This window comes from Micromonospora rifamycinica (genome assembly GCF_900090265.1).
Classification (GTDB): domain Bacteria; phylum Actinomycetota; class Actinomycetes; order Mycobacteriales; family Micromonosporaceae; genus Micromonospora; species Micromonospora rifamycinica.
The window spans coordinates 4,368,478-4,424,481 of sequence record NZ_LT607752.1; the positions used below are offsets into that span (position 1 = coordinate 4,368,478).

A 56,004-nucleotide genomic window follows, 5' to 3' on the forward strand; every position below is an offset into this window, starting at 1 on the left:
AGAGCTTCCGGGGCCTGATGGTGCAGCAGATCGCCCACCTGCTGGAGTGCATCGACCAGCCGAACGTCAGCATCCACGTGATACCCGCCGAGGTCAGCACCCACGTCGGTCTCGCCGGCCCGTTCACGCTGGCGCTCGGCAACGACAGCGGTTGGGTGGGTTATCTGGAGAATCAGCTCGATGGCACCACGATCGACAAGGACGGTGAGCTGACTATCCTGATCGCTCGGTGGGAGAGCGTCCGCAGCGAGGCCCTGCCGCACAACCAGTCGGCACTGCTGATGAAGGAAGTGATGACGTCATGGAGCTGACCGGTGCCACCTGGCGCAAGTCCACCCGCAGCGGCAACAGCGAGTGCGTCGAGGTCGCCGACGGTCTACCCGGCGTCGTCGGGGTGCGTGACAGCAAGGACCCGACCGGTCCCGTCCTCACCTTCGACCGCCGGGCCTGGCGGTCCTTCGTCGCCGCCACCGGCAACGGTGTCGGCACCCGCTGACCCACCCCGGCCCGCCACGTCGGGAGCGTGCGGCTAGGGCAGGCGGTAGACGGAGACGTGGGAGCGGGATTCGGCGGTGAACTCGCTCCCGGCCCAGTCCGCGTGCCGGCTCTCCAGCGTGAACCCGGCGAGCTGCGCCATCAGGTCCAGCTCGGCGGGCCAGACGTAGCGGTGCGGGGTACGGAACAGCTCCGCCTGCCGGCTGTCGGCGAACCGGAAGTGGTGCGACACCAGGTGCTGGTTCAGCACGTCGTAGGTGTCCACCCCGAGGTAGCCGGGTTCGGAGTGCCAGACCACCGCCTGCTGCCCGGGTGGAAGTTTGCGCAGCTCGGGCACCCACAGCTCGATGACGAACCGGCCACCCTCGCCGAGGTGCCGGGCGGCGTTGCGGAAGCACGCCACCTGCTCGGCCTGGGTGAGCAGGTTGGCGACCGTGTTGTAGACCAGATAGACCAGTGAGTATTCGCCCGGGGCGACGGCGGTGGCCATGTCACCGGCGACCACCGGGATGGTCTGTGCGTCCGCCTTGGTGCGGAGCTGCGCGATCATCGGGGCGGACAGTTCGATCCCGGTCACCGGCACCCCCCGGGCGGCGAGCGGAACGGCCACCCGGCCGGTGCCGATGGCGAACTCCAGCGCCGGCCCGTCCCCCGCGAGGGCGGCGAGCCGGTCCACCGTCGGCCCCAGCACCTCGGCCGCGAACATCCCGGTGCCCGGCGTGTCGTAGTGCCGAGCAGCCTCGGCGTCCCAGATCTCATCCTGCCGCATGCCATCGATGCTCAGCAATCCGGAACCCCCTGTCCACCGATTTCCCGCCCCACCCCACCCTCCCGCCCCGCACCCGGTCCCAGCCCAGCCCAGCCCCGGTCCCGGCCCCGGCCCCGGTCCCATCCCCGGCCCCGGTCCCGGTCCCGGTCCCATCCCCGGTCCCCGACGCCGCCCCGACCCCCGGGCCCGCTCCCGCGGGGGCCTTGTCGTCGTTGACCAAGAGGTTTGTGTGACGAGTCGGCCCGAACTCTGACGTAAACCTCTTGATCAACGCGATCCGGGCACGCGGAGGTGCCCGGGAGGGGGATCCGGGGGATGAGTTTCGGGGCGGGTTCGTGGGAACGGGGTGTAGCGCACGCGCCACGGGGTACCGGAGTGGGATCGACCACGGGTGTTGTACGGAGGGCTGCCATGTACCGGGTCAGTGACGTGATGACGAAGCAGGTGGTCTACCTCGCGGTGGAGACCACACTGGACGAGGCGGCCAGGGTGATGAAGGAGGCCGACATCGGGGACGTGGTGGTCACCGACGGCTCGACGCTGGCGGGCCTGCTGACCGACCGGGACATCGTGGTCCGGGCGGTCGCCGAGTGCAGCGATCCGACCACCACCACCATCGGTTCCATCATCACCCGGGAGGTGGTGATGATCGAGCAGCACGCCACGGCGGGTGAGGCGGTGGCGTTGATGCGTGAGCGCAACATCCGGCGGATCCTGGTCTGCGACAACGAGCGCAAGCTCGTCGGCATCGTCTCCCTGGGCGACCTGGCGATGCAGCTCGACCCCAGCTCGGCGCTGGCCGACATCAGCGAGGCCGCCCCCAACAGCTGAGCGACGAGGGGCACGGGCCGTGGTCGCGCCGGGGCGGCGGTAGCCTGGCGGGATGTCCGAGATGCCGACGAGACTGGCCGAGATCGTCGAGGAGTTCGCCGACGCCCCCCGCGACGTGGTGCTGGAGATGCTGCTGGAGTACGCCGACGTAATCCCGCCGCTGCCCGCCGGGGTGGACCGCGACGATCTGGAACAGGTCCCCGAGTGCCAGACGGCGTTCTTCCTGAAGGCCGAGGTCAACCCGGACGGCACGGTGACCACCGTGTTCGACTGTCCGCCGGAGGCGCCCACCACCCGGGCCTTCGCCGGCATCCTCGCCGAGGGGCTGGCCGGAGCGAGCGCCGAGCAGGTGCTGGCCGTCCCGGACGATCTCTACCAGCGGATGGGACTGGCCCAGGCGATCAGCCCACTGCGGGTGCGCGGCGGCACGGCGATCCTGACCCGGCTCAAGCGGCAGGTTCGGGAACAAGCCGGCTGAGCTGCGGGTTGTCTCCGATCATGGAGATCGAGATCTACGCCGACGTGGTCTGCCCCTGGTGCTACATCGGCAAGCGCCGCCTCGAACAGGCCCTGGCGTCGTACGACGGTGAGGTGACCGTCCGGTACCGGCCGTTCCAGCTCGACCCGACGCCGGTGACCGCGCCGCAGCCGCTGCTCGACGCGCTGGCCGCGAAGTTCGGTGGCCGGGAGCGGGCCGAGCAGATGGCCGGCCAGGTGACCCGGGTGGCCGCCGGGGTGGGGCTGACCCTGAACTTCGACCGGGCGGTGAGCGCCAACACCTTCGACGCGCACCGGCTCGTCCGCTTCGCCGACGGTCACGGTCGGGCAGGTGAGCTGGTCGAGGCGCTCTACCGGGCGCACTTCACCGACGGGGTCGACGTCGGGTCGCCGTCGGCGCTGGTCACGCTGGCCACCTCGGCCGGTCTGGACGAGACCGAGGTACGCGACCACCTGGCGTCCGACGCGGGCCGGCGCGAGGTGGCCGCCGACCTGGCCGCCGCCCACCAGCTCGGGGTGAGCAGCGTGCCGACCTTCGTGCTCGCCGGCAAGTACGGCGTCACCGGGGCGCAGGAGCCGGAGACCCTGCTCGCCGCCCTGACCGAGGTCGCCCAGCGCGAGTCCACCCCCTGACGCCGGGCGACCCCGACCGACAGCCGGCGGGCAGGCAGGCGTCGACGGATGCCATGTTTCACGTGCAACAACATTGACGAATATCGTTGACTAGACCGGCCGGGCCAGGCCCTCCACCACCCGCGCGCCCGGCAACGCGCCGAGCGCCGGCCCGGGGAGGGCGATCTTGCTGTGCCGTACGCCGGAGCCGATGATCACGTGCGGGGTGGCGATCACCCGGGCGTCGACCAGGATCGGCCAGGACTCCGGCAGCCCGATCGGGGTGATCCCGCCGTACTCCATCCCGGTCGACTCGACCGCCTCGGCCATCGGGGCGAAGCTCGCCTTGCGGACGTCCAACGCCCGGCGGGCCACCCCGTTGACGTCGACCCGGGTGGTGGCGAGCACCACGCAGGCGGCGTACCGGATCTCGCCCTCCCGCTTACCGGCGATCACCACGCAGTTCGCCGAGACGTCCAGCCCCACCTCGTACGCCGCGCAGAAGGCCGCCGTGTCGGCGAGCGTGGCGTCGATCGGCGCGACCAGTACCGCGTCGACGTCGACGGGGGCCTCTGCCGGCCACTGCGCCAGCGCGGTGGCCACCGGCGGAGCCAGCAGGTCGACGCGGTTCCGGGCGGGCTCGGTCTGCAACGTTCCCATCACGGCAGCGATCCTCGCACCCCACTCCGCGCGCCGCCCACCGGGCCACGCCCGCAGGTCGGACCGTCCGCCCGCAGGTAGGACCGTCCACCCCCAGGCCGGACCGTCCACCTATAGGTCAGGCCGTCCCGGTCCGGCCGGTCAGTTGCCACCCAGGAAGGAGTTCTCCCGCAGGAAGGCCCGGTCGTCGGCTGACGCGGACCGGGCCACCCGCAGCGACTGCGGCCGGCGGGCCTCCAGATCCTCCATGCCGTGCCGCACGGCGAGACGGATCACCCCGTAGAGGAAGACCAGGCCGAAGACGTAGAGCAGCACGGTGGCGACGAAGAGCAGCATGGCGTCACGGTAGGCAGAGGCCGAATCCGCGCCCGGCTCATCTTCGGTCCGGTCCCCCGTACGTGTCGGCCAGGTATTCCGCCCAGGTCCGCCGTCCGGTCGGCGTGACGCTCGTGGTCAGGCCGCCCGCCCGCAGTTCCCGGCCCAGCCGCCCCGGCAGGCGCACCGGCAGCAGCGGACGGTACGACCGCCGGGCCGCCCGCCAGGCCCGTACCGCCTCGTCGAAGCGGAGCACCTGCGGGCCGCCGTACTCCTCGATCCCGGTCAGCGGTCCGGTGCCGAGCCGCTCCGCGAGGCGGACGGCCACCTCGTGCGGGTCGACCGGCTGGGCCAGCACCGCCGGGTCACCCGGCACCGGACCCAGCCGACCAACGGCGCGCAGCAGCCGGTCCAGGAACGCCGGGAACTGGGTGGCCCGCAGCACCGTCCACGGCACCGGGCCGGCCGCCAGCACCTGCTCCGCCGCCAGCTTGTGCCGGTAGTACGGGACCGGTACCCGGTCCACGCCGACGATCGAGACGTACAGCAGGTGGCCCACCCCGGCGCCCGCGGCGGCCAGTGCCAGCCGGCGGGTGCCCAGCACGTCGACCCGGTGCGTCCGGGCACCGCCACCGGCATGGGACGCCAGGTGCAGCACCGCGTCCATCCCGGCGACCGCCCCGGCCAACCCGGCTCCGGTGCCCAGGTCGGCGACCACCCAGTCCGCCGCCGGATCGTGCCGGGGCCGCCGGCTCATCGCCCGCACCGTGAATCCGTCGGTACGAAGCCGGGGCAGCACCGCCCGCCCCAACGTCCCACCGGCACCCGTCACCAGCACCCGCATCCCGTCTCCCTCCACCGCGCCCGCCGAGCCGACCACCCGACCGACGAGCCGACCACCCGGAACGTGACACCCACCGGGCCTCCCCGATCGAGGCTCCGGTCTCAGCTCAGCAGGTCGACCACGGTCAGCACGAGGAAGAAGGCGACCACCACCTCGCTGATGATCCACGAGTGCCGGTCCGCCCAGTCGCGCATCCGGGGCAGCACCCGGTCCGCCCGGTCACCGAGCAGCAGCAACGCCAGCAGCGGCAGTGCCAGCAACAGCAGGGTCAGCAGCATGAACGGCAGCAGGTGCCACCACGACAGGTCGTGCCGGGCGGCGGTCGCCCCCACCGTCACCATGGTGAGGTCGTCCGAGGGCATCACCAGGAACAGCAGCAGGCCCAGTCGGAGCGCGTACCCGAAGCCGGCGTGCTGGAGACGGCCCATCCACTTCGGCTCGCCGGCCGAGTGCCGCCGGACGAACACCACCACCGCCAGCACGACCAGCAGTCCCAGCACCACCCAGTCGATGACCCGCTCGACCCTGCCGTGGCCGCCCCCGCCGGCCGCCCCCTTGACCACCCGGAACACCAGCCAGGCGAGGGTCGTCCCGGCGAACACCACGATCGCCGCACCGGACAGGAAGCCGCCCGACGCCCGACGGGGCCGGTCGCCGGAGGCGAGGAAGACCGCCGCCACCAGCTGCGTACCGGCCACCATCACCACGGCCATCGGCAGGATCGTCAGGAAGTTCATCGCCCACCATCCTCCCGGTCGACCCGGTCGGCCAGGCGGGATTCGCCCGGATCAGGCGGTCCGGCCCCGGCTCGGCACCACCCGGCCGGCGAGCAGCACGCCGAGCAGCGCACAGGCCACCGCCACGGCGAGCGTCCCCGCGTACCCGGCCGGGCCGGGCGCCGTCCCGGCGGCGAGCACCGCCCCGGTCAACGCCAGCACGGTGGCGGTGAACAACGAATCGGCCAGTTGCAGCGACGAGCTGTTGCGCCCCTGCTCCCCGGGGGCCGACAGGGCCAGGGTCAGCACCGACAGCGACGGGTAGGCCAGGCCCATCCCGAGGCCGGCGACCGCCCAGCCGGCCACCCCGACCGCCACCGGCACGGTCGGCCAGACGGCCAGGGCGACCGTGGCCGTGCCCACCGCCACACAGGCCAGGCCGGCTCGGGGCAGGGTCGCCGGGGAGCGTGGCGCCGGCAGCCGCCCCTGGGTCCAGGAGCCCGCCGCCCAGGACAGCGCCCCGACGGTGAGCACCAGGCCGGCGGCGGTCGGCGAGAAACCCCGCTGCCGGGACAGCATCAGCGGGATGACCACCTCCGCGCCCGCGAACGCCGCCGCCGCCAACCCGCGCAGGCCCACCACCGTGGGCAGGCCCCGGGCCGCCCGCAGGAACCCCGCCGGCAGCAGCCGGGGCGCGCACACCCCCAGGCCGACCAGGCTCACCACCACCAGGATCACGGCGGACGCGCCGCGCTGCTGCCCCCCGTGGTGCAGCAGTGCGGCGCTCACCCCCGCCCCGGCCGCCCAGCCGATCCGGGCGGCCGCGCCCGCCGGTGGCCCGGCCGGCTTCGGCCGGTCGAGCGTGCGCAGGCCCGACTCGACCAGCAGCACCGCCGGCAACGCCACCACCGGCACGGCGAGGAAGACCCACCGCCAGCCCAGGCGCTCGACGATCAGCCCGGCCACCGCCGGCCCGACCAGCGACGGTACGACCCACGCCGCCGCGAACGCGGCGAAGACCCGACGTCGCAGCTCCTCCGGGTACGCCTGCCCGACCACCACGTACAGCGCGACGGAGAGCAGCCCGGAACCGAACCCCTGCACCGCCCGGCCGACCACCAGCGTGCCCATCGCGTCGGCGCTCCCGGCGACGAGCAACCCGACGACGAACAGCCCCACCCCGCTCCACATCGGGGCACGTGGCCCCCGGGCGTCGCACCAGATGCCGGAGAGCACCATGGCGAGCACCCCGGCGGCGAACGAACCGCCGAAGGCGAGCGCGTACAGCCCCAGCCCGTCGAGCGCGCGGGCCACCGTGGGCATCGCGGTGCCCACCGCCAGCGCCTCGAAGGCGAGCAGCGACACCAGGGCGACGCTGCCCACCGTCATCGCCCGCAGTCGCGGGTCGTAGAGGCGGGCCGCCGGGGTGAGGGTGGCGGTCACCGGACGACCCCGGCCCGGGACGGTACGACAGGCATGGACCCAGCCTGCGACCTGCACCCTGGTTGAGGTCAAGGGCCGGTCGGTTTCGTCACGCCGATTCCAGCGCCTCCCCGATCCCCTTGACCAACCCCGACAGGTGCTGGTCGGCGAGCAGGTGACCGGCGGTGATCACCAGGGCGAGCGGCCACTCGATGACCTGGAGGGCGGCGAGCACCCCCAACCCGGCGTAGTAGGCGATCTTGTCCGGTGGTGGCACCGCCACCTCGCCCAGCATCGGCACCTCCACCCGTCGGGTGTACGCGTGGACCGTCTCCCGGCTGCCACTGAGGTTCTTCGTGATCGTGCTCATCGCGGCCTCCCGCCGACTCGTCGGATCGTCAGCCGGATTCCACCGGCACCGCCGTCCATGCCCCGCCACCGGCGGAAACTTCACCCACCCGGGGGGCATAACGGACGCCCGGCCGGGAAGCCAGGCCGCCTGACGAACGCGGGAGGCGAGATGGCGTACGGCGGCAGTGGGCGGGACCGGCGAGTCGGCCGTACCGCTCGATGACCACGCTGGGCCGGGTCGCCGGCCGGATCCTCCCGTCGGTGCCGGTGCCGCCGCTGGTCGGCGGGGTGTCCCGGGGCGTCGGGTCGGCCGCCGGCCGGCTGGCCCGGGTGGCCGGGCTGACCCGCCGCCGGGTCTGGTCCCGCGACGGCCGGCACCACATCGAGGTGCACGGTGTCTGCCAGGACGGCGGCGACCGGCTGGCCCGGCAGGTCGAGGTGGCGCTGCAACGGCTCCCCGGGGTGGCCTGGGCGCGGGTGAACGCCCCGTCCGGCCGGGTGGTGGTGGCCGTCGTGGAGCCGAAGCCGAGACTGCGCGACCTGATCGACACGGTGGCCCGGGTCGAACGGGTCTGCCCGCACGAGCCGGATCCGGAGATCCCACCGCCGCATCCGCCGGAGGACGGGCCGCGTACCCCCCGGACCCTCGGCGCGCTCGCCTCCGACGCGCTGGGCCTGACCATCTCCGCCGCCACCCGGATCCTGCCGTTCACCCCGGTGCCCGGGGAGGTGGCCGGCCTGCTCACCGCCGTCGACCTGCATCCGAAGCTGCACGACCTCGCCGGCCGGGGGCTGCGTGCCGACCCGCGCGCCGAGGTGCTGTTCCCGCTCGCCGAGGCGGTCGTGCAGGGCCTGACCGGCGGCTGGGCCGGCATCGTCCTGGACGGCGCGCAGCGGGTCGTCCAGTGGGGTGAGGCCCGCGCCCAGCTCGCCACCTGGACCCGGGCCGAGCCGGGGCTGACCGGTGACCCGGAACGGGCCGTCGCCCGCTCCCCCGGGGTCCACCGGCCCTGCCCCCGCCCCGACGGCCCGGTCGAGCGGTACGTCTCGACGATGCTCGCCACCGGGGCCGCCGCCGGAGCCGCCGCGTGGCCCGTCGCGGGGCCGAAGCGGGCCGCCGCGCTCGGGCTCGCCGCCCTGCCCAAGGCCCCCGGCAGTGGCCGCGAGGGGTACGCCGCCCAGCTCGGCCGGATGCTCGCCCGGCGTGGCGTGATCGCGATGGACCGCAGCGTGCTGCGGGAACTCGACCGGATCGACACGGTGGTGCTGGACGCCGCCGTGCTCGGCTCGGCCCGTGGCGTCCTCGCCGACCTGGCCCCGCTGGCCGGCGCGGACACCGGGGAGGTGGCCGGGCGGGCGTTCACCCTCTTCGACCCCGACCACCCGGAGGACGTCCACGAGGCGGAGGGCTGGCGGCTCGGTCCCCTGGCCGATCTCGACGCCGCCGACCCGGGGGACACCCCGGACAGCGCGCGGCTGCGCGCGGCGGGCGGCCCGCTGCTCGGTCTCGCCCACGGTGGCGGCCTCGTCGCCGTCGTCCGGGTCGCCCCCGAACCGGCTCCCGGCGTCGACGCGCTGCCCACCGCCGCCCGGCACGCCGGCCTGCGCCTGGTGGTGGCCGGTGCCGACCCGCAACGGTACGGCTTCGCCGACGCGGTGCTGCCCGGCGGGGACCGGCTCGCCGAGTCCGTCCGCGCCCTGCAACGCGACGGCGCGGTGGTGATGCTGGTCTCCGGCGACCGGATGGCGCTGGCCGGGTCCGACTGCGGGCTCGGGGTGGCCGCCCCCGAGGAGCTGCCGCCGTGGGGCGCCCACCTGCTCGTCGGCACCGACCTGCGGATTCCCGCGCTGCTGATCGAGGCGGCCGGGGTGGCCCGCCGGATGACCGGGCAGAACATCCGCCTGGCCATGGCCGGCACCGGGCTCGGCGCGTTGGGCGCGTTCACCGCCGCGGCACCGCAACTGCCCGGCCGCAGCCTCGCCGCCGTCAACGGCGCGGCGGCGCTGGCGTTCGCCAACGGCGTGTGGCGGGCCCGTCGGCTGCCCGACCCGACCGGTGCGCCGCCGCCGGCCACCACCGCCTGGCACCTGATGCCGGTGGCAACCGTGCTACGCCAGCTCGACACCGGCCCGGACGGCCTGACCGACGCCGAGGCGCAGCGCCGGCACCGCGCCGACCCGGACCCGTCGGCCGGGCCGGTCGGCCTGTTCCGGGCGTTCGTCGACGAGCTGGCCAACCCGCTCACGCCGGTGCTGGCCGCCGGTGCCGTCCTGTCGGCGGCGTTCGGCTCGCTGGTCGACGCGGCCCTGGTCGGCGGCGTGGTCGGCGGATCGGCGCTGGTCGGCGCGGTGCACCAGCGCAACACCGACCGGGCGCTGGCCGAGCTGCTGTCCCGGTCGGCGGTCACCGCCCGGGTGCTGCGGGACGGGGCCGAACGGGTGGTCCCCGCCGAGGACCTGGTCTGCGGCGACGTGGTGCTCCTCGGCCCGGGGGACGCGGTGCCGGCCGACTGCCGGGTGCTCACCGCCGACGGTCTGGAGGCCGACGAGTCGTCGCTGACCGGCGAGTCGCTGCCGGTCGGCAAGGGAACCGGGCCGGTGGTCGCCGCCGCCCTGGCCGACCGCACCTCGATGCTCTACGAGGGCACCACCATCGCCACCGGCCGGGGCACCGCGGTGGTGGTGGCGACCGGGGCACGAACCGAGTCCGACCGGAGCCTCGCGCTGGCCCGGCAGGCCCCGCCGGAGAGCGGCGTGGAGGCCCGGCTCGGCCGGCTCACCCGGTCGGCGATCCCGCTGGCCGTCGCGTCGGCCGTCGCGGTGGCCGGGGCGGGGCTGCTGCGGGGCGTACCGCTGGGGCAGACGGCGGCGACCGCCGCGAACCTGGCCGTGGCGTCGGTGCCGGAGGGGCTGCCGTTCCTGGTCAGCGCGGCGCAGTTGGCCGCCGCGCGCCGGCTGGCCGAGCACGGCGCGCTGGTCCGCAACCCGCGCACGATCGAGGCGTTGGGCCGGGTGGACGTGCTGTGCTTCGACAAGACCGGCACCCTCACCGAGGGCAGGCTGCTGCTCGCCGGGGTCGGCGACGACGACCGGTTCGCCCCTGTCGACCGGCTCGACGACGGGTTGCGTCGGGTCCTCGCGGCCGGGCTGCGCGCCACCCCGTACGCGGCCGATCCGCAGGAATTGCCGCAGCACACCGACCGGGCGGTCCGGTACGGCGCACGGCAGGCCGGGGTGACCGAGCAGCACGGTGCGGCCGGCTGGGCGGCGGTCGGCGGGCTGCCGTTCGAGCCGTCCCGGGGGTACCACGCGACGGTCGGCCGGACGGCCGAGGGCCTGCTGCTCAGCGTGAAGGGCGCTCCGGAGACGGTGCTGCCCCGGTGTGGTTCGTGGCGGCTGCCGGGCGGCCGGGACGAGCCGCTGGACGCCGTACGCCGGGACCGGCTGCACACCGCGCTCGCCGACCGGGCCGGGGCGGGCCACCGGATCCTGGCCGTGGCGGAGTGCCGGGCCGGTGCCGGGGCGGTCACCGACGACGAGGTGCGGGGTCTGGTCTTCGTCGGTTTCCTCGCGCTCGCCGACGGGGTGCGGGAGAGCGCCGCCCCGGCGGTGCGCCGGATCCGGCAGGCCGGCGTGCACACCATCATGATCACCGGGGACCATCCGGCCACCGCTGCGGCAATCGCGGCCACGATCAGCCCGCAGGCCGACGGTCAACGGGTGGTCACCGCCACCGAGCTGGACGAGTTGGACGACGCGGCGCTGGGTGAGCGGCTGGCCCGCACCGACGTGGTGGCCCGCTGCACCCCGGCGCACAAGGTGCGGATCATCCAGGCGTTGCAGCGGTGCGGCCGTACCGTGGCGATGACCGGTGACGGCGCCAACGACGCCCCGGCGATCCGGCTGGCCGACGTGGGTATCGCCCTCGGCCAGCGGGGCACCCCGGCCGCCCGCGCCGCCGCCGACCTGGTGGTCACCGACGACCGGCTGGAGACCATCATCGCCACCCTGGTCGAGGGGCGGGCGATGTGGTCGTCGGTCCGCCACGCGCTGAGCATCCTGGTCGGCGGCAACCTCGGCGAGATCGCGTTCAGTGTGCTCAGCGCCGCCGTCACCGGCCGGTCGGCGCTCAACGGCCGGCAGTTGCTCCTGGTCAACCTGCTCACCGACCTGGCGCCGGCACTGGCCATCGCGGTCCGGCCACCCGGCTCCGACCACGCCGACGGGTTGCTCCGGGAAGGGCCGGACGCCTCCCTCGGCGACACCATGACCAGGGAGATCGGGTTGCGGGCCGCCGCCACCACCCTCGGCGCGACCGCCGGCTGGACGGTGGCCCGGTGGACCGGCCGGGAACGACGGGCCGGCACGGTGGCCCTGGTGTCGCTGGTCGGCACCCAGCTGGGGCAGACCGTCCTGGCCGGGGGCACCAGCCCGACGGTGCTCGCGTCGACCGCCGCCTCGGTCGGGGTGCTCGCCGCCGTGGTGCAGACGCCCGGGGTGAGCCAGTTCTTCGGCTGCACCCCGCTCGGCCCGGTGGGCTGGGGCATCGCCGCCGGTTCGGCGCTCGGCGCGACCTTCGCCAACGGCGCGCTGACCCGGCTGGTGGAACACCTGCCGGCTCCGCCCACCCGCTGACCGCGACCCCCGCCGCCGCGACCCCCGCCGCCGACATCGACACCGACACCGACACCGCAAGATCGTGCCCGAACCATGATGTAGTGGCGTCCTGCGGCCGAATGACCACTACTTCCTTGTTCTTGCGCGGCGGGATGGCGCGCGGCGGGTTAGCGCACGGCGGGATGGCGCGCGGCGGGATGGCGCGCGGCGGGATGGCGCGCGGCGGGGATCAGGGGGCGGCCGGGGACCAGGTGGCGGCGGCGCGGCCCAGCCGGTCGTTGATCGCCCGTCCCACCCCCTCGTCGGGGGCCGGCTCAGCGAGGATCTCGGTCACCCCGGCCGCGTCCAGCCGGTGCAGCGCGTCGAAGAGCCGGGCGGCGGCCTCGGTCACGTCACCGGCGGGCGAGAGCACCTCCACCGCCGCGTAGCCGTCCGCCGGCCGGTCCCGGAAGGCCAGCAGCCCCCGCCGGACGCCGTCGGCCGGCGGCGGCCCCGCGTCCCCGAGCAACCGCAGCGGGGTACGCGGCGCGTAGTGCGCGGCCAACGTACCGGGGGCCACCGGCTGCCCGGAGCTGCCCGGCCGCACCGTCACCGGGCCGATCGCCGCGACGAGTTCCTCCACGGCGAGCGCCCCGAGACGCAGCACCACCGGGTGCGGGCCGCGCGCGTCCACGATGGTCGACTCGATCCCGCACCGGGTGGGGCCGCCATCGAGCACCACGTCGACCGCCGCGCCGAGGCCCCGGACGACGTGCTCGGCGCGGGTGGGGCTGAGCTGCCCGAACCGGTTGGCGCTCGGCGCGGCGACCGGCACCCCGGCGGCCCTGATCAGCGCGCGGGCGGACGACTCGTCGGGCACCCGGACGGCCATCGTGTCGAGGCCGGAGGTGACGATCGGGGGGATCGCGGCGGGCCGGTCCACGAGCAGGGTGAGCGGGCCGGGCCAGAACCGCTCGGCCAGGGCGGCGACCGCCGGGGGCAGCGCGCCGACGAGGGCCGGCAGGTCGGCGGCGTCGGCCAGGTGGGTGATCAGCGGATCGAAGGTCGGCCGGGCCTTCGCCGCGAAGATCCGCGCCGCGGCCCGGGAATCCAGCGCGTTCGCGCCGAGCCCGTAGACCGTCTCGGTGGGGAAGGCGACCAGCCCGCCGGCCCGCAGCACGGCGGCGGCCTCGGCGACGCCACGCTCGGCGGGCAGGACGCGGGGAGATCCGATGGTCACGCCCCGACGCTAGCCTGCCGCCGTTCAGGCCCGCGATCCGGCCGACGGGGACGCGATCCGCCCGGTGGCGCGGCGGGCGGCGGCGTCGTACGACTCGCGGGCGTCGAGCAGCGCGTCCCAGTGCCGGTCGGTCCAGGCACACGCCACCGCGATCGGTTCGAGCAGGCTGCGGCCCACCGGAGTCAGCTCGTACTCGACCCGCGGCGGCTGGGCGGTGCGCCGGATCAGGCCGTCCCGCTCCAGGGACCGCAGCGACCGGGTGAGCACCTTGGGGGTGACCCGGTGCAGCGGCACGCGCAGCTCGGAGAAGCGGCGGGGGCCGTGTTCGAGGCAGCGGATGACGAGCGCCGCCCACTTGTCGCCGAACCGGATCGGGTTGAGCGAGGACGGGCACACCTCGTCGAACATGTCGGCGGGCAGGGGAGGCCTCATCGCCTCACGATAGTCGGTATCCGGGTGGTAACCACGTCCCTCGATAGCGTTCGGCTCCTCGGCCGGACCCCACCGGACCGGCCCCGACGAAGGGTGCTCACCCATGCAGATCGTGGTCTTCGGTGCGGGCGGCCGGGCCGGGCGGCAGGCCGTCGCCGAGGCGCGGCGACGCGGCCACCAGGTCACCGCCGTGGTACGCGACCCCGCACGGCACCCCGACCTGGGGGACGTACGGGTGGTGGCCGGTGACGTGACGGACCCGCTCGACGTCGGGCGGGCGGCCCACGGGCAGGACGCCGCCGTCAGTGCCGCGGTGGACCTGTCCGCGCCACCGCACGACTTCTTCACCGCGTCGTCCCGCGCCCTGGTCGACGGGCTCGCCCAGGCGGGCGTACGCCGTCTGGTGGTGGTCGGCCTCGCCGCGGTCATGCCCGGGGCGTCCGGTGCGGCCCTGATGGACGAGCCCGGTTACCCGAACGAGTACCGCCCCTTCTACCTGGGCCACGCCGCCGGTCTGGCCGAGCTGCGGACCGCCGGTCTGGACTGGACCTACCTCGCGCCCGCCGGTGACTTCGACCGTGACGGCGCCCGCTCCGGCCGCTACCGGCTCGCCGAGCAGGGTGACCCGGGCAGCCGGATCAGCTACCCGGACTTCGCGGTCGCGCTGCTCGACGTGGTCGCGCAGCCCGGTCACCACCGCGCGGCGGTGACCGTCCGGGAGGGGTGACGGTCCCCGGTGCGGGTCCGCTCCCGGCCGGCGACAGGCTTCTGGAGATCGACGCGACCCAGGGTGACACCCCCGCCCGGGAGGTGTCCGCCGTGGCCCCGGGCTTCCTCCGCAGCGGCGGCTGGGTCACCCCGCGCACCGGGGCGATGCCCTGACCAGGTCGGACCCGCTAGCCTCTGCCGGCATGTCTGCATTCGGCAACTCGCCCAACATCCTGTTCGGGGCGGTGGTGACGGCGACCAGCCGGCTGTCGCCCGGGTTCGTCCGGGTCACGCTCGGCGACGAGGGGCTGCGGAACCTGGCCCCGTACCACCTCGACCAACGGATCAAGATCCTGCTGCCGGTCGGTGGCGACCACCCGGCCGGGTTGCGGGCGGGGTTGCCCGAGCGGGAGTGGCGGCGGGTGTGGCGGTCCGTTCCCACCGGTGAGCGCCCGAGGCTGCGTAGTTACACCGCGTACCGGACCCGGCCGGCGGCGGGGGAGCTGGACCTGGACTTCTATCTGCACCAGCCGCACGGCCCGGCGAGTAGCTGGGCGTCGGCGGCCCGGCCGGGGGACCGGCTGCTGCTGTCCGGCCCGCACGTCCGCGCCGGTCAGCCCGGGTACGGCGTGCAGTGGGAGCCGGGGCCGGCGACGCGGGTGCTGATCGCGGCGGACGAGACGGCGTATCCGGCGGTGCGTGGCATCCTGTCCGGCCTCGGGCCGCAGGTGCGGGCGACGGTCCTGCTGGAGGCGGGTGACGCGGCGGACGCCGCCACGCTCGACGACGTGACCGCCGGCCACCCGGTCGAGGTCCGGTTGCGGGCGGGTGCCCCGGGCGGGACGGTGCTGACCGCCATGGTGGGCGACTGGTTGGCCGAGCACGGGCCGGCCGCGGCGGCGTCCGGGGCGCACTTTTACGCCTGGATAGCTACGGAGAGTAGCAGGATCGCGCAGGTACGGAGGCTCGTCACCGAGGCGCGGATCGATCCGACGCGGGTCCACACACAGGGGTATTGGCATGACCGGCCGACCCGCGACGAGATAGATGATTAGGTAATGCTAACCTAAAAACACCAGTGGATAGTTACGGTAAGTAGCCAGACAGGAACCTCGTACCATGCCCACGCCAGCTCCCCGAACACTCCGCCGACGCCTCCTCGCCCTCACCGTCGCCTCGGCGGCGGTGCTCGCCGTGGCCGCCTGCGGCTCCGACGACTCCGACCCGGCGGGCAGCGTCGGCGACACCAGAACCGTCGAGCACGCCCGGGGCAAGACCGCCGTGCCGAACAAGCCGACCCGGGTCGTCGTCCTCGAACCGGTCCAGCTCGACACCGCCGTCGCCCTGGAGATCACCCCGGTCGGCGCGGCCGTGCTCAACGAGGCTGCCGGCGTGCCCAAGTACCTCGGTGACAAGGCCGCCGGCATCACCACCGTCGGCACCGTCCAGGAACCCAACGTGCAGAAGATCGCCGCCCTCAAGCCCGACCTGATCATCGGCACCGAGTCCCGGCACTCCGCCCTCTACGACCAGCTCACCGACGTCGCCCCCACCGTGTTCATGGCCTCCCAGGCCGACCCGTGGCAGGACAACGTGACGTTCACCGCCACCACGCTCGGCGGGGCCGACTCCGCCGACAAGCTCCTCACCAGCTTCCGGCAGCGGTGCGCGGAGATCGCCGAGAAGTTCGGCACGGCGGGGAAGACGGCGCAGCTCATCCGCCCCCGCGACGGCGTCCTCACCCTCTACGGCCCCACCTCGTTCGCGGGCAGCGCGCTGGAGTGCGTCGGCTTCAAGACCCCCGAACGCGACTGGGAGAACTCCATCTCGGTCGACGTCTCCCCCGAACGGGTGCTGGAGGCCAAGGCCGACCACGTCTTCGTCACCACCGTCGACGTCAACGACCGCAGCACCATCCCCGCCTCGGTCACCGCCAACGCCGCCGCCTTCCCCCGCCTGCACCTGGTCGACCAGTCCTTCTGGATCACCGGGGTCGGCACGGTCGGTGGGCAGGCCGTCCTCGACGACCTCGAACGCATCCTCACCGCGTCGCGTTGACCACCACCACACCCGCCCGCGCGGCACGGCCGACCACCGGCCGTGCCGCGCGTCGCCGTACCACCCGACGCTGGCTGGCCGGCGCGGTCGTCGTACTCGTGGGGTCGCTGGTGTTGTCGGTCTTCGTCGGCGCGAACCCGGTGCCCCCGGCGGACGTCTGGGCGGCGCTGCGGGGCACCGGCACCGACACCGCGCAGTACGTGGTCTGGGGGCAACGCCTGCCCCGCACCCTCGCCGGCCTGCTGGTCGGTGCCGGCCTCGGCGTCGCGGGAGCGCTGATGCAGGCGTTCACCCGCAACGCGCTCGCCGACCCGGGCATCCTCGGCGTCAACGCCGGAGCCGCCGCCTTCGTCGCGGCGGGGATCGCCTTCTTCGGGATCACCTCGCCGGTCGGCTACATGTGGCTCGCCCTGCTCGGCGCGCTCCTGGTCGCCACCGCCGTGTACGCCGTCGGCGGTGCCGCCGACCTGCGGGCCACCCCCACCCGGCTACTGGTGACCGGGGTGGCGACCGGTGCCGTGCTCGCCGGACTCACCACCGGCATCACCCTCACCCACCCGGACACCTTCGACCGGATGCGCGGCTGGAACGCCGGCAGCCTGCTCGAACGTGACACCGCCGTGGTGCTGCCGGTGCTGCCGCTGATCGCCGCCGGGCTGGTCACCGCGCTGGTCGCGGCCCGCAGCCTGAACGCGCTCGCGCTCGGCCCGGACCTGGCAGCGGCGCAGGGCGTCAGCCTCGTGCGGACCCGGCTGCTCGTGCTGGGCGCGGTGACCCTGCTCGCCGGTGGGGCCAGCGCCATCGCCGGCCCCATCTCGTTCGTCGGGCTCGTGGTGCCGCACCTGGTGCGCTGGGGCGTCGGCACCGACCAGCGCCGCATCCTGGCCGGGTCGCTGCTGGCCGGCGGGGTGCTGGTGCTGCTGGCCGACGTGCTCGGCCGGGTCGCCGTCCTGCCCAGCGAGATGCCGGTCGGTGTCGTCACCGCGTTCGTGGGTGCCCCGGTGCTGATCGCGCTGGCCCGCCGCCGCCGGGCGACCGCGCTGTGAACAGGCCGGTCCGCCGCACCGCCGGGCGTCGGCTGCTGTTCGGCACCGACCGCCGGCACGTGACCGTCGGCGTACGCGAGGCCGTCGTCTGCGCCGCCGCCGCGCTCGTCGTCGCGGCGCTGGCGGTGGTCGGCCTCTGGCGGGGCGACTTCCCGCTCCGCCTCGACGAGGTGCTCGGCGTGCTCGGCGGCCGGATCGACGGGCTGACCCGCACCGTCGTACTGGAGTGGCGGCTGCCCCGGGTCGCCGCCGCCGTGACCTTCGGCGCGGCCCTCGGCGTCGCCGGGGCGATCTTCCAGACCATCACCCGCAACCCGCTCGCCAGCCCGGACGTCATCGGCCTGGCGAACGGCTCGTTCTCCGGCATGCTGATCGCCCTGCTGCTGCTCGGCGGCGGCTGGCACCTGCTGATGCTCGGCTCGCTCGCCGGTGGCCTGCTGGCCGCGCTGGCGATCTACCTGCTCGCCTACCGCGACGGGCTCTCCGGGTTCCGGTTCATCGTGGTGGGCGTCGGCGTCTCCTCAATGCTCGCCGCCGCCAACACCTGGCTGCTGCTCCGCGCCGACCTGGAGACCGCGCTCTTCGCCGCCGCCTGGGGTGCCGGCACCCTCAACACCGCCACCGCCGAGGTGGTCTGGCCCGCCGCCGGAGTCGTGCTGGTGCTGCTGGCGGTCACCCCGCTGTGGGCGGCGGCCCTGGCCCAACTGGAACTGGGTGACGACGTCGCCGCGGCCAGCGGGGTCGCGGTCGACCGGCACCGCGCCGCCCTCGTCCTGATCGCGGTCGCCCTGGTCAGCGCCGTCACCACCGTCGCCGGCCCGATCGCCTTCGTCGCCCTGGCCGCCCCGCAGATCGCCCGCCGGCTGGTCCGGGCGCCGGGCCTGCCGCTCGCCGCCACCGCCGTGGTGGGGGCGGCCCTGCTGCTCGGCTCCGACCTGGTGGCCCAGCACGTGATCCCGCTGACCGTGCCGGTGGGGGTGGTCACGGTCACCCTCGGCGGGGGGTACCTGCTCTGGCTGCTCGTCCACGAGATCAGGAGGACCGGATGGTCGACCAGCTGAACGGGCGGCTCCGGGCGGAGGACGTCACCCTGCGCTACGACCAACGGATCGTCAGCGAGAACCTGTCGATCACGGTGCCGGACGGCTCGTTCACCGTGCTCATCGGGCCGAACGCCTGCGGCAAGTCGACGCTGCTGCGGGCCCTCGCCGGGCTGCTCCGCCCCGCCGCGGGTCGGGTGCTGCTCGACGGGGCGGATCTCGGCGGCCTGCCGGCCAAGGAACGCGCCCGCCGGCTCGCGCTCCTGCCGCAGGCCATGACCGCGCCCGAGGGGATCAGCGTGCGGGAGCTGGTCAGCCGGGGCCGGTACGCCCACCAGCGGGTGCTGCGCCGCTTCTCCCACGCCGACGAGGAGGCCGTCGAGGCGGCGCTCGCCTCGACCGGCACCACCGACCTGGCCGACCGCCGGGTCGACGAACTCTCCGGCGGGCAGCGCCAACGGGCCTGGATCGCCATGGTGCTGGCCCAGGAGACGCCGCTCGTCCTGCTCGACGAGCCGACCACCTACCTGGACGTCGCCCACCAGATCGACGTGCTCAACGTGGTGCACCGCCTGGTCGCCCGGGGGCGCACCGTCGTGGCCGTGCTGCACGACCTCAACCACGCGGCCCGGTACGCCACCCACCTGGTGGCGATGCGCGACGGCCGGATCGTGGCCGCGGGGGATCCCGCCTCGACGGTCACCGCCGGGCTGGTCGCCGAGGTCTTCGGGATGCCCAACCAGGTGGTGCCCGATCCGGTCACCGGATCCCCGCTGGTCGTACCGGCCGACACCCGGGAACCGGCCACCGGCTGAGCCGGCCCCGGGCTGTCCCCCGGCTGAGCAGGTCGGGAGCTGCCCCGGCTGAGCCGGCCCCGGGCCGGCCCGGCGTCATCCGGTCAGCTCGGCTCCCCCGACAGGGAGGTCCGCCGCTGGGAGGCCATGACCAGGGAGTAGACGTGCTCGCGGAGCTCGCCGAAGAGTGCCGTCTGCTTGGTCGCTATCTGGTCGCGGGGCCGGTCGAGGGTGACCGGCAGGTCCGCCACCACGACGGAGGGCCCCTGCGACAGCACGACCACCCGGTCGGACAGGTACACCGCCTCGTCGATGTCGTGGGTCACGAACAGCACCGTCGTACCGGTCTCGGCCCAGACCTTGAGCAGCAGGTCCTCCAGGCTCGCCCGGGTCTGGGCGTCCACCGACGCGAACGGCTCGTCCATGATCAGCATTTCCGGTCGTACGGCGAGCCCCCGGGCGATGGCCACCCGCTGTTGCATCCCGCCGGAGAGCTGCCACGGGTGCAACGCCGCCGCGTGGGCCAGACCGACCATCTCCAACGACTCCCGCACCCGGTGACCGATCTCGGCACGGGGCAGCCCCCGGTCCCGCAGCGGGAGGGCGACGTTCTTCTCCACGGTCAACCAGGGGAACAACGAGCGGCTGTAGTCCTGGAAGACGACCGCCACACCGTCGCGGGGGCCGGACATCCGCTCCCCACGGAACATCACCGCGCCGCCGGAGATGGGCAGGAGCCCGGCGATGCACATCATCAGGGTGGTCTTGCCGCAGCCGGAGGGCCCCACCACCGACACGAACTGGCCGGCGTGCACCGCGAACTCGATGCTGCGTACGGCGGGCACGTCGCCCTTGCGGGACCGGTAGGACTTGCTCAACTCCTGCACGTCGAGCACGGGGGTGTCGAGGGCGGCACCGGGCTGGTGCGACCGGGTCGTCACGGAACTCATCGGGGCTCCTACGGGGTGTCGTTGTCGTCGGCGACGGTCAGTGGCTTTCCGCGCCGTCCGGCCGCACGTTGCGGTGCCACCGGAGCAGCACCCGCTCGACCAGGGCGAAGATGGCGTTGAAGAGGATGCCCAGCAGCGCCAGCAGGACGATCGCCGACCACAGTTGCGGGAACTGGAACAGCCGCTGCTGGCTCACGATGTAGAACCCGAGGCCGGCGGTGGCGGCGTACAGCTCGGAGATCACCATCAGGACCAGCGCGATCCCGATGCTGATCCGCATGCCCGCGAAGATCGCAGGGCTGGCGCCGGGCAGCAGGACCCGCAGGAAGTAGCGCCGCCGGGTCAGCCGCAGGCTCCGGGCGGCGATGACCACCGTACGGTCGATCCCCCGGACGCCGTCGTAGGTGTTGATCAGGATCGGCCACAGGCAACCCAGCGCGATGAGGAAGACGTTCATCCCGCTGGTGATGCCGAACAGCACGATGGCGATGGGCAGCAGAGCGGTCACCGGCACCGACATGCCCAGCCGGATCAGCGGGTTGAAGAACGCCCCGGCCGGCCGCCACACCCCGATCAGGATGCCGAGGCCGACGCCGAGCACCGTCGCCGCGCCGTAGCCCAGGCCGAGCCGCACGAGACTCGGCAGCACGTCGGCCCGGAACTGGGAGCTGAGGAAGAGCGACGACGGCGAGGCGGAGAGCCAGGTGTCGACGAACGCCCCGAAGATCTGCGACACCGGCGGGATGAACAGGGAGCCCGCCATCCGGGCAGCGATCTCCCACACCACCAGCAGGAGGGCGAGCAGCCACAGCGACCGCACCCCGCGTCCCGCCGCCAGCACCCCGGCGACGACCGGCCGGTTGACCCCGTGCCCGCTCATCGTCCCCCCTCCCGTTGCGCCTGGCCCCAGGGGACCACCAGGCGTTCGACCAGGTTGAAGCCGTAATAGAGGCCCATGCCGAGCAGGCCCACGAGGAGAATCCCGGCATAGACGAAGTCGGGTCGTTGCGCCTGCTGGTACGTGGTGATCACCGTTCCCACCCCGTTGGTCGCGCCCAGCAGCTCGGCCGAGAGCACCACGATCAGCGCCGTCGAACTGGCCACCCGGAGGCCGGTGGCGATGGACGGGGCCGCCGACGGCAGCACCACCCTGGTCAGCAGCCGGGTCCGCGTCCAGCCCATGCTCCGCCCGGTCGCCAGCATGAGCGGCTCGGTGTCGCGCACGCCGTACATGGAGTTGAGCAGGATCGGCCAGAAGATCGCGTAGATCGCCAGCGACACCTTCATCTGGGTGCCCAGGCCGAACAGCAGGATGGCGATCGGCAGGAACGCCGAGGAGGGAATCGACCGGCCGGCGTGCACCACCGAGGACGACGGCCGGTAGAGGGCGGAGAAGTAGCCCAGCACCAGCCCCAGCGGAATGCCGACCGCGCTGGCGACGAGCATGGCGAGCAACCAGGCCCACAGCGTCTGCACCACCTCGGTCAGGAACGTCGCATCGACGAGCAGTTCGCCGGCCCGTTGCAGGGTGGCCGCCGGGTACGGCAGGGAGTCCACCGAGACCGCCCCGGCCCGGACCACCAGGTCCCACAGCACGAACATGGTCACCACGCCCGCCACCCCCAGCACCCAGTCGGGTGTGGGGCCCCACCGGCGGGCCGCGACCGGCCCGCCGGTGGGTCGGGCGTCCGCCTCGACCTGGTCAATCACTCGGACGTCCGACGCCATGTCTCGTCCTCTCCCCTCATGGTGGCCCGCCTACCGCGACGACGGGACAGGTCAGGACCGCGCGAAGTCGGTGACGAAGGGCGCCAGGTCGGGCTTCTTCTGGAGCATCTTGAGATCGACCATCTGCTGGGCCATCCGGTCGAGTGCGGCGACGTCGACGTCCGCTTCGAGGGCGTTCTGGGGTTGGGCGGCGAGGGTCGCCGCCGGCACCTTCTGGCACTCGGAGAGCAACCGGAACGCCTCGTCGGTGTTGGCCGGGTCGCTGAGCTGCTGCGCGGTCTCGGTGATCGCCTCGTGGAAGCGCTTGGCGGCGTCGCCCTTGCCGACGAAGCTCTTGGCGGCGACGTAGGTCGCGATGTAGATCTTGTCGCTGCTGGCGAAGGGGTCGGCCAGGCTGCGTACGTTGTCGTTGTTGTTGCCCAGCAGCGAGTAGCCCAGTTGCGCGGCGTCGACCCGTCCACTGAGCACGGCGGGGATCTGCTCGGCGAACGGCAGCGCCACGAAGCTGACGCTCTCCGGCTCGACCCCGTTGGCCTTCAGCCAGCTCGCGGTCACGATCTGGTTGATGCCGTTGATCTCGTTGACCGCGATCTTCTTGCCGGCGAGGTCGGCGGCCGCCTTGATCGGGGAGTCCTTGCCGACGAAGACGCCCTGCGCGGGCTTGGCCGGCGGCAACGCGTTGACGTTGACGCCGGACACCATCTGGATGGGGAAGCCGGTGTTGTAGGCGTTGATCGCGGTGTAGCCGTTGACGTAGCCGAAGTCCGCGGCCCCGGACAGGACCGCGGCGACCGCCGCCGAGCCGCCACCGGAGCGGACCAGTTCGACGTCGAGCCGGTGCTTGTCGTAGACGCCCTTCCCGATCGCCCAGGTGTTCCAGATCTCGCAGCCGAACGTCGTGACGGAGACCTTCGTGGTGCCGTCCGGGCTGTCCGCGGCGCCTTCGGCCCCGCCGCAGGCGCTCGTGAAGAGCAGCGCGGCGAGGGCGACCATCGCACCGGTACGTCGTGGGTTCATCGTGATGCTCCTAGTGCTTCGCGCGTGCCCTCGACGTCTTCCACCGCCGGTGCCGGCGGGGTCGGGAGGAGGGCGTTCGGTGGATACGAAGGGACGGCTCCGCTGCGAGGGAGACGGCCACCTGACTGCTGTGGCGCGGTCCCACGCGAGCTGCATCGACTCGGTGATGGTGCTGAATGCCTGAACTGCCAGATTGGAGGTGATCAATCAGGGCCGCGAGAACCGCTGACGGCGTCACGGCCTGGCCGGGCAACGCTGGTCACGGTCGGTTCGGGCGGTCGGGCTGCACCCCAGCAGCACCCTGACGCCTCGCCGACTTGCAGCGAAGGTACGGGGCACGAAAACCCATGTCAAGATGCGAAATGTTATCTCGCATCGCGCCACAAGAGTGATGGCGGCGCGCTGGCAGAATCCGCGAACGGGCAGGTCGGCGGGCAGATAACGTATCCGTCTCCCCTGTTGACCGGGCCGGCAGCGGCGGCTAACTTCTCCACCAGATGCCGTCGGCCCCCGGGAGTGGACATGAGCGTGGAGAAGCCCCTCGCGGCTGTTCCCGCCATCACCCGCGCGCCGATCGGCCACTGGAAGGGACCGGAGTTCCCCGCCATCCGCCCCGGCACCGGCGCGGGCAAGGCGCTCTGCCCGTTCTGATCGGGATCCCGCACCCGGGGCACCCTTCTGCCCGGATCCGGTAGCGCCGACCGGACCGGTCGCTCAACTCCACCGCGTGGTGAGCAGGCCAGTCGTCGGCAACCCCAGGCCGGACCCAGCGGCAGACCGAGCCCCGTACCCGCGACGACCTTCCGCCCCCTCGGCCCGCACCGGCCCCGGCGCGGGAGACCGAGTCCACCCCCGCAACCCCAGCCGGGCAGGTGACACGGCCTCCACACCCCAGCGCGCACCGGGAAAGCCCGAGGGGCGAACCCCGCGTCAGGACGAACGGTCCCCGTGTGTCGCGGACGCCACCGAACCTCGGCGACCCTGCTGGCGCAGCATGCCGTCGGCTCCGTCCGCCCGACCCGGGCAGCGTCGTCGACCGGGGTAGGACACCGGAAAACGGTCCGGCCGACGATGCTCGACCGGGCTGAGTCGTCCGGCCAACGGTCGGCAGGATCCCCGTACGACGAACTACCGGATCGACAACACCGTCTTGCCACGGGCATGGCCCGAGCCGTAGTGGCGCAGTGCATCGGAGATGTCTTCCAGCGGAAACACGCGGTCGATCACGGGGGTGACCTGCCCGGCCTGCACCAGGTCGCGGAGCGCGTCGAGGTCGGCGGCGTTCGGCCGCGCATCGAGAGCCACCATCGTGCAGCTCACGAGTGGTGACAGGACGAGTGCGGCGAGCCGGCGGCGCAGCCACGGCGCTGGCGGGCCAGCGGAGAGCACCAGTCGGCCGTCCGGGGTGAGCACCCGGCGGCATCGTGTCAGCGAGTGGTTGCCGACCAGGTCGAACACCACGTCGTAGCGCCGGGTGCCGGCGGTGAAGTCCTCCCGGGTGTAGTCGACGACGTGGTCGGCACCGAGGGAGCGGACCAGTTCGGCCGCGTTCGGCGCGCAGACCGCGGTGACCTCCGCGCCCAGCGCCTTGGCGATCTGCACCGCGAACGTGCCGACCCCGCCCGTCGCGCCATTGACCAGTACGTGTTGGCCGGCCCGCAGGCGGCCGGTGTCGCGCAGGCCCTGCAGCGCGGTGGTCGCCGATATCGGGATGGCCGCGGCCTGCTCGAAGGTCAGGTTCGCCGGCTTCCTGGCCAGCATCCGTTCGGCGACGACCGTGTACTCCGCGAAAGCGCCGAGCCCTTCGGCGTAGACATCCTCACCCGCGCGGAAGCGGGTGACCTGCGCACCCACCACCTCGACCCGGCCGGCCAGAGCCCGTCCGGGCACCGGGTGCCGTGGCGTGCGGATGCCCGCCGCGGCACGGACCAACCACGGCCGGCCGGTCAGGAAGAACCAGACGCCGGGGTCGACGCCGGCCGCGTACACCCGGATCCGTACCTCGTCCGGGCCGACGACGGCGGGAAAGCCGAGGTCGGCGCGGCGGAGGACGTCGGGCGGCCCGTACTCGCGCTGGATGACGGCTTTCATGGTGGGCTTCGGTGCGCTTTCCATGGTGGCTTCCCTCCAGATCGGGCTTACTTTGTAAGCTAAGGCCTACTAAGTAAGCTGTCAATGGAGGTGAATATGCCGATCCGAAACGACACCGGACAGCGCCGGCCGTTGAGCCGGGAGCGGGTCCTGCTGGCCGCTCTCACTCTCGCCGACCGGGACGGCCTCGGCGCGCTGACGATGCGCCGGCTGGGGCAGGAGTTGGGCGTCGAGGCGATGTCGCTGTACAAGCACGTGGCCCACAAGAACGAGGTGCTCGATGGCATAGCCGAACTCGTGCTGAGTGAGTTCGAACTGCCGACCGAGGACATGGATTGGCAGGAGGGCATGCGCAGACGCGCGGTCTCGGCCCGCGCCGCGCTGGCCCGCCACCCGTGCTGGACCGTTCTGCTCAGCCGCAGCCGCCCCGGGCCGGCGATGCTGCGAAACCTCGACTCGGCCATCGGCAGCCTGTGCCGGGCGGGCTTCTCGCTGGACCTGGCCGCCCGCGCTTTATCGCTGCTGGACAGCTACATCTACGGCTTTGCGGCGCAGGAGGTCAGCCTGCCGTTCAACACTCCCGGCGAACTGATCGAGCTGACCGGCTCGATCATGGAACAGTTCCGTCCCGAGGACTACCCGCATCTGGCCAAGCTCGGCAGCGACGTCATCCTGCGGCCCGGCTACGACCACGCCGCCCAATTCACCTACGGCCTGGAACTGATCTTGGACAGCCTGGAACGTGCCCGCAACGCGACGGACTGACCCAGCACCGACGCACTGGCCCCGTCACCACAGAGAGCGGCAGGCTCCAGAGGGGTTCAAGATCAATCCTGAACCTGTGCCCATCGTGTGCCCGTTGATCTTCGCGAGCTACAACGCCTGGTCAAGGGTGATTCTGGTGGGCCGGAGGTACCACCATGCGAACCAGCCGGCAACCAACGCCGGCGAGCCGTTGGCACTGCGTTCGCGCAGGTCCCGTGCTTTGTCGGAAGCCCGATGACGGAGCTACGAGCCGCCGAAGACGTCTTCGAGCACGAGTCTTGCCCTGCCCGGGACTTCCTCCTCGGGGAAGATCTCCGCGCACAGAGCGAGGACCTGCTCGGCGCTGGTCAGCCCGAGGTGGTCGACCAGGAAGCGGATGTCCTCGGCGTCCCGCCGCCGTGCGGCAAGCACCTTCATGGCCAGTAGATGCTCCGGAGACGCCGCCGCCACCCGCAGGCCGGGGTGGTCGAAGACGCGCGGCGCCGTCGCGTCGCCTCCCGGAGCGACATAGGCACTCGCCTGCTCGTTGAGCCACCAGTGCGGCAGGCCGAGTTCATCCGCTACCGCACGGGCCTCGTCGAGCACGATGCCATGGGGTTGGAACACCGCGTCGATGTCACGAGTCGCCCGTCGCGCGTCGTAGGCCAGAGCCATGGCAGCCCCGCCGAAGATGTAGAGGTCCGCCACCACACCTCGCCTCGCCAGCCGGTCCCCGAGCCGGCGGAAGGCATCCTCGATCGCGGGGCGGTCCAACAGCGGATCATCGAGGCTCACGCGACATTCAACTCCTGCGCCGACACGTACACGCCACGACGGCGGAATGCCGCCGGCGCGTGTACCACCGCGTCGACCCGGGCCGCCCGGGTGTTGAAGGGGAACCAGAACCGCCGAAGCGACCGCGCCTCGACCCACGCTGGCGCGCCCCGCCCATCCTTGGCTGCCAGGTGTTCCGTCAGTGCTGCGAGGAACACGTCCCAGCGCTCGTCGCCCGTGGACGCTGGTTCCTGATCCAGTAGACCGGCGCGTATGTCGGCTGGCTCCCAGCGATACTCCTCGAGGAACTCCGCCACCAACCGCCACCGTCGCGGCTCGTCGGATCCCACGAGCAGTGCCCCCAGGCCTGCCACCGTCAGTGGCTCGTACCTCACGGCGCGCTTCTTCATTCCCTCGACGCTAGTACATTCGGCGGCGGATCCGTGTCCAGCCACAGTCAGCGTCGGGCAGCCACGCAGAGCGGAGCGCCACGATCAACTGGTGCACGACCGCACGCGGAAGATCCACATGGTGGAGCCCAGGGGACTCGAACCCCTAACCCCTGCCTTGCAAAGGCAGTGCTCTGCCAGTTGAGCTAGGGCCCCGCAGGCGGACGACGCCGCCAGGTGCCGACCTGCTCAGCGCAGATCGGGCGCGGTGGTCGCCTCGTGCCAGAGGGCGCGCTCGTCGTTGGAGGCCTTGACCTTCCTGGCCACCACTGCAGCGACGCCGACGATCCCGACGAGGAACAGAAGCTTCTTGAACATGGGGCGACCCCTCGCGCTCGACTCGACTGCTCGTCGGAACGGTGTTGCGGTGGGGCTAGCTGGAATCGAACCAGCGACCTCAGAGTTATCAGCTCTGCGCTCTAACCGACTGAGCTATAGCCCCGCGTGGCGACGAGCAAGGTTAACCCATCGCGTCGTCCGCTCCCAAATCGGGGTACCGGGTGACAGAGCACGACGCCGGGGCGACCGCTGTCGCGGTGCCCCGGCGTCGTGGCCGGTCGGTCGCGCCCATCGGGCGCGGGTGGATCAGTCGCGCTCGGCGAGCGTCAGCTCGATCCCGCCGACCAGGTCGGCGCAGACGTTGTAGACGAACGCGCCGAGCGTGGCCAGCGCGGTGAACAGCACCACGTTGACCAGCCCGATCAGGGCGGACGTCAGGATGACGCCCTTGGCGGTGATCTGGAAGCCACCGCTGGTGCCCTGCCCGCCGCTGGCGCTGACCAGGTCGGTCAGGCTGTCGTTGACGCTCTGGAAGACCCCCATCGCGTCCAGCGCGAGGTAGAGCACCGAGGTCGCCACGACCACCACGATGAACAGGACCACGGAGACGGCGAAGGCGAACTTCATCACGGACCACGGGTCGATCCGCTTGAGGTTCAGCCGGGCCCGGCGCGGACCCCGGGAGGCCGCCGAGCTGACCGAGGTACGCGCGGCGCGTACCGCGTCACCCACCCGGGCCGCACCGACGGCAGCCTGGCCGCCGATGCCGGGCGGCAGGCCACCGCCGTTGGCCGGTCGGGTGCCGCCCGCGCCCCCGGTGGGACGCGCGCCCTCGGGGGACGGCCGCGACCCGCCGCCGACCTTCGGCTGGGTGCCGGTCGTGGACGGAGAGGTGGCGACCCCGAGTGAGATCGGCTGTGTCGTGTTGCTCGACCTGGCCGCGGCAGCCACCGGCTGGGTGGCGGAGGAGGGCGCGTCGGTGCCCGTTGTCGGGGGCTTCTCGGTCGTCCCCGAATCCTCACCGGGCTTGTCCGGCGGCGGTGCCATGCCGGGTGCCCGGGTGAACTTCGGGGCAGGCGCGTCGGCGGGGACGGTCGCCCGGCCCACGGCGGCGCGGCCGGCGGGGGTGGTACCGCCCTTGGCGGCCTCCTCGTCGACCGGTTTGGCCGAGGTCCCCTTGTTCCCCGACTTCGCCTGTGTCTCCGTCATTCAACTAGTCCTGTTCGTCAGGCTCGTCGGCATTGCGAGCAATCGCCACGATAGTCACGCCGTCCGGGAGGTCCATCAGCTTGACCCCCATTGTGTTCCGGTCACGCGTACGGCGTACAGGCTTCACCGGAGTCCGGATGACGCCGCCGTTGCTGGTGATCGCGAACAGCTCGTCGTCCGGGTCGATCACGACCGCGCCGACCAGACCACCGCGGCGCTCGGTGATCTTCGCAGTCAACACGCCCTTACCTCCCCGGCCCTGCACCGGGTATTCCTCGATGGGGGTGCGTTTCGCGTACCCCCCGTTGGTGGCCACCAGGACGTCCAGGCCCTCCCGGACGACCTCCATGGCCAGCAGGACGTCGTCGTCGGTGAAGCGCATGCCGATCACGCCCGAGGTGGCCCGGCCCATCGGGCGCAGCGCCTCGTCGGAGGCGTTGAACCGGATCGCCTGCGCCTTCTTCGAGACGAGCAGCAGATCCTGCTCCGGTGCCGCGAGGACGGCACCGACCAGCTCGTCCTCATCGCGCAGGTTGATCGCGATGACGCCGCCGGACCGGTTGGAGTCGAACTCCTCGAGTCGGGTCTTCTTCACCAGGCCGTTTCTCGTGGCCAGTACCAGGTAGGGGGCCACCTGGTAGTTCGGGATTTCGATGATCTGCGCGATCTGCTCGTCCGGCTGGAAGGCGAGCAGGTTGGCCACGTGCTGGCCCTTGGCCACCCTACTGGCCTCCGGCAACTCGTACGCCTTGGCCCGGTACACGCGGCCCTTGTTGGTGAAGAACAGAATCCAGTCGTGGGTGGAGCATACGAAGAAGTGGCTGACGATGTCGTCCTGCCGCAGCGTCGCGCCGCTCACGCCCTTGCCGCCGCGCCGCTGGGAGCGGTAGAGGTCGACCTTGGTGCGCTTGGCGTACCCGGTGCGGGTGATGGTCACCACCACGTCCTCCCGGGCGATCAGGTCCTCCATCGAGACCTCGCCGTCGAACGGGATGATCTTCGTGCGCCGTTCGTCGCCCCACTTCGCGACGATCTCGCTCAGCTCCTCGGAGACGATCTTCCGCTGCCGCTCCGGCTTGGCGAGGATGTCCTTGAGGTCGGCGATCTCGATCTCGAGCTTGGCCAGGTCGTCCAGGATCCGCTGCCGCTCCAGGGCGGCCAGCCGGCGCAGCTGCATGTCCAGGATCGCGGTCGCCTGGATCTCGTCGATCTCCAGCAGCCGGATCAGGCCCTGCCGGGCGTCGTCGACGGTGGGCGACCGCCGGATCAGGGCGATCACCTCGTCCAGCGCGTCCAGCGCCTTGGCCAGGCCGCGCAGGATGTGCGCCCGCTCCTCGGCCTTGCGCAGCCGGAACGCGGTCCGCCGGCGGATCACCTCGATCTGGTGCTCGACGTAGTAGCGGATGAACTGCGCCAGGTTGAGCGTGCGCGGCACCCCGTCGACCAGGGCCAGCATGTTGGCGCCGAAGGTCTCCTGGAGCTGGGTGTGCTTGTAGAGGTTGTTCAGCACCACCTTGGCGACCGCGTCGCGCTTGAGGACCAGCACGATCCGCATGCCGGTACGCCCGGAGGACTCGTCCCGGATGTCGGCGATGCCGCCGAGCTTGCCCTCCTTGATCAGCTCGGCGATCCGCTCGGCGAGGTTGTCCGGGTTGACCTGGTAGGGCAGCTCGCTGACGACCAGTGCCGGCCGGCCCCGCTTGTCCTCCTCGACCTCCACCACGGCGCGCATCCGGATCGACCCGCGACCGGTCCGGTACGCGTCCTGGATGGCGGACTGACCGACGATCAGCCCGTGGGTGGGGAAGTCCGGACCCTTGACGATCTCCAGCAGCGCTTCGAGGGTGGTCGCCTCGTCGGCCTCCGGGTTCTCCAGGCACCACTGCACCGCCGCGCCGATCTCGCGCAGGTTGTGCGGCGGGATCTTGGTGGCCATCCCGACCGCGATGCCCTCTGAGCCGTTGACCAGCAGGTTGGGAATGCGCGACGGCAGGATGGTGGGCTCCTTGGCCCGGCCGTCGTAGTTGTCCTGGAGGTCGACGGTGTCCTCGTCGATGTCCCGCAGCATCTCCATCGCCAGCGGGTCCAGCTTGCATTCGGTGTTGTGGCTGACGAAGCCGTCGGAGACGAAGGAGTGGTCCTCGGTGTCCACCCGGACGCTGTAGACCGGCTGCACGCCCGCATCGGCGACCTCAGCGACCTCGGCGTAGTAGAACCGCCCGTCAACCAGCGGCTCGACCACGTCGAGCACCTCGGCCTCGGTGATCCGGGCGGCGATCTCGTCGCGGTCCCGCTCCCACCGCTCGATCCGGTCGACGTTGTGCCGGCGCAGCCAGTCGCGCTCGGTCCACCGGGTCGCGCCGTGCGCCCGGATGAAGTCACCTACCAGCGGCACGTGGTCGCTGGACAGCGCCGTGCTGCTCGCCGGCACCTGAGCCAGCTCGGATTCCAGCTTGGCCTGCTTGCGGCCGAGGAAGCCGACATGGGCGGCGAACATCCGGGCGTCGCGGCGGTTGGTCACCACGACCTTGATCTCGCCGTCGTCGTACCGGCACTGGCGACTGACGACGCCGAACTCCAGCAGGAGCTGCTGCACCTCGCGGGCGAGCCGCTCGCTGCGGGTCGAGTACGAGACCTGGATGGTGTTGCGGGGCAGCAGCGATGACGACCCGTCGCCCTCGAAGAGCGCCTGGAGGAACGCCCGCTTGATCGCAGCCGGCCCCTGCCAGACGAACTCGGGCACGAACTTCGCGGCGCTACGCGCACCGGTCAGCTCGCCGAGGACGCTGGCGCGCAGCGCCGACAGGTCCTGCACGTCCACCTCGTGCAGGGTGCTGCCCGAGGCGATCACCCGCTCGCTGACGTACCGGGGGCCACCGACGGCCAGGTCGTAGGCGGCGACGACGCGCAGGAAGTAGTCCCGGTCCACGTTGTTGAAGCCCGCGCGGCCCGCCGAGACCCAGCCCTCCGACACGAACGCGCCGGCCAGCACGGCCGCCTCGACGTGCTCCAGCATCGGGTAGCCGATCTCGTCCGGCACCGTCCGCTGGAGCACCACCCGGTCGCCAGGGGAGATCTCGGCGAGCAGCTTCCAGAGCAGGGTCGGCACGCCGGCCACGTCCACCAGGCAGAGCACCGGGTGGTTGTGGGTGCCGGTCAGCTCGTACCCCTCGCGGGTGCGCAGCCGCAGCGTCGGGTGCTCACCGGAGTGGAAGAACTTCGACGCACGGACCAGGTCGCCGTTGCGGTCGCGGACCTTGAGGTCGACATCGGTCTCGCTGCTCGGCGTGGCGCCCGGCACCACATCGCCGATCCGGACGCTGCCGCCGGCAGTACGAATACGGACATCTGCGGTCAGACAATATCTCATGGCCGCAGCCGGATCGTTACCTGGCGAGCCGAAGTTGCCGTTGCCGTCGACCAGGGGGTAGCGCAGTGCCCAGGGCTGGGCCATCCGGACCAGCGCGTCGTAGATGGCCGAGTCGCCGTGCGGGTGGAACTGCCCCATCACGTCCCCGACGACCCGGGAGCACTTCACGTAGCCCCGGTCCGGCCGGTAACCCGAGTCGTACATGGCGTAGAGGATCTTGCGGTGGACCGGCTTGAGCCCGTCCCGGACGTCCGGCAGGGCCCGCCCGACGATCACGCTCATCGCGTAGTCGAGGTACGAGCGCTGCATCTCGACCTCGAGCCCGACCGGCTCGATCCGGTCGTGCTGGACGACCGCCGCGAGTGGTGTCTCGGTGGTCTCCGGCTCGTTCGGGGTGGACTCGGGAGTATCGGTCACTGTTAACCCTTATCAGACTCAGAGTCGTTTTCGTGCTGTGGATAACGCTGTGGAAACCGGCCAGGCTGTGGATAACCCGGTGGACGGCGGTCGGCCGGTGGGTCACCGGCCGACCGGTCGGTCAGATGTCGAGGAACCGCACGTCCTTGGCGTTGCGCTGGATGAACGAGCGGCGGGCCTCGACGTCCTCGCCCATCAGCACACTGAACAGTTCGTCGGCGGTGGCGGCGTCGTCGAGGGTGACCTGACGCAGCGTCCGGGTGGCCGGGTTCATCGTGGTCTCCCACAGCTCGGGATAGTTCATCTCGCCGAGACCCTTGAACCGCTGGATGTCGTCCGGCTTGGCATTGGGCTTCTTCTGCTGGCGCAGCGCGATCAGCCCGTCGCGTTCCCGGTCGGAGTACGCGTACTGGGCGTCGTCGCCCTTCTTGTTCCACTTGATCTTGTAGAGCGGCGGGGCGGCCAGGTAGACGTGGCCCAGCTCGACCAGCGGACGCATGAAGCGGAACAGCAGGGTGAGCAGGAGGGTCTGGATGTGCTGGCCGTCGACGTCGGCGTCGGCCATCAGCACCACCTTGTGGTACCGCAGCTTCTCCATGTCGAAGTCGTCGTGGATGCCGGTGCCCAGCGCGGTGATCAGCGCCTGGACCTCGTTGTTCTTGAGCACCCGGTCGATCCGGGCCTTCTCCACGTTGAGGATCTTGCCGCGGATCGGCAGGATCGCCTGGGTACGCGGGTCGCGCCCCTGCTTGGCCGAGCCGCCGGCCGAGTCGCCCTCGACGATGAAGACCTCGGACTCGCGCGGGTCGGTGGACTGGCAGTCGGCCAGCTTGCCGGGCATCGAGCCGGACTCCAGCAGCGACTTGCGTCTGGCCAGCTTGCGCGCCTGCTGGGCGGCGATCCGGGCGCGGGCCGCCTGGGACGCCTTCTGGATGATCGTCTTGGCCTCGGCGGGGTTGCGGTCGAACCAGTCCACCAGCCGGTCGTTGCAGACCCGCTGCACGAAGCTCTTGACCGGGGTGTTGCCCAGCTTGGTCTTGGTCTGGCCCTCGAACTGCGGGTTGGCCAGCTTGACCGAGATGATCGCGGCCAGGCCCTCACGGATGTCCTCGCCGGAGAGCTTCTCGTCGCCCTTGAGCAGCTTCTTGTCCGAGCCGTAGCGGTTGACCACGCTGGTCAGAGCGGCCCGGAAGCCCTCCTCGTGGGTGCCGCCCTCGTGCGTGTTGATCGTGTTGGCGAAGGTGTAGACCGACTCGCCGTACGACTCGTTCCACTGCATGGCGATCTCGACCGACATGCCCTCTTCCTCGGCGGCGAACTCGACCACCGTCTTGTGCATCGGGTTCTTGGAGGCGTTGAGGTGCCGGACGAAGTCGGCGATGCCGCCCTCGTAGTAGAAGGTGACCTCGCGGGGCTTGCCCTCCTCGCCCTCGGCGACCCGCTCGTCGAGCAGGTGGATGGAGAGCGCCCGGTTGAGGAAGGCCATCTCCTGGAGGCGGCGGTAGATGGTCTGGAAGTCGAAGTCGACGGTCTCGAAGACGTCCGGGTCCGGCCAGAAGGAGACCGCCGAGCCGGTGCGGTCGGTGGTCTCGCCCTTGTCCAGCGGGTCGGGCTTGGAGTTGTGGTACTTCTGCCGCCAGACGAAGCCGGACTTGTGGATCTCGACGGCCATCCGGGTGGAGAGGGCGTTGACCACGGAGACGCCGACGCCGTGCAGACCACCGGAGACCGCGTACGCCTTGCCGTCGAACTTGCCGCCCGCGTGCAGCACGGTCAGCGCGACCTCGACGCCCGGCTTCTTGAGCTTCGGGTGCAGGTCGACCGGGAAGCCACGGCCGTTGTCGGTGACCCGGACCCCACCGTCGGCGAGCAGCACCACGTCGATGGTGTCGCAGTGGCCGGCGAGCGCCTCGTCGACCGCGTTGTCCACGACCTCCCACACCAGGTGGTGCAGGCCACGCTCGCCGGTGGACCCGATGTACATGCCGGGCCGCTTGCGGACCGCCTCCAGCCCTTCGAGGACGGTGATCGACTCTGCGCCGTATTCCTGCTTGTCCTGCGCTGCCACCCTCGGCCACTTTCTCGCACCATCCGCGCCGGGGCACGGGAGCGCGGGTTCGGCGGACAGGACGCGACGTCGGCGCGCACGGACGGCGCCCGGAGGGCGGTCGCGGATCGTGCGTGCCGGTCGCCGCGGTTGCCCGCGGATCGCGATCGGCCAGACCCGACCCGGGACGTTGATCAAGGGCCGGTGAAGGCCCCTGTCCGGTGCACCGTGTCAGGTCGTCGTCTCGCCCTCAATCTTACTGTGCGCACACGACATAACCGCCACTCGGCACCCCTTGAAGGCGGCTGAGACCCCCGTAGCGGGCCGAATCTCGCTGTCCGCTACTCCCCCTACACGCCCGGGTCCGCCTTCCGTGCCCGCCGCCCCCGGATCGGCCGGTCCACCGGGCCACCCCGGGGGTCGCGCCCGGGGGTGGCCGTACCGTAGCTTTGCGGCGCGCGGCAAAGCTGCCCGTCTTGATCTTTTCCACCCGTAACCGGGACGATGGACCCGATCGATCCGACACGTGCTCTCGAGAGGTGACACCAGATGGGGCTGGACAATGTCGCGGTGCACTGGCCGCGGACCGGCCGCTTCTACGACCCGGTCGCGCCGGCCGAGTTCGTCGACTTCGGCGAGATCGTGGACATCCCCCGGATCTCCGCGCCGACCGCCGCGCTCGCCGAGCACATCGCCAAGACCGGCACGGTCCGGGCCACGGCGTACACCGAACTGGTCGACCTGATCCTCGGGCTGGAGAACGTGCTCTACGCCACCGACGCCGCCGCCGAGGACGAGGACCCGGTCATCGACCCGGACGGCTGCGCCTGGATCGCCGGCGGGGTGGAGAAGTTCGTCGTCCAGCACCGGCCGCACGGTGAGACGGTGACCTTCGAGTCGGTCAGCGACGTGCTCCGCGCGCTGCTCGGCGACGGCCGGCTCGCCGAGCAGCAGCTGCGCTGGCTGGGCAGCCGGCTCGACCGGCTGCGCGACGAGCGCGGCGACCCGCCGCAGTGGGACTTCACCTGTGCCGAGCTGGGCGTGCTGGCCGCCTTCTACCGGCGCTGTGCCGACCGGGGCTTCGCCGTCTACGCCGACGCCGAGCCCGGCCGGCGACCGGGCGTGCAGCCCTGACCGCACCTCGCTGACGCTCCTGGTCGCGCGGTGCGCGAGGGCTAGCTGCCCGGCGTCGCCGGCCCGGCGGGTGGGGGCCCGACCGGCGCCGCGCCGTTGGCCGCGGCGATCACCCGGGTCAGCGCCCGGTGCAGGTCGCGCAGCTCGGTCAGCGGCAGCCCGAGCCGCGCGACGACCGCCGGCGGGATCCGTTCGGCCTGTTCCCGCAGCGCCCGCCCGCTGACGGTGAGCGAGACGGCGAGGCTGCGTTCGTCGGCCGGATCCCGCTCGCGGCGCAGGTAGCCGGCCGCCTCCAGGCGTTTGAGCAGTGGTGACAGGGTGCCGGGGTCGAGCTGGAGCAGCCGGCTCAGCTCGCGGACCGACAGCGGCGCGTACTGCCAGAGCGCCAGCATGACCAGGTACTGCGGATGGGTCAGGCCCATCGGCTCCAGCAGCGGCCGGTAGACCGCGACGACGCCGCGCGCGGCCACCGAGAGCGCGAAGCAGACCTGTTCCTCCAACGCCAGCGGATCCCCGCCGGGTTCGCCGTCCACCCCTGTGCACCTCCTCGTCGCCGTTGCGAGCGTACCAATGCTTGGTGTACCAATGATTTGTACACCAAATGCTTGACGAGAGGTCGGTGCCGATGAGCGAGGACAAACCGGCGGCGAAGGCCCCCGGCGAGGGCGGTCGGCTCCTGGCCTGGGCCTTCAAGAACCTGGCCGGTCCTCCGGAGGTGGCCGGCGCGGTGCAGGGCGGCTCCCGGCAGGCCCGGGACGCCTGGAAGGCGGACCTGGAACGACGCAAGCAGTGGAGCCGCGAGCAGCGGGAGCGCAAACGTGCCGAGCGGGAGGCCCGCCGCGCCGAGCGGTGAGGCTCAGCCGTAGGTGTCGCGCGGCCCCCGGCCACGGACCCGGCGCGGCCCGCGCGACCAGGACGGTGCCGCCGGACCGTGGATGTGCAGCTTGCGGACCACGTTGTGGCCCACCTCGCCGGCGATCCGCTTCAGCAACGAAGCGGCGAGCAGCCGCAGCTGGGTGGCCCACGCGGTCGACCGGGCCTCCACGGTCAGCTCGCCGTCCTCCAGCTTGACCGGGCGGCTGTGCTGGGCGATCTCCGGCCCGACCACCCGCTCCCAGGCCCCGAAGACGGTCGCCTCGGCCGCCGGCTGCTGCCAGCCGCGGGCCTTCATCAGCCGCTCCAGCACCGCCCCCAGCGGCTGCGGGTCACGCGGGTCCGGCCCCGGGCCGGAGTAGCCCCGCAGCCGCCGTCCGCCCCCGTCGGCCGCGCCGGTCACCCCCGGGCGACGGTTACGGGCCGCCGACTCCCGGCGGGCCCGCGCCGCGTCCAGGACCGCCCGCGCCAGCTCCGGCCCGCTCGCCGCCGGACCGTCGCCCGAGCCGGCCGTACCTCCGCCGGGCAGCACCGCAGGACCGGGCGCGGCGTCCGCGCCGCCGCCGGTCGGAGCGCCCCGCGCGGCGTCCGCGCCCCCCGCGGCTCCCCCCGGGGTACGCGCACCGCGCGCCCCGCGGGCGGGGCGACCCGGGCCGCCCGCCCGTCCCGGTGTCCCGCCCGGCTGCTCCGGCTCAGTCGACACGACGCACCGTCCCGCCGCCCACCGCGTACCGGGCGCCCCGCAGGGCCACCGGGACGTCGTCGTCCACCGCACAGGTCACCAGCAGCTGACCGGCCCCGCCGACCAGCTCGGCCAGCCGTTCCCGGCGGCCCGCGTCCAACTCGGCGAAGACGTCGTCGAGCACCAGCACCGGCTCGATCCCGTCGGCACGCAGCAGGTCGTACCCGGCCAACCGCAGGGCCAGCGCGTACGACCAGGACTCGCCGTGACTGGCGTACCCCTTGGCGGGCAGCGGGCCGAGGGTGAGCACGAGGTCGTCGCGGTGCGGCCCGACCAGCGTGGTGCCCCGCTCGATCTCGGCCGAACGGGACTCGGCCAGCGCGGTCGTCAACGCCTCGGCCAGCACCGCCCGGTCGACGGTCGCCCCGGTCAGCTCCACCGACGGCCGGTACGCGATCCCCGCCGTCCCCGCGCCGGCCGCCACCGCGTCGTACGCCTTCGCCACGTGCGGGGTGAGCGCGGCGACCAGCTCCAGCCGGCCGGCGAGCAGCTCGGCCCCGTGCTGCGCCAGGTGGGCGTCCCAGACCGCCAGGGTGGACAGGTCCCCGCCCCGCGACCCGCCCGTCTTGCGGGCCAGGTACGCCGTCCGCAGCAGGGCGTTGCGCTGCTTGACCACCCGTTCGTAGTCGGCACGCACCCCGGCGTACCGGGGCTGCCGGAGCACCAGCAGATCGTCGAGGTAGCGGCGGCGTTCGGCCGGGTCGCCCCGGACGAGCTCGAGGTCCTCCGGGGCGAAGAGCACCAGCCGCAGCGCGCCGATCACGTCCCGGGCGCGTCGGGCCGGGGACCGCCCCAGCCGCGCCCGGTTGGCCCTACCGGGGACGATCTCCAGCTCGACCAGGAGTTCCCGGCCCTCGTGCACCACCGCGCAGCGGATCACCGCCGAGCTGGCGCCCAGCCGGACCAGCGGGGCGTCGGTGGCGACCCGGTGCGAGTCCAGGGTCGCCACGTAGCCCAGCGCCTCGGCGAGGTTGGTCTTGCCGACGCCGTTCGCGCCGGTCAGGACGTTCGGCCCCGGCTCCAGGTCGACGCCGACCTGCTCGTACGAGCGGAAGTCGACCAGTTCGAGCCGGCGGACGTACACAGCCTGCGGCTGCCGTTCAGCGCTTGTGCACGGCGTGCCCACCGAACTGCTGGCGCAGCGCGGCGACCGCCTTCATCGCGGGTGAGTCGTCCTGCCGGGAGGAGAACCGGGCGTACAGGGCGGCGGTGATGACGTTCAGCGGCACGGCAAGCCGGATCGCCTCGTCGACCGTCCAGCGCCCCTCACCGGTGTCGTCGGTGTACCCGGTCAGCGTGGCCAGCGTCGGGTCCTCGTCCAGTGCCCGGTCCAGCAGGTCGAGCAGCCAGGACTGGACGACGGTCCCCTCCCGCCAGGACTTGATGATGCCCGGCACGTTGGTCACCATCTCGGCGGCGGAGAGCAGCTCGAAGCCCTCGGCGTAGGCGTGCATCAGGCCGTACTCGATGCCGTTGTGCACCATCTTGGCGTAGTGGCCGGCACCGACCGGGCCGGCGTGCACGAAGCCGTGGTCCCCGGCCGGCTTCAACGCCTCGAAGATCGGCATCAGGTGGTCGACGTGCTCCTGCGCGCCGCCGACCATCAGGGCGTAGCCGTTCACGTTGCCCCACACGCCGCCGGAGACACCGACGTCGACGTAGCCGATGCCCCGGGCGGCGAGCCGTTCGGCCCGGGGGGCGTCGTCGCTGAACCGGGAGTTGCCGCCGTCGATGACGATGTCGCCCTCGCCGAGCACCTCGGCCAGCGCGTCGATGGTCGCGTCGGTGGCGGCGGCGGGCACCATCACCCAGACCGCCCGGGGTGACTCCAGCCGGTCGGCCAGCTCGGTGAGGCTCGCGACGTCGCTGCGGTCGGCGTTGCGGTCGTAGCCGACCACCTCCTGCCCGGCGGCGCGCAACCGCTCACGCATGTTGCCGCCCATCCGGCCGAGCCCTACCAGGCCGAGCTGCATCTGCCCCTACCTCCGTGCGTCTGGGTGGTGCCGGTACGCGGTCAGCGGGAGACGCGAATCGGCATGATGAGGTACCGGTACCCCGAGATGGCCTCGCCATCCTCGCCGGCCGGGGAAATCACCGCCGGCTTGAAGGCGTCCACGAAGCGCAGCAGGGCGTACTGGGCCCCCAGGTTGGCCAGGCCGTCGATCAGGTACTGCGGGTTGAAGCCGATGGTCAGCGGCTCGCCGGTGAAGGTGGCCTCCATGGCCTCGCTGGCCCGCGCCTCCTCGGTGCCGCCGGCCTCGACGACCAGGCCGTCGGAGCTGAAGCTGAGCAGCACCGGGGTGGTCCGCTCGGCGACCAGGGCGACCCGCTTGACCACCTCGATCAGGGTGCTGACCGGAACCCGTGCCTCGGCGTTGCTGGTGGCCGGGAAGAGCGAGCGGACCGGCGGGTAGTTGGCCCCGTCGAGCAGCCGGCTGGTGGTCCGCCGGGTGCCACCGGAGAAGCCGATCATCCCTTCGCCCGCGCCGCCCTGGGACAGCGCCATGGTCACCTGACCACCGAGCGGGCCGAGCGCCTTCGCGGTGTCGTTCAGCGTACGGGCGGGGACCAGGGCGTTGATGCTGATGTCCGGATCGTCCGGGGCCCAGTCCATCTCGCGCAGGGCGAGCCGGTAGCGGTCGGTGGCGAGCATCGCCAGGGTGCCGCCGGAGAGTTCCAGCCGGACACCGGTCATCATCGGCAGCGTCTCGTCCCGGCCGGCGGCGATGGCCACCTGGGCGACGGCGGCGGCGAAGGCCGCGGCCTCCACGGTCCCGGCGCTCTCCGGCATCTCCGGCAGGGCGGGGTAGTCCTCCACCGGCATGGTCGGCAGGGTGAAACGGGCACTGCCGCAGACCAGCTCCAGGTGGGCGCCGACCGCGGCGATGTCCACCGGCTTGGCCGGCAGCGCCTTGGTGATCTCGGCGAGCAGCCGGCCGGAGACCAGGGCGGCGCCGTCGGCGTCCCCCTGCACCTCGACGGTCACCTGGCTGGACACCTCGTAGTCGAAGCCGGAGACCTGGAGGTTGCCGTCGGTGACCCGGAGCATCACCCCGGCGAGCACCGGTACGGACGGCCGGCTGGGCAGGCTCTTCGCGGTCCACGCCACCGCTTCGGCGAGCGCGTCGCGCTCTACTCGGAACTTCATCAATGCCTCCGCGTCGACGTCAGCGCCAACTCTCTCATGCCGACCGCTGCCCACCGTCCCGCCCGACCGTGCGGGTACCCCTCGCACCTTAGGGCGCGGGGGCATCGGCTGTGCGCCCGACCCCGTGGCTGCGGCCGGAGCGACCGTCGACGACGGCGCAGCGGCCCTGTCCACAGGAAGTCCAACGGTGATGATTGGTTTTTGATTCTTTAGAAGAGATAACTCATCGTCTTCATCGCACCTGTGCAAACTGTGGGTAACTCGCGTCCTCGCAGCTCAGACAGGTTATCCACCGGTGGGTTCGCTGTGGAGAACCCGGGGGTAAACCCGGTCGGCGGTCCACAGGCACCCGGTGTCCCCACCGTTGTCCCCAGCCGTCCACCGGTTATCCACCGGTTATCCACCGGGTTTACCCCCAGGGTTGTGGACGGCGGCGCGGACCCGCACCGGAGTTGTCCCCAGAACCTTCAACAGGTTGCCCACAGCCCGACCGTCGGCTGTGGACGGGGCGGTGGTTGTCCCCAGCCGTCCACAGCACTGTCCCCAGGGTTTATCCACAGTCTGTGGGTAACCGGTGCCGGACGCAGCGTGGTTATCCACCGGCTGTGACACAGGGGGTGTGGACAACCGCATCGTCCTGTGGACAACGGTGGCGTGGAAATCCCACCGTTCCGCCCTGGCGACCCGCCCGACGCCGGTCGTCCACCGTCGGCGCGGCCGGTCGGCACCGTCGTGGCGGCACGGAAACGCCCGGCCGAGATGGTCGGCCGGGCGTCGGGGGCGGAGCAGAAGTGGCGTACGTCTCAGGTGTTCTGCTTGATCCGGTTGGTCAGCTCGGCGATCTGGTTGTAGAGCGAGCGGCGCTCCGCCATCTGCTGGCGGATCTTCCGGTCGGCGTGCATCACGGTGGTGTGGTCCCGACCGCCGAACGCCTGCCCGATCCGGGGCAGCGACAGGTCGGTCAGCTCCCGACACAGGTACATCGCCACCTGGCGGGCGTTGACCAGCACCCGGGACCGCGAGTGCCCCCGGAGGTCCTCCAGGCTCACCCCGAAGTACTCCGAGGTGGAAACCATGATCTGGTCGGCGGTGATCTCCGGCCCGGCGCCGTCCGGGATGAAGTCCCGCAGCACCTCCTCGGCCAGCGACAGTTCGACGTTGGACCGGGTGAGGCTGGCGAAGGCGGTCACCCGGATCAGCGCCCCCTCCAGTTCCCGGATCGAGTTCGACACCCGGGAGGCGATGAACTCCAGCACGTCCGGCGGGGCGTAGAGCCGTTCCTGGGCGGCCTTCTTCTGCAGGATCGCGATCCGGGTCTCCAGGTCGGGCGGCTGGATGTCGGCGAGCAGCCCCCACTCGAACCGGGTCCGCAGCCGGTCCTCCAGCGTCGCCAGCTGCTTCGGCGAGCGGTCGGAGGTGATCACGATCTGCTTGTTGGCGTTGTGCAGCGTGTTGAAGGTGTGGAAGAACTCCTCCTGGGTCCGTTCGCGGTTCTCCAGGAACTGGATGTCGTCGATCAGCAGGATGTCGACGTCGCGGTAGCGGCGCTGGAACGCACTGGTCTTGTCGTCCCGCAGCGAGTTGATGAAGTCGTTGGTGAACTCCTCGGTCGAGACGTACCGGACCGAGCGGGCGTTGCCGAGCGTCTGGGCGTAGTGCCCGATCGCGTGCAGCAGGTGCGTCTTGCCCAGCCCCGAGCTGCCGTAGATGAACAGCGGGTTGTACGCCTTGGCCGGCGACTCGGCCACCGCGACGCTGGCCGCGTGGGCGAACCGGTTGGACGAGCCGATGACGAACGTCTCGAACATGTACTTCGGGTTGAGCCGGTTGCCGCTGCTCTCCGTACCGCCGGGGCGTCGGTCGCCGCCACCCGGACGGTGGTCGACCGCCCGGCCGGGACCGCTGTCGGTCGCGCCGTCGCGGGGCAGCCCGCGCGGACCCTGCTGGTCACGCGGCGGTCGGCCCTGGTCCCGGTACGCGGGCTCGTAGCCGCGCAGGTCGGGGTCCGGTCCGGGGCGGCCCGACTCGGTGAAGCCGCGCTGCTCGGGGGGCCGACCGGGGTGGTTCACCCGCATCGGCTCGGCGAAGCCGGCCCCGAAGAGGGTGTCCTGGCCGCCGTCCCGACTGGCCGGCACCCGGGTCGGGCGGTGCCCGTCGTGCTCCGGTGGGTCGGCCGGGACCGGCCGCTCCCCGGACTGCTCCGACGGATCCGTCTCCCGCTGGTAGGGCGGATCCGGCTCGTCGTAGCCCGGCGGCGGCCGGAACCCCGGGTAGTCGTCCAGGGCCGGGACGACCTCCGTCGGGGCGGCCTCCGGCCCGCTGCGGTAGACGGTGCCGGCCGGTCGCCCGGAGGGGTCCTCGGCGATCCGCACGGTGACCGCGACCTGTATCGGTCGACCCAGCCGGCGGGTGAGCGCCTCGGTGATCGCCGGCCGCAGCCGCGTCTCGATCACGTCCCGGGTGAAGGCGTCCGGCACGGAGAGCAACGCGGTGTCCTCGACGATCGCCCGCAACCGGGTCAGCCGGAGGTAGGCGCGCTGCTGGGCGGAGATGATCTCGTCGGCGAGTTCGTCCGTCGCCGCGGTCCACACCGCGGCAAGGTCGATCGTTCCGGCCACCGTCGTGCCACCCCCTCGCCTCTGCTCCCGGCCGCCGCTGTGGTCCAGCGTTCGTGCCGGGCCTGCCACCGCGTTCGAGCGGGTGGTGCCCCTCACCCACCGGACGGCTGACCGACCGGCATCCACAAGTTATCCACAGCCTGTGTACCGACCGATTGTGGCCGCCCGCCGGACGCGGGTCGGACCTGACCCCCCTGCCGGAGGAGGGCGTTGAAGCGGGTTCACCGTGCCGAACGATCCACTGCCGGGTCCGGTCTTGCCTGCCGGCCACGACCCGCACCCGAAGCTGACCGCAAACGCGCACGGTAACAGCGACGGCGGGCCGCCATCAACCGCCACCACCCCGACGCACCCACCGGCACCGGGACAGAACGCCTGACCGGTGGTGCTTCGGACGGTCGCCGCGCCGGTCCCGGGCGGTTTGACGGTCATTGCCCCCCTGCGTAGCCTGGAACAGCTGCTCTGTCGCCCTCTGCTAGGGTGATGGGTGCTTGCTGTCCGTGGTCGCCGCCCCGCATCGCCGAGGTTCCGCGCCACCGGGCAGTGCCGATCGGAGGCCACCGCCGAGGTGGTCTGGTCCACCACACGACCCCGGGCGAACCCGCGCCGGGGACGTACGAAAACGGAGAGCCTGACGTGAGCAAGCGCACCTACCAGCCGAACAACCGCCGGCGCGCGAAGACCCACGGCTTCCGGCTGCGCATGCGCACCCGTGCCGGCCGCGCCATCCTGTCGACCCGCCGCGCCAAGGGCCGCACCCGCCTGTCGGCCTGAGCCGACAGGTCCGGTCCGGGGACGTGGACAGTCGTGCTGACGGCCGCACAACGCCTGCGGCGTAGCAACGACTTCGCCGCGGCGGTCCGGGGTGGTCGACGGGTCGGTCGTGGTGCCGTGGTCGTCCACCTGACGGTGCCGGAGGTCTCCACACCCCTCGTGAGCACACCCCTCGGGGCAGCCTCGTCGGAGCCGGCGCGGAGCACCGACCCGGAGTTGATCTCCGGATCGAGCCGCGCCGGCTTCGTCGTGTCCAAGGCCGTCGGCCCCGCCGTCGTCCGCAACAAGGTCCGCCGCCGGCTGCGGCACCTGGTGCGCGACCGGCTGGCCGCGCTGCCGGCCGGCAGCACCCTGGTGGTACGCGCCCTGCCCGCCTCGGCCGCGACACCGTACGCCCGGCTGGGCGGTGACCTGGACGCGGCGATCGCCGCCGCCCGGTCCCCCCGGGGACGGCGGTCGCGGTGAGCGGGGCACCCGTCACGCCGCCGCACCGGAGCATGGGTGCCCGGGTGCTCAGTGGTCCTATCATCGCGTACCGTCGTTGGATAAGCCCGGCGCTACCGGCCCGCTGTCGGTTCTACCCGTCGTGCAGTGCCTACGCCCTGGAGGCGGTGACCCGCCACGGTGCGCTCCGGGGAGCAGGCCTGACCGTCCGGCGGCTGTCGCGCTGCCACCCTTTCCACCCTGGTGGACACGACCCGGTACCGGAGCCGGGCGGCCGCCGACGCGCCGACGTGACTGGAGTCTGAGAATTGAGTCTCGACTGGATCTACTACGCGATCTCGTGGATCCTGCTGACCTGGCACTCGGCGTGGGACGCCATCGGGGTGCCGGTCGCCGCGGTCCTCGGCACGAACTGGTCGTGGATTCTCGCCATCGTCTTCCTGGTGGTCACCGTTCGGGTGATCCTGTTCCCGGTCTTCGTCAAGCAGATCAAGTCGCAGCGGGCGATGCAGGCGCTCCAGCCGAAGGTCAAGGAGCTCCAGGAGAAGCACAAGGGTGACCGGGAGACGCTCCAGAAGGAGATGATGGAGCTCTACCGGAAGGAAAAGGCCAACCCGCTGATGGGCTGCCTTCCGATGTTCCTCCAGATCCCGGTCTTCCTGGGGCTCTTCCACGTGCTGCGCCGGCTCGACCCGGCCAAGGAGGCCAAGAGCCTCTACGGCTGGACCGCCGAGCAGTTCGACAGCGCCTCCAGCGCCACCATCTTCACCGCCCCGATCGCCGGCAAGTTCGGCTCCACCGCCGACGAGCTGGCCCGGCTCGGTGCCAACGGCACCACCGTGAAGGTCATCGCCGGCATCCTGGTCCTGGTCATGATGGGCACCACCTATCTGACCAGCCGCCAGATGATCCTCAAGACCGGCTGGGCGGAGGACCCGCAGCAGCGGATGGTGCAGCGGTTGATGCTCTACGGCATCCCGCTCTCCCTGCTGATCTCCGGCTCGATCTTCCCGATCGGCGTGATCATCTACTGGGTCACCAACAACCTGTTCACCCTCGGCCAACAGCAGTGGGTGCTCCGTAAGTTCCCGCCGCTGGTGACCAACAAGGGAGTCACCGGCAACAAGCCGGCGACCACCCCCGGCCGGGGGCCGGTGCAGCCGGCCAAGACCGGCGGCTTCCTCAACCGGAACAAGCCCGCCGCGCAGGTGCCGGCCAAGCCGGCCGCGCCCAAGGTCGCCGGCCCGAAGCCGGGTGCCAAGCCGGCCAACCCGAAGAAGGGGCCGGCCAAGCGCCAGGGCTGACCCATCGGGCCGCCGTCGCAGGACCGACGGCGGCCTTCCGGTACCGCGCAGCCGCCGTAACGGCCGGCGCCGGTCCGGAACCCACCGCGCCCAGCGCGGAGACGGGCGAGCCCGCCCGTACGAGACGTGCCCGTGACCGACCGGCCCCTTTCGCCGGTCGCCCGGGAAACCAGCGGACCCGACGGTCCGGCCGAGCTAGTACGGAGATGACACCGTGACCGACACCAGCATCCCCAGCGCGGACGCCTCGCTCGACGAGGAGACCGTCCCGACCGCCGCGACCGGCGAGGGTGAGCCCGAGGGGAGCGGCAGGGAGAAGAAGGCAGCCGGCGAGGGCGAGCTGTTCGCACAGAGCGAGATCGCCGCCGACTACATCGAGGGCCTACTCGACATCCTCGACTACGACGGCGACATCGACGAGCTGGTCTCCGGTGGTCGTCCGGTGGTCGAGGTGGTCGGCGGCCGGTTGCAGAACCTGGTCGGTCAGCGGGGCGCCACCCTGGAGGCGCTGCAGGAGCTGGCCCGGCTGGCCGTGTTCCGGCAGACCGGCTCGCCGAGCCGGCTCCTGCTCGACGTGGGCGGTTACCGCGCCACCCGGCGTAAGGAACTCGCCGCCGTCGCCAAGAACGCGGTGGAGAAGGTCAAGGAGCACGGCGAACCGGTACGGCTGGAGCCGATGTCGGCCTTCGAGCGCAAGTGCGTGCACGACGTGGTCAACGCGATGAGCGGTGTGGAGAGCGAGTCCGAGGGTGTCGAGCCGACCCGGCGCATCGTCGTCCGGCCGGCGGACTGAACTGGTGACCTCCGAGGACGTCACGACCGACACCGCTCCCGGCCCGGATGGCACGCCATCCGGGCCGCCGCCCGAGCGCCCCGCCCCCACCGCGCAGGACGCGACGCTCCCGGCCGGGTTGGCCACCGCGGCGCGGGAGCTCTTCGGCGACCGGCTCGACCTGGCCGCCGGGTACGCCGAACTGCTCGTCACCGACGGGGTGGTACGCGGCCTGATCGGCCCCCGGGAAGCGCCCCGGATCTGGGAACGGCACCTGCTCAACTGCGCGGCCGTCGCCGAGCTGCTACCGCAGGACGCCAGTGTGATCGACGTCGGCTCCGGAGCCGGGCTGCCCGGCCTGGTGCTGGCGATTGCCCGCCCGGACCTGACCGTCGTCCTGGTCGAGCCGCTGGCCCGGCGTACCTCGTTCCTTGTCGAGACAGTGGAACGGCTCGGATTGGCCAGGACGGTCCGGGTGTTCCGGGGCCGGGCCGACGAGGCGGCCTCCGGAGCGAACGGCGTCGGTCCGTTCACGGCCGACGTGGTGACCGCCCGTGCGGTGGCACCGCTGGACCGGCTCGCCGCCTGGAGCCTGCCGCTGGCGTTCCGCGGTGGACGGCTGCTCGCGCTCAAGGGGGCGTCGGCCGCCGAGGAGGTGGCCGAGCACGCCGCAGCGGTGGCGAAGCTGGGCGGGAGCGAGCCGACGGTGCGACTCTGCGGGGCGGGTCTGCTCGACCCACCGACCACCGTGGTCGAGATCGTGCGGGAACGGGTGATCCGGCCTCCGTCGGTCAAGAAGTCGCCGAAACGATCGCGGGGCGGGCAGCAGCGCGCCCGCTGAGCCCTTCCCTTCCGGGACCGGTCCGTGCCTCCCACCGCTGACCGGGAGCCGGCACCCCGCGCAGTCGATGAGCCCCGGGCGATGGGCCGGCGCGGAGACGAGCCGCCGTCGGTGTCGATGACCGCGGCCCGGGGTGTGCCGGCAGCGCACCGCGAGTGCGTCACCATGGGCTGAGCGCCGGGCCGCTGCAGTCCCCGGGGCGGGCCACGCGCCGCTGCCGCCCTTGGGCGGGCGACACGCCGCTGCCGCCCTCGGGTGGGCGACACGCCGCGGGTGTGCGAACGCGCCGGATCGGGTCGCACCGGCGGCACCCGGGTTGACCAGCGCCCATCCGATCGGTCGCGATGCCGTCGAGAACCACGATGGACCCGCCGTGCCCGTCCCCCGTAGGCTGGCCGCGCGTCGATAGTGTGGGGCGGCGGACGTCGGGCGCACCGGTCCCGATCGCCCCCGCCGGGCCGTACGCTCCGCGGTGCGAGCGGGTACGGCCATCGAGACGGGGTGCTGACCGACTATCCGGAGCGGGTAGGGATGACAGGTGCATGACGACGGCAGATACGACGATCCACGGGTGAACCGCCCCGAGGGGGCTGACCCGGACCCTGTTTCACGTGAAACCGTCCATCGGATGTGGTCGACCGGCGGGCATCCGACGATCCACCCGCCGGAGCGCGCCCCCGCGGAGCGACGCGAGCCCCCGGCGGTGGGGGCGGCACGTCCGGTCCCCGAATCGTATGTGCCGCCGCCCGCCGTGCCGCCCGGCCCCGACGGTCGGCCGCCCAATGCTCCGGACGGGCGGGCGACGGCCTCGGTGCGCCGGAACGCGGGGGCACCCTCGCGGTTCGACGCACCGGTGACCGGCAACCCGCCGTCGGTGCCCACCCAGCCACACCCGGGGTCGGTGCCCGACCCAAGCCCCGTCGTGGACGCCACGGCAACCGGAGCGGGGGCCATTGCCGCCACCGCCACGGAGGCCGCGTACGTTTCACGTGAAACCCCGACGCGCGAAGAGGATGATCCACCGTTGGCTATGGAGGCGATGCGCGCCGTGCAGATCCTAAATCCGAGTGGCGAGGTGACCATGCCCCGTCCTGAGCGGACCCGGGTGATGTGCGTTGCCAATCAGAAGGGTGGCGTGGGCAAGACCACGTCCACGGTCAACCTGGCGGTGGCACTGGCCCTGCACGGCAACCGGGTGCTGGTGGTCGACCTCGACCCGCAGGGCAACGCTTCCACCGGGCTGAACGTTCCGCACCACACCGGGGTACCGGACGTCTACGACTGCCTGATCGACAGTGTGCCGCTGGCAGAGGTGGCGCAGGAGGTCGAGGGCATCCCCAACCTCTGGTGCGTGCCGGCGACCATCGACCTGGCCGGCGCCGAGATCGAACTGGTCTCCGTGGTCGCCCGGGAGTCCCGGCTGAACCGGGCCATCGAGGCGTACCCGGGTCACTTCGACTACGTCTTCATCGACTGCCCGCCGTCGCTCGGGCTGTTGACGGTGAACGCTCTGGTGGCCGCCCAGGAGGTGCTGATCCCGATCCAGTGCGAGTACTACGCGTTGGAGGGGCTGAACCAACTGATCAACAACATCAACCTGGTACGCCAGCACCTGAACCCGAAGCTGGAGGTCTCCACGATCCTGCTCACGATGTACGACCGCCGTACCCGGCTGGCCGACGCGGTGGAGCAGGACGTCCGGAACCACTTCGGCGACAAGGTGCTCCAGGCTGTCATTCCCCGCAACGTCCGCGTGTCGGAGGCCCCCAGCTATGGCCAGTCCGTGATGACCTACGATCCCGGATCGCGGGGGGCCACGAGTTACTTCGAGGCCGCCCAGGAGATCGCCGAGCGTGGTGCCAAGGAGCCGGTGAGCCGGAATGCGTAGTGCGGACGAGTCGCTGGGAGGCGTCGTATGAAGAACCGTCCCCGGGGCGGTCTGGGTAGAGGGCTCGGTGCGCTGATCCCGACCGGGCCGGTGCAGGAAAGCACGGCCACGGCGACCATGCCCGTGGAGGTCGACCCGGTGCGCCCGGTGATCGAGACGTCCGCCGAGCCGGTCGACCCGGGCATCGTGACGCCGACGCCGGTGGCTGCCGCGCCACCGCCGCCCGACGAGCCCCAACTCAGCCCGGTGCCCGGCGCGCGTTTCGCCGAGATCTCCGTCGACGCGATCGTGCCGAACCCCAAGCAGCCCCGGTACGTCTTCGACGAGGAGGCGCTGGAGGAGCTGAAGACCTCCATCCAGGAGGTCGGCTTCCTCCAGCCGATCGTCGTCCGGCAGCTCGACGGCGAGAAGTACGAACTCGTCATGGGTGAGCGGCGCTGGCGTGCCGCCCAGGCGGTCGGTCGGGAGAGCATCCCCGCGATCGTGCGGGAAACCAAGGACGACGCGATGCTCCGGGACGCCCTCCTGGAGAACATCCATCGGGCCAACCTCAACCCGCTGGAAGAGGCCGCCGCCTACCAGCAGCTGCTGGAGGAGTTCGGCGCCACCCACGAGGAGCTGGCCCGCCGGATCGGCCGGAGCCGCCCGCAGATCTCCAACACCATCCGCCTGCTGAATCTCCCCCCGCAGGTCCAGCGCCGGGTGGCGGCCGGCGTGCTGTCCGCCGGGCACGCCCGTGCGCTGCTCAGCCTCGACGAGGCGGAGGCACAGGAGCAACTGGCCCTCCGTATCATCGCCGAAGGGCTCTCGGTCCGGGCGACCGAGGAGATCGTGGCCCTGGCGCTCAACGACGGCCCGGCCAAGACGCCGGCGGCCAAGCGCCGTGCGAAGCCGCACGCGCCGGCGTTGACCGATCTGGCCGACCGGCTCTCCGACCGGTTCGACACCCGGGTGAAGGTGGACATCGGCCGGAGCAAAGGAAAGATCACCATCGAGTTCGCCACGGTCGACGACCTGGAGCGGATCGTCGGGATCATCGGGGTCGGCGAGGAGGGCCAACCGGAGTCCGGGGACTGACCCCCGAGCCGCTCGTCCTCGGCCGCGTACCCCCTCGGGTGCGCGGCCGTTTCGTCGTACCGGAGGCTGTCGGCGTGACCCCTGTCCACACCGGGACGCCCAGCAGGGGCGCTCGCCTACCGGACGTGACCGGTGGTGGCCCACGGACGCCCGCAGCCCTGCGAGGCAGACCCGGCGGCTGATCCCCTCGTCGCCCCGGCGTCAACTCAGCCACGCGGCGCAGCCGTGCTGGTGGCCGAGGCGGGGACTGGCCCATCCCGGCCTCCCGACTCCGTTGGTGGCCGGCGGGTGAGGCCGGCAACGCGGGGACCGCCGGTCGTCGCGGCTGGACCGGCCCTGACTCCGTCGGTGACCGCCCTGGACCGCTCAGATCCTCCTGGATCACTTGACTGTTCTCGCCCCGGTGGAGAGGTGGTGCGAGGCGGTAGGAGCCCGCTGCGTCAAGCTGAGGCCGCCGGAGGGCTGTCGGCAGGCCATGGGGAGGGCCGGAATCGCGACATGCCGCTGCGGGGAGCGGTCGGGGTGGGACACCGGGCACCCCCAAGCTGCTTACCCGGTCACCGCGGTCACGGGAACGGGACGGCCTGATCCGGTGCGCCCTCGGTGGACAACGGACGGCTCGGACCCGAGCCTTCCGAGAAACTCCCCCGAAACTCCTGGCGGGAGGAGGGACCGCCGCGGTGTTTCACGTGGAACTGTGAGGCCACGGACTCAGTCGACCGGCTGTCGTGGCCACCGATCATGGAGGCAGCTCACCGACCGTGGCAGAGATCGACCCGGCGCCGGGGCTGATTCGGGACATGCCGTACCCGACCGCTCAAGCGGGAGGATCGCAACCACACCGGCGGGTACTAGGGGCGCCGGGGCTTGTTCGGGACCGGGCCGTACCCGACCTCCACAACGGGGGAGTGACATCGATGCGGCGGCCCCGGATCCGGGGATGGCTGCCGGCGCGATCCGGGGCTGGACGCCGACCGGGCGAGGGACACCGGTACGGCACGCCGAATCCGATGACGCGCTCGGACCGTCCACCGATCACCGCACTCATGATCACCGCGCCAGACTGTGACGGCTCTCCGCCGGGTGGAAGGGCGACAGATCGACGAGCAGAGCCGGGCTGCGGTCGGTGGCGACCCGGCAGGTATTCGTCGGAAGTCGACCCGGTGGAGCAGCCGGGAGAGCGGACGACCACGAGCGGAGAGGGGGAACCACCGGAGGGATGCCCAAGCCCTGCGAGGCTGACCGCCCGATCGTGGCACGCGCGGGAGTCGGCACATACGGGGAGTCAGCCTCGCAGGGAGTCGGCACCCACCGGATCGCCAGTGACGCGACCGCCAGCACTGGGAACCGGCAGCGACCACTGCTCCGGGAAGAGGGCCAGCTGGTAGCAGCCCGATCAGCGGCTGAGCGCGGCGGCCTTGACCGCTCTACCCGCGTCCATCCCAACATCCGCAGGGCGTGCGGCCTCACCGGTGCTCGTTAAGCCCGGGCCGGAGTCAGCCCATCCACCCTGGGCGTTTCACGTGAAATCGGCCGCACGCGTCCATGGTGCAGCAAGGCCCGCCCCCAGCCCGGTGGCGGACCGATCCTGAACAGAGAGCCCGCAGTCCAGTGGTTCCACGTGAAACCACGCCCCGGACGGAAGTGGCAATGCGGTACCGAGCGCCTTCGGTCGAGTCCACGCCATCAGTGCGACGGCGGGGCGACCTGTAGCTCCGTGTGCTGCTGGCGGACTCGCTCGACCTGCCTCATGGCGTTCGTGTGCCTGGGCGCACGCATCTCGGCTCCTCCCTCGAACCGCCAACCGGGAGAAGGACGTCGCCGACACGCTCACCGCACAGCCTGGGCCAAGGAGCCGCCGCACTCTAATCGCACGCCCTGGGAGAAGAAGGACGCCGGCCTGCCCACCGCACCGCCTGGGAGATGCGTCTCGGGCCGCCGGTTGGGGAGAAGAAAGGACGTGCCACCCAGCAGCCCGATCGACCGCTCGGTCGTTGAGAAGATCGGACCCGACACCTGTGAACAGGGCTGTGGACGACGGCCAAAGTTATCCACAGAAGTTTTCCACAGGCAGCACCTGTTTCACGTGAAACAGCGCGTCAGAGCCGCCCTAGCCTGTGGATGACGGGGTGTGGTGGTGATGTCATCAGCCTGTGGACAACCAGCAGGATGATCTCTCGCCGACGCTCGCCGGTCGGCGTCGTTGACCGAAATCCCCTCATGATCGGCGGCGTTCGGGGTAGGGACACCGGTCCCCGTCTCGGTTAGGGTCAGCGTCGTGCACGACACCACCCCTCCCCCCTCGGTTCCCGACTTCACCCAGTGGCCGTCCTTCCCCTTCGAGGGCGATCTTCGCGTCAAGCACCTCGACGAGCCGGTGCCGGTCGAGCCGCCCCGCAAGGGCGAAGGGCTGCGGGAGTGCATCGCCTGCAACGCGCCGGACGATGCGTACATCTGGGTCGGTGAACGGTGGCGGGTCCGGGCCATGGACCGACCCACCGGCCTGCCGATGGTGTTGATCCTGGAGTCGCGGTCGCACCTCGACCTGGGTGACCTGCCCAACCTGCTCGCCGCCGAACTCGGGGTGATGACCGTCCGCCTGGAGCGTGCCATCCGTTCGCTGGACGGCGTGGCCCGGGTGCACGTCAACCGTTGGGGCGACGGGTCGGCCCACCTGCACATGTGGTTCCTGGCCCGGCCCTACGGCCGGCTCCAGCTACGCGGCACGTTCCTGTCGCTCTGGGACTCGATCCTGCCGCCCATCTCCGAATCCCAGTGGCGGGAAAACCTGGCGCACGTCGCGGCCTGGCTGGCCGAGTTCGGAGGGCGTCCGCTCGCCGAGCCGCCCCGCATCCAGTGGCAGACCCCCTCCAGCCTCGCCGCGCAGTCGTCGGCCGAGGCGGCTGCGGCTGCCGCCGGGGAGGCGGTCTCCGTGATCGAGTCGGTGGAGGAGACTCCCGTGCCCGCGCCGGAGGAGGCCGGAACGGACCTCCTCCCGGAGGGCACCTCGCCAGTGCTGTCGGAGGAGACCTCGCTCGGCACTCCGGGCGGTGCCCACCGCGACCCCGACGTCGGCGGCACCTGGCACTCCGGGGCTGGCGATCTCCCGGAGGACGATGCCTCCGACCCCGCCAGCGGGAGCGGCTCTGACCAGACCGAAGGGACCGGCGGGACCGGCCCCGACCGGGCCGGCGGGACTGGCCCCGACCGGGCCGGCGGGACTGGCCCCGACCGGGCCGGCGGGACTGGCCCCGACCGGGCCGGCGGGACCGGCGGGACCGGCGGGACCGGCGGGACCGGCGAAACTGGATCGAGTGTCGCGGTCGGCGGGTCCGACGCCGCCGGGCGGCCGGGCAAGTCGACGGAAGGGTAGCGCCCCAGCCGGCTCAGCCGCGAAGGTTGAAGCTGCGGGAAAGGTCAGACGCGGCGGGCTGCGGCCCGACGGACCAGGGTGCCGAGGACCTGACCGAAGTCCAGCCCGGCCGCCTGGATCGCCAACGGCAGCAGTGAAGTCTCCGTCATGCCGGGCGACACGTTGACCTCCAGCACGTGCGGCCGGCCGTCCCCGTCGACGATCAGGTCGACGCGGGAGAGGTCGCGCAGCCCGAGCGCGGTGTGCGCGGCCAACGCCACCTCGGCCACCTCGGCGGCCACGGCCGCGTCGAGTCGGGCCGGGGCGTGCCAGGTGGTCCGGCCGGCGGTGTAGCGGGCCGCGTAGTCGTACACGCCGTTGCGGGGCACGATCTCCACCGGCGGAAGCGCCTGCGGCCCGTCGCCCAGGTCGACCACGGAGACCGCCACGTCCATGCCGGGCACGTACCGTTCGACCAGCGCCGTCGAGTCGTACGCGAAGCAACCGACCATCGCGGCCGGGAGCGCCGCCTCGTCCCGGACCACGGCGGCGCCCAGGCCCGAGCCGCCCTGCGTCGGCTTGACCATCAGGGGTAGCCCCAGCCGCTGGACGATCCGGTCGAGCACCGCCACCGCACCCAGCTCGGAGAAGCGGTCGTGCGGCAGGGCCACCCAGTCGGGGGTGGGGATGCCGCTCTCCCGGAGCACCGCCTTGGCCGACGGCTTGTCCCAGGCGAGCCGGGAGGCCCGTGCGTCGCAGCCGACGTAGGGGACGTCACAGAGGTCGAGCACCCCCCGCAGCGAGCCGTCCTCACCGGTGGCACCGTGCAGGGCGATCACTACGGCGTCCGGCGGGTCGGCGGCCAGCGCGGGCAGGAGCGCCACGTCGGCGTCCCGCTGTTCCGCCTCCACCCCGGTGCCGCGCAGCGCGTCGAGCACCCGCCGGCCCGACCGCAGCGAGACGTCCCGCTCGTAGGACAGGCCACCGGCGAGCACCAGCACGCGCAACTCGGCGGCCGGATCGGTGCCCGGGGACGCTACGGCGGCGGGATCGGTCACGAGGGAACGCTCGACGGGAGTGGCAGCCATGCGGGAATCATGCCAAGTCGGGGCCCGGGGCGTCCGGGCCGCCCCGCCGGCTCCCGGTCGGGGTGACCGCGCCGAAGACCTGCCGCATGGCGATCTCCTGCTCCATCACCCGGGCCAGCCGGCGCACCCCCTCCCGGATCCGTTCGGGGGTGGGGAAGGAGAAGTTGAGGCGCATGTTGCCGGTGCCGGTGCCGTCGGCGTAGAAGCCGGTGCCCGGCACGTAGGCGACCCGGGCGGCGATGGAACGCGGCACCATCGCCTTGGCGTCCAGCCCGTCGGGCAGGCTGGCCCAGACGAAGAGGCCACCGGTGGGCCTGGTCCAGGTGGTGCCCTCGGGCATCAGGTCGTGCAGCGCGCCGAGCAGCGCGTCCCGCCGCTCCCGGTAGATCTCGCGGTAGACCTTGAGCTGTTCGCGCCACGGCATCGTCGACAGGTACGTCGAGACGGCGGCCTGCGCGTAGGCACTGGGGCAGAGGATCTGCGCCTCGCTGGCGATGACCAGCTTGTCGCGTACCGCGTGCGGGGCCAGGATCCAGCCGACCCGCAGCCCGGGGGCGAACGTCTTGGAGAAGGTGCTCAGGTAGAACACCCCGTCCCGGCGGCGGGCACGCAGGGGCGCGGGGGCCTCGCCCTCGAAACCGAGCTGACCGTACGGGTCGTCCTCGACCACCAGCAGGCCGGCGCGCTCGCAGATGTCGAGCACCCGTTCCCGCCGCTCCTCGCTCAGCGTCACGCCGGCCGGGTTCTGGTAGGTGGGGATGGTGTAGAGGAACTTCACCCGCCGGCCGGCGCGGGCCTGGTCGGCGATCGCCACCTCCAGGGCCTCCGGGACCAGCCCGTCGTCGTCCATCGGCACGTGCACGACCTGTGCCTGGGCGGCCTGGAACACCCCGAGTGCGCCGACGTAGGTCGGACCCTCGGCGAGCACCACGTCACCCGGGTCGAGGAAGAGCCGGGCCACCAGGTCGAGCGCCTGCTGCCCGCCGACGGTGACCACCACGTCGTCCGGGGAGGCCCCGCAGGAGGCGTCGATACCGGAGAACGCCATCACCTCGCAGATCCGTTCGCGCAGCTCCAGACTGCCCTGGCCGATGCCGTACTGGAGGGTGGTGACGCCGTGCTCGGAGCCGAGCTTGCCGAGCATCTCGCCGACCGCGTCCAGCGGCAGCGCGGCGATGTAGGGTGCGCCACCGGCGAGCGAGACGACCTCCGGGCGGCTGGCGACCGCGAAGAGTGCCCGGATCTCCGAGGCGGTCATGCCCCGGACCCGCCGGGCGTACCGGTCGGTGTAGTCGTCGAGCGTCGTTCCGGTCATGACATCACCTCGATCGGGTGTCGGTCGGGCTCCCGCCCGCTGGGGTACCCGCAGTGCCGGCGACCATGGCGGCGCGGGGACGCCGGTCGGTCGATCGTAGTCCCCGGTGGACCGGTCAGCGGTCACGATGTG

General features: G+C 72.3%; 54 protein-coding genes and 2 tRNA genes (1 of these 56 only partly in view). 26 read left to right on the forward strand and 30 right to left on the reverse strand.

Annotated elements, in window-relative coordinates; translation table 11 throughout:
• Positions 1 to 311: the 3' portion of a helix-turn-helix domain-containing protein gene (locus GA0070623_RS18175; RefSeq protein WP_067300851.1), read on the forward strand. 493 nt of this gene lie to the left of the window's left edge; the window shows 311 of its 804 coding nt (coding positions 494-804); the start codon falls outside the window, past its left edge; it ends in the stop codon at positions 309 to 311.
• On the forward strand, positions 302 to 496 hold the full coding sequence (locus GA0070623_RS18180) for a DUF397 domain-containing protein (RefSeq protein ID WP_067300854.1): 195 nt from the start codon (positions 302 to 304) through the stop codon (positions 494 to 496). The genes GA0070623_RS18175 and GA0070623_RS18180 overlap by 10 nt, the downstream gene beginning before the upstream one ends.
• A gap of 33 nt (positions 497 to 529) precedes the next feature.
• On the opposite strand, the gene GA0070623_RS18185 is transcribed toward GA0070623_RS18180, so the two are convergent.
• Entirely contained in the window at positions 530 to 1,264 is a 735-nt protein-coding gene (locus tag GA0070623_RS18185) for a class I SAM-dependent DNA methyltransferase (RefSeq protein ID WP_067300857.1), read from the reverse strand.
• Positions 1,265 to 1,675: 411 nt separating this feature from the next.
• On the opposite strand from GA0070623_RS18185, the gene GA0070623_RS18195 reads away from it, so the two are divergent.
• From GA0070623_RS18195 to GA0070623_RS18205, 3 genes are read left to right on the forward strand one after another with little or no spacing between them, the layout of a single operon-like run.
• Positions 1,676 to 2,095 carry a CBS domain-containing protein gene (locus GA0070623_RS18195; RefSeq protein ID WP_067300861.1) on the forward strand — a complete coding sequence of 140 codons (420 nt, stop codon included), beginning with the start codon at positions 1,676 to 1,678 and terminating at the stop codon, positions 2,093 to 2,095.
• Between the two features lie 52 nt (positions 2,096 to 2,147).
• The gene (locus tag GA0070623_RS18200; RefSeq protein ID WP_067300864.1) at positions 2,148 to 2,573 is read left to right on the forward strand and encodes a SufE family protein; all 426 of its coding nucleotides are present in this window, start codon (positions 2,148 to 2,150) and stop codon (positions 2,571 to 2,573) included.
• Between the two features lie 20 nt (positions 2,574 to 2,593).
• The gene (locus tag GA0070623_RS18205) at positions 2,594 to 3,226 is read left to right on the forward strand and encodes a DsbA family oxidoreductase (RefSeq protein ID WP_067300867.1); all 633 of its coding nucleotides are present in this window, start codon (positions 2,594 to 2,596) and stop codon (positions 3,224 to 3,226) included.
• Positions 3,227 to 3,316: 90 nt separating this feature from the next.
• Here the strand turns inward: GA0070623_RS18205 and GA0070623_RS18210 are convergent, their stop codons facing one another.
• From GA0070623_RS18210 to GA0070623_RS18235, 6 genes are all read right to left on the reverse strand, one after another.
• Positions 3,317 to 3,865 carry a YbaK/EbsC family protein gene (locus GA0070623_RS18210; RefSeq protein ID WP_067300871.1) on the reverse strand — a complete coding sequence of 183 codons (549 nt, stop codon included), beginning with the start codon at positions 3,863 to 3,865 and terminating at the stop codon, positions 3,317 to 3,319.
• 141 nt (positions 3,866 to 4,006) lie between these two features.
• Positions 4,007 to 4,201 (reverse strand): hypothetical protein, encoded by a 195-nt coding sequence (locus GA0070623_RS18215; protein ID WP_067300874.1) that lies wholly within the window; start codon positions 4,199 to 4,201, stop codon positions 4,007 to 4,009.
• A gap of 37 nt (positions 4,202 to 4,238) precedes the next feature.
• Positions 4,239 to 5,024 carry an SDR family oxidoreductase gene (locus tag GA0070623_RS18220; RefSeq protein ID WP_067301003.1) on the reverse strand — a complete coding sequence of 262 codons (786 nt, stop codon included), beginning with the start codon at positions 5,022 to 5,024 and terminating at the stop codon, positions 4,239 to 4,241.
• Between the two features lie 101 nt (positions 5,025 to 5,125).
• Positions 5,126 to 5,761: a GAP family protein gene (locus GA0070623_RS18225; protein ID WP_067300878.1), complete on the reverse strand. Its 636-nt coding sequence runs from the start codon at positions 5,759 to 5,761 to the stop codon at positions 5,126 to 5,128.
• A 51-nt stretch (positions 5,762 to 5,812) separates the two neighbouring features.
• Complete coding sequence (locus GA0070623_RS18230) at positions 5,813 to 7,183, reverse strand: MFS transporter (RefSeq protein ID WP_067300881.1); 1,371 nt, start codon at positions 7,181 to 7,183, stop codon at positions 5,813 to 5,815.
• Between the two features lie 88 nt (positions 7,184 to 7,271).
• Positions 7,272 to 7,532 (reverse strand): hypothetical protein, encoded by a 261-nt coding sequence (locus GA0070623_RS18235; RefSeq protein ID WP_067300884.1) that lies wholly within the window; start codon positions 7,530 to 7,532, stop codon positions 7,272 to 7,274.
• 200 nt (positions 7,533 to 7,732) lie between these two features.
• Between GA0070623_RS18235 and GA0070623_RS18240 the strand changes: the two genes are divergently transcribed.
• Positions 7,733 to 12,148 carry a cation-translocating P-type ATPase gene (locus GA0070623_RS18240; RefSeq protein ID WP_067300887.1) on the forward strand — a complete coding sequence of 1,472 codons (4,416 nt, stop codon included), beginning with the start codon at positions 7,733 to 7,735 and terminating at the stop codon, positions 12,146 to 12,148.
• Positions 12,149 to 12,359: 211 nt separating this feature from the next.
• Here GA0070623_RS18240 and GA0070623_RS18245 read toward each other — a convergent pair whose 3' ends face one another.
• Positions 12,360 to 13,325 carry an L-threonylcarbamoyladenylate synthase gene (locus GA0070623_RS18245; protein WP_067301007.1) on the reverse strand — a complete coding sequence of 322 codons (966 nt, stop codon included), beginning with the start codon at positions 13,323 to 13,325 and terminating at the stop codon, positions 12,360 to 12,362.
• A gap of 48 nt (positions 13,326 to 13,373) precedes the next feature.
• Entirely contained in the window at positions 13,374 to 13,781 is a 408-nt protein-coding gene (locus GA0070623_RS18250; protein ID WP_067300890.1) for a winged helix-turn-helix transcriptional regulator, read from the reverse strand.
• A 103-nt stretch (positions 13,782 to 13,884) separates the two neighbouring features.
• On the opposite strand from GA0070623_RS18250, the gene GA0070623_RS18255 reads away from it, so the two are divergent.
• From GA0070623_RS18255 to GA0070623_RS18280, 7 genes are all read left to right on the forward strand, one after another.
• Positions 13,885 to 14,508: an NAD(P)-dependent oxidoreductase gene (locus GA0070623_RS18255; protein ID WP_067300893.1), complete on the forward strand. Its 624-nt coding sequence runs from the start codon at positions 13,885 to 13,887 to the stop codon at positions 14,506 to 14,508.
• Positions 14,505 to 14,663, forward strand: a complete 159-nt coding sequence (locus GA0070623_RS30040; RefSeq protein ID WP_157517423.1) for a hypothetical protein — start codon at positions 14,505 to 14,507, stop codon at positions 14,661 to 14,663. Before GA0070623_RS18255 ends, GA0070623_RS30040 begins: the two co-directional genes overlap by 4 nt.
• Before the next feature lie 29 nt (positions 14,664 to 14,692).
• The gene (locus GA0070623_RS18260; RefSeq protein WP_067300896.1) at positions 14,693 to 15,544 is read left to right on the forward strand and encodes a siderophore-interacting protein; all 852 of its coding nucleotides are present in this window, start codon (positions 14,693 to 14,695) and stop codon (positions 15,542 to 15,544) included.
• A 64-nt stretch (positions 15,545 to 15,608) separates the two neighbouring features.
• Entirely contained in the window at positions 15,609 to 16,547 is a 939-nt protein-coding gene (locus GA0070623_RS18265) for an ABC transporter substrate-binding protein (RefSeq protein ID WP_067300899.1), read from the forward strand.
• Entirely contained in the window at positions 16,544 to 17,593 is a 1,050-nt protein-coding gene (locus tag GA0070623_RS18270; protein WP_084260983.1) for a FecCD family ABC transporter permease, read from the forward strand. Before GA0070623_RS18265 ends, GA0070623_RS18270 begins: the two co-directional genes overlap by 4 nt.
• On the forward strand, positions 17,590 to 18,654 hold the full coding sequence (locus GA0070623_RS18275; protein ID WP_231932447.1) for a FecCD family ABC transporter permease: 1,065 nt from the start codon (positions 17,590 to 17,592) through the stop codon (positions 18,652 to 18,654). Before GA0070623_RS18270 ends, GA0070623_RS18275 begins: the two co-directional genes overlap by 4 nt.
• Positions 18,651 to 19,448: an ABC transporter ATP-binding protein gene (locus tag GA0070623_RS18280; RefSeq protein ID WP_197700120.1), complete on the forward strand. Its 798-nt coding sequence runs from the start codon at positions 18,651 to 18,653 to the stop codon at positions 19,446 to 19,448. The genes GA0070623_RS18275 and GA0070623_RS18280 overlap by 4 nt, the downstream gene beginning before the upstream one ends.
• A gap of 83 nt (positions 19,449 to 19,531) precedes the next feature.
• Here GA0070623_RS18280 and GA0070623_RS18285 read toward each other — a convergent pair whose 3' ends face one another.
• From GA0070623_RS18285 to GA0070623_RS18300, 4 genes are all read right to left on the reverse strand, one after another.
• Entirely contained in the window at positions 19,532 to 20,377 is an 846-nt protein-coding gene (locus GA0070623_RS18285) for an ABC transporter ATP-binding protein (RefSeq protein ID WP_067300905.1), read from the reverse strand.
• A gap of 37 nt (positions 20,378 to 20,414) precedes the next feature.
• Entirely contained in the window at positions 20,415 to 21,257 is an 843-nt protein-coding gene (locus GA0070623_RS18290) for an ABC transporter permease (protein ID WP_067300908.1), read from the reverse strand.
• Positions 21,254 to 22,087, reverse strand: coding sequence for an ABC transporter permease (locus GA0070623_RS18295; protein WP_067300911.1), 834 nt, complete (start codon positions 22,085 to 22,087; stop codon positions 21,254 to 21,256). Before GA0070623_RS18295 ends, GA0070623_RS18290 begins: the two co-directional genes overlap by 4 nt.
• Before the next feature lie 69 nt (positions 22,088 to 22,156).
• Entirely contained in the window at positions 22,157 to 23,122 is a 966-nt protein-coding gene (locus GA0070623_RS18300; protein ID WP_157746981.1) for an ABC transporter substrate-binding protein, read from the reverse strand.
• A 522-nt stretch (positions 23,123 to 23,644) separates the two neighbouring features.
• Between GA0070623_RS18300 and GA0070623_RS31430 the strand changes: the two genes are divergently transcribed.
• The gene (locus GA0070623_RS31430; RefSeq protein WP_269458962.1) at positions 23,645 to 23,773 is read left to right on the forward strand and encodes a hypothetical protein; all 129 of its coding nucleotides are present in this window, start codon (positions 23,645 to 23,647) and stop codon (positions 23,771 to 23,773) included.
• Positions 23,774 to 24,250: 477 nt separating this feature from the next.
• Here the strand turns inward: GA0070623_RS31430 and GA0070623_RS18305 are convergent, their stop codons facing one another.
• A complete protein-coding gene (locus tag GA0070623_RS18305) occupies positions 24,251 to 25,213 on the reverse strand; it encodes an NAD(P)-dependent alcohol dehydrogenase (protein ID WP_067300918.1) in 963 nt (320 codons plus the stop codon).
• A 96-nt stretch (positions 25,214 to 25,309) separates the two neighbouring features.
• Here GA0070623_RS18305 and GA0070623_RS18310 point away from each other — a divergent pair, with 96 nt between their 5' ends.
• Positions 25,310 to 25,978: a TetR/AcrR family transcriptional regulator C-terminal domain-containing protein gene (locus GA0070623_RS18310; RefSeq protein ID WP_067300921.1), complete on the forward strand. Its 669-nt coding sequence runs from the start codon at positions 25,310 to 25,312 to the stop codon at positions 25,976 to 25,978.
• Positions 25,979 to 26,221: 243 nt separating this feature from the next.
• Here GA0070623_RS18310 and GA0070623_RS18315 read toward each other — a convergent pair whose 3' ends face one another.
• The 8 genes from GA0070623_RS18315 to gyrB form a co-directional block, all read right to left on the reverse strand.
• Complete coding sequence (locus GA0070623_RS18315) at positions 26,222 to 26,752, reverse strand: DUF6036 family nucleotidyltransferase (RefSeq protein WP_067300925.1); 531 nt, start codon at positions 26,750 to 26,752, stop codon at positions 26,222 to 26,224.
• Complete coding sequence (locus GA0070623_RS18320) at positions 26,749 to 27,141, reverse strand: hypothetical protein (protein WP_067300928.1); 393 nt, start codon at positions 27,139 to 27,141, stop codon at positions 26,749 to 26,751. The genes GA0070623_RS18315 and GA0070623_RS18320 overlap by 4 nt, the downstream gene beginning before the upstream one ends.
• Before the next feature lie 119 nt (positions 27,142 to 27,260).
• Positions 27,261 to 27,336 (reverse strand) — tRNA-Ala (locus GA0070623_RS18325).
• A 33-nt stretch (positions 27,337 to 27,369) separates the two neighbouring features.
• Complete coding sequence (locus GA0070623_RS31070) at positions 27,370 to 27,498, reverse strand: DLW-39 family protein (protein WP_231926743.1); 129 nt, start codon at positions 27,496 to 27,498, stop codon at positions 27,370 to 27,372.
• A 50-nt stretch (positions 27,499 to 27,548) separates the two neighbouring features.
• Positions 27,549 to 27,622: transfer RNA gene (locus GA0070623_RS18330), tRNA-Ile, on the reverse strand.
• 143 nt (positions 27,623 to 27,765) lie between these two features.
• Complete coding sequence (locus GA0070623_RS18335) at positions 27,766 to 28,668, reverse strand: DUF3566 domain-containing protein (RefSeq protein ID WP_067300932.1); 903 nt, start codon at positions 28,666 to 28,668, stop codon at positions 27,766 to 27,768.
• A 4-nt stretch (positions 28,669 to 28,672) separates the two neighbouring features.
• A complete protein-coding gene (gene gyrA, locus GA0070623_RS18340; RefSeq protein ID WP_089004110.1) occupies positions 28,673 to 32,455 on the reverse strand; it encodes an intein-containing DNA gyrase subunit A in 3,783 nt (1,260 codons plus the stop codon).
• 121 nt (positions 32,456 to 32,576) lie between these two features.
• Complete coding sequence (gene gyrB / locus GA0070623_RS18345) at positions 32,577 to 34,523, reverse strand: DNA topoisomerase (ATP-hydrolyzing) subunit B (RefSeq protein ID WP_089004111.1); 1,947 nt, start codon at positions 34,521 to 34,523, stop codon at positions 32,577 to 32,579.
• 528 nt (positions 34,524 to 35,051) lie between these two features.
• Between gyrB and GA0070623_RS18350 the strand changes: the two genes are divergently transcribed.
• A complete protein-coding gene (locus GA0070623_RS18350) occupies positions 35,052 to 35,636 on the forward strand; it encodes a hypothetical protein (protein WP_067300937.1) in 585 nt (194 codons plus the stop codon).
• 41 nt (positions 35,637 to 35,677) lie between these two features.
• On the opposite strand, the gene GA0070623_RS18355 is transcribed toward GA0070623_RS18350, so the two are convergent.
• On the reverse strand, positions 35,678 to 36,169 hold the full coding sequence (locus GA0070623_RS18355; protein ID WP_067300940.1) for a MarR family winged helix-turn-helix transcriptional regulator: 492 nt from the start codon (positions 36,167 to 36,169) through the stop codon (positions 35,678 to 35,680).
• Positions 36,170 to 36,261: 92 nt separating this feature from the next.
• On the opposite strand from GA0070623_RS18355, the gene GA0070623_RS18360 reads away from it, so the two are divergent.
• Entirely contained in the window at positions 36,262 to 36,489 is a 228-nt protein-coding gene (locus GA0070623_RS18360) for a hypothetical protein (RefSeq protein ID WP_067300943.1), read from the forward strand.
• Positions 36,490 to 36,492: 3 nt separating this feature from the next.
• Here the strand turns inward: GA0070623_RS18360 and GA0070623_RS18365 are convergent, their stop codons facing one another.
• The 5 genes from GA0070623_RS18365 to dnaA form a co-directional block, all read right to left on the reverse strand.
• Complete coding sequence (locus tag GA0070623_RS18365; protein WP_067300946.1) at positions 36,493 to 37,041, reverse strand: DUF721 domain-containing protein; 549 nt, start codon at positions 37,039 to 37,041, stop codon at positions 36,493 to 36,495.
• 160 nt (positions 37,042 to 37,201) lie between these two features.
• The gene (recF, locus tag GA0070623_RS18370; protein ID WP_067300949.1) at positions 37,202 to 38,335 is read right to left on the reverse strand and encodes a DNA replication/repair protein RecF; all 1,134 of its coding nucleotides are present in this window, start codon (positions 38,333 to 38,335) and stop codon (positions 37,202 to 37,204) included.
• Positions 38,336 to 38,351: 16 nt separating this feature from the next.
• On the reverse strand, positions 38,352 to 39,224 hold the full coding sequence (gene gnd / locus GA0070623_RS18375) for a phosphogluconate dehydrogenase (NAD(+)-dependent, decarboxylating) (protein ID WP_067300952.1): 873 nt from the start codon (positions 39,222 to 39,224) through the stop codon (positions 38,352 to 38,354).
• 41 nt (positions 39,225 to 39,265) lie between these two features.
• A complete protein-coding gene (gene dnaN, locus GA0070623_RS18380) occupies positions 39,266 to 40,399 on the reverse strand; it encodes a DNA polymerase III subunit beta (RefSeq protein WP_067300955.1) in 1,134 nt (377 codons plus the stop codon).
• 803 nt (positions 40,400 to 41,202) lie between these two features.
• A complete protein-coding gene (dnaA, locus tag GA0070623_RS18385; protein WP_407937943.1) occupies positions 41,203 to 43,143 on the reverse strand; it encodes a chromosomal replication initiator protein DnaA in 1,941 nt (646 codons plus the stop codon).
• Positions 43,144 to 43,653: 510 nt separating this feature from the next.
• Between dnaA and rpmH the strand changes: the two genes are divergently transcribed.
• The 9 genes from rpmH (at position 43,654) to GA0070623_RS31075 (ending at position 53,490) form a co-directional block, all read left to right on the forward strand.
• Complete coding sequence (rpmH, locus tag GA0070623_RS18390) at positions 43,654 to 43,791, forward strand: 50S ribosomal protein L34 (protein ID WP_067300964.1); 138 nt, start codon at positions 43,654 to 43,656, stop codon at positions 43,789 to 43,791.
• Positions 43,792 to 43,824: 33 nt separating this feature from the next.
• On the forward strand, positions 43,825 to 44,256 hold the full coding sequence (gene rnpA, locus GA0070623_RS18395; protein ID WP_067300967.1) for a ribonuclease P protein component: 432 nt from the start codon (positions 43,825 to 43,827) through the stop codon (positions 44,254 to 44,256).
• A gap of 32 nt (positions 44,257 to 44,288) precedes the next feature.
• On the forward strand, positions 44,289 to 44,540 hold the full coding sequence (yidD, locus tag GA0070623_RS18400; RefSeq protein ID WP_231932846.1) for a membrane protein insertion efficiency factor YidD: 252 nt from the start codon (positions 44,289 to 44,291) through the stop codon (positions 44,538 to 44,540).
• A gap of 3 nt (positions 44,541 to 44,543) precedes the next feature.
• Entirely contained in the window at positions 44,544 to 45,539 is a 996-nt protein-coding gene (gene yidC, locus GA0070623_RS18405; RefSeq protein ID WP_067300969.1) for a membrane protein insertase YidC, read from the forward strand.
• Between the two features lie 214 nt (positions 45,540 to 45,753).
• A complete protein-coding gene (locus GA0070623_RS18410; RefSeq protein WP_067300972.1) occupies positions 45,754 to 46,332 on the forward strand; it encodes a Jag family protein in 579 nt (192 codons plus the stop codon).
• A gap of 118 nt (positions 46,333 to 46,450) precedes the next feature.
• Positions 46,451 to 47,152, forward strand: a complete 702-nt coding sequence (gene rsmG, locus GA0070623_RS18415) for a 16S rRNA (guanine(527)-N(7))-methyltransferase RsmG (protein ID WP_067301020.1) — start codon at positions 46,451 to 46,453, stop codon at positions 47,150 to 47,152.
• 538 nt (positions 47,153 to 47,690) lie between these two features.
• Entirely contained in the window at positions 47,691 to 49,040 is a 1,350-nt protein-coding gene (locus tag GA0070623_RS31435) for a ParA family protein (RefSeq protein WP_084260986.1), read from the forward strand.
• A gap of 27 nt (positions 49,041 to 49,067) precedes the next feature.
• Positions 49,068 to 50,117: a ParB/RepB/Spo0J family partition protein gene (locus GA0070623_RS18425; protein ID WP_067300979.1), complete on the forward strand. Its 1,050-nt coding sequence runs from the start codon at positions 49,068 to 49,070 to the stop codon at positions 50,115 to 50,117.
• A 2,278-nt stretch (positions 50,118 to 52,395) separates the two neighbouring features.
• The gene (locus tag GA0070623_RS31075) at positions 52,396 to 53,490 is read left to right on the forward strand and encodes a hypothetical protein (protein WP_231932449.1); all 1,095 of its coding nucleotides are present in this window, start codon (positions 52,396 to 52,398) and stop codon (positions 53,488 to 53,490) included.
• A gap of 44 nt (positions 53,491 to 53,534) precedes the next feature.
• Here the strand turns inward: GA0070623_RS31075 and GA0070623_RS18440 are convergent, their stop codons facing one another.
• Complete coding sequence (locus GA0070623_RS18440) at positions 53,535 to 54,557, reverse strand: D-alanine--D-alanine ligase family protein (protein ID WP_231932458.1); 1,023 nt, start codon at positions 54,555 to 54,557, stop codon at positions 53,535 to 53,537.
• Between the two features lie 7 nt (positions 54,558 to 54,564).
• The gene (locus GA0070623_RS18445; RefSeq protein WP_067310710.1) at positions 54,565 to 55,872 is read right to left on the reverse strand and encodes an aminotransferase-like domain-containing protein; all 1,308 of its coding nucleotides are present in this window, start codon (positions 55,870 to 55,872) and stop codon (positions 54,565 to 54,567) included.
• Positions 55,873 to 56,004: the final 132 nt, after the last annotated feature.

Coding starts and splice junctions, on each gene's coding strand:
- GA0070623_RS18180 (WP_067300854.1), top strand. CDS start 302: ATGGAGCTGACCGGTGCCACCTGGCGCAAGTCCACCCGCAGCGGCAAC.
- GA0070623_RS18185 (WP_067300857.1), bottom strand. CDS start 1,264: ATGCGGCAGGATGAGATCTGGGACGCCGAGGCTGCTCGGCACTACGAC.
- GA0070623_RS18195 (WP_067300861.1), top strand. CDS start 1,676: ATGTACCGGGTCAGTGACGTGATGACGAAGCAGGTGGTCTACCTCGCG.
- GA0070623_RS18200 (WP_067300864.1), top strand. CDS start 2,148: ATGTCCGAGATGCCGACGAGACTGGCCGAGATCGTCGAGGAGTTCGCC.
- GA0070623_RS18205 (WP_067300867.1), top strand. CDS start 2,594: ATGGAGATCGAGATCTACGCCGACGTGGTCTGCCCCTGGTGCTACATC.
- GA0070623_RS18210 (WP_067300871.1), bottom strand. CDS start 3,865: ATGGGAACGTTGCAGACCGAGCCCGCCCGGAACCGCGTCGACCTGCTG.
- GA0070623_RS18215 (WP_067300874.1), bottom strand. CDS start 4,201: ATGCTGCTCTTCGTCGCCACCGTGCTGCTCTACGTCTTCGGCCTGGTC.
- GA0070623_RS18220 (WP_067301003.1), bottom strand. CDS start 5,024: ATGCGGGTGCTGGTGACGGGTGCCGGTGGGACGTTGGGGCGGGCGGTG.
- GA0070623_RS18225 (WP_067300878.1), bottom strand. CDS start 5,761: ATGAACTTCCTGACGATCCTGCCGATGGCCGTGGTGATGGTGGCCGGT.
- GA0070623_RS18235 (WP_067300884.1), bottom strand. CDS start 7,532: ATGAGCACGATCACGAAGAACCTCAGTGGCAGCCGGGAGACGGTCCAC.
- GA0070623_RS18240 (WP_067300887.1), top strand. CDS start 7,733: ATGACCACGCTGGGCCGGGTCGCCGGCCGGATCCTCCCGTCGGTGCCG.
- GA0070623_RS18250 (WP_067300890.1), bottom strand. CDS start 13,781: ATGAGGCCTCCCCTGCCCGCCGACATGTTCGACGAGGTGTGCCCGTCC.
- GA0070623_RS18255 (WP_067300893.1), top strand. CDS start 13,885: ATGCAGATCGTGGTCTTCGGTGCGGGCGGCCGGGCCGGGCGGCAGGCC.
- GA0070623_RS18260 (WP_067300896.1), top strand. CDS start 14,693: ATGTCTGCATTCGGCAACTCGCCCAACATCCTGTTCGGGGCGGTGGTG.
- GA0070623_RS18265 (WP_067300899.1), top strand. CDS start 15,609: ATGCCCACGCCAGCTCCCCGAACACTCCGCCGACGCCTCCTCGCCCTC.
- GA0070623_RS18285 (WP_067300905.1), bottom strand. CDS start 20,377: ATGAGTTCCGTGACGACCCGGTCGCACCAGCCCGGTGCCGCCCTCGAC.
- GA0070623_RS18290 (WP_067300908.1), bottom strand. CDS start 21,257: ATGAGCGGGCACGGGGTCAACCGGCCGGTCGTCGCCGGGGTGCTGGCG.
- GA0070623_RS18300 (WP_157746981.1), bottom strand. CDS start 23,122: ATGAACCCACGACGTACCGGTGCGATGGTCGCCCTCGCCGCGCTGCTC.
- GA0070623_RS31430 (WP_269458962.1), top strand. CDS start 23,645: ATGAGCGTGGAGAAGCCCCTCGCGGCTGTTCCCGCCATCACCCGCGCG.
- GA0070623_RS18305 (WP_067300918.1), bottom strand. CDS start 25,213: ATGAAAGCCGTCATCCAGCGCGAGTACGGGCCGCCCGACGTCCTCCGC.
- GA0070623_RS18310 (WP_067300921.1), top strand. CDS start 25,310: ATGCCGATCCGAAACGACACCGGACAGCGCCGGCCGTTGAGCCGGGAG.
- GA0070623_RS18320 (WP_067300928.1), bottom strand. CDS start 27,141: ATGAAGAAGCGCGCCGTGAGGTACGAGCCACTGACGGTGGCAGGCCTG.
- GA0070623_RS31070 (WP_231926743.1), bottom strand. CDS start 27,498: ATGTTCAAGAAGCTTCTGTTCCTCGTCGGGATCGTCGGCGTCGCTGCA.
- GA0070623_RS18335 (WP_067300932.1), bottom strand. CDS start 28,668: ATGACGGAGACACAGGCGAAGTCGGGGAACAAGGGGACCTCGGCCAAA.
- GA0070623_RS18350 (WP_067300937.1), top strand. CDS start 35,052: ATGGGGCTGGACAATGTCGCGGTGCACTGGCCGCGGACCGGCCGCTTC.
- GA0070623_RS18360 (WP_067300943.1), top strand. CDS start 36,262: ATGAGCGAGGACAAACCGGCGGCGAAGGCCCCCGGCGAGGGCGGTCGG.
- gnd (WP_067300952.1), bottom strand. CDS start 39,224: ATGCAGCTCGGCCTGGTAGGGCTCGGCCGGATGGGCGGCAACATGCGT.
- dnaN (WP_067300955.1), bottom strand. CDS start 40,399: ATGAAGTTCCGAGTAGAGCGCGACGCGCTCGCCGAAGCGGTGGCGTGG.
- yidD (WP_231932846.1), top strand. CDS start 44,289: ATGGGTGCCCGGGTGCTCAGTGGTCCTATCATCGCGTACCGTCGTTGG.
- GA0070623_RS18425 (WP_067300979.1), top strand. CDS start 49,068: ATGAAGAACCGTCCCCGGGGCGGTCTGGGTAGAGGGCTCGGTGCGCTG.
- GA0070623_RS18440 (WP_231932458.1), bottom strand. CDS start 54,557: ATGGCTGCCACTCCCGTCGAGCGTTCCCTCGTGACCGATCCCGCCGCC.
- GA0070623_RS18445 (WP_067310710.1), bottom strand. CDS start 55,872: ATGACCGGAACGACGCTCGACGACTACACCGACCGGTACGCCCGGCGG.